The 56,322-nt window shown below is 68.2% G+C and carries 53 protein-coding genes (2 of these 53 only partly in view); 16 read left to right on the top strand and 37 right to left on the bottom strand.

Going from position 1 to position 56,322, the window contains the following annotated elements; translation table 11 throughout:
* Window positions 1-639, bottom strand: partial view of a TIM barrel protein gene (locus AB0J62_RS32410; RefSeq protein ID WP_363879174.1) — the 5' portion only. 114 nt of this gene lie to the left of the window's left edge; only the first 639 of its 753 coding nucleotides appear in the window; its start codon is at window positions 637-639; the stop codon falls past the left edge of the window.
* A gap of 147 nt (window positions 640-786) precedes the next feature.
* Here AB0J62_RS32410 and rarD point away from each other — a divergent pair, with 147 nt between their 5' ends.
* The 5 genes from rarD (at window position 787) to AB0J62_RS32385 (ending at window position 5,799) form a co-directional block, all read left to right on the top strand.
* Window positions 787-1,704, top strand: a complete 918-nt coding sequence (gene rarD, locus AB0J62_RS32405; protein WP_363879171.1) for an EamA family transporter RarD — start codon at window positions 787-789, stop codon at window positions 1,702-1,704.
* Between the two features lie 55 nt (window positions 1,705-1,759).
* The gene (locus AB0J62_RS32400) at window positions 1,760-2,242 is read left to right on the top strand and encodes an Rrf2 family transcriptional regulator (RefSeq protein ID WP_363879168.1); all 483 of its coding nucleotides are present in this window, start codon (window positions 1,760-1,762) and stop codon (window positions 2,240-2,242) included.
* 90 nt (window positions 2,243-2,332) lie between these two features.
* Window positions 2,333-2,794, top strand: coding sequence for a cupin domain-containing protein (locus AB0J62_RS32395; RefSeq protein ID WP_363879165.1), 462 nt, complete (start codon window positions 2,333-2,335; stop codon window positions 2,792-2,794).
* Window positions 2,795-2,814: 20 nt separating this feature from the next.
* Entirely contained in the window at window positions 2,815-4,329 is a 1,515-nt protein-coding gene (locus tag AB0J62_RS32390) for a phospholipase D-like domain-containing protein (RefSeq protein WP_363879162.1), read from the top strand.
* Between the two features lie 78 nt (window positions 4,330-4,407).
* A complete protein-coding gene (locus tag AB0J62_RS32385) occupies window positions 4,408-5,799 on the top strand; it encodes a cytochrome b N-terminal domain-containing protein (protein WP_363879159.1) in 1,392 nt (463 codons plus the stop codon).
* Here the strand turns inward: AB0J62_RS32385 and AB0J62_RS32380 are convergent.
* The 21 genes from AB0J62_RS32380 to AB0J62_RS32280 all read right to left on the bottom strand — a co-directional run bounded on the left by AB0J62_RS32380 (window position 5,758) and on the right by AB0J62_RS32280 (window position 29,814).
* The gene (locus tag AB0J62_RS32380) at window positions 5,758-6,870 is read right to left on the bottom strand and encodes an XdhC/CoxI family protein (protein ID WP_363879156.1); all 1,113 of its coding nucleotides are present in this window, start codon (window positions 6,868-6,870) and stop codon (window positions 5,758-5,760) included. The genes AB0J62_RS32385 and AB0J62_RS32380 overlap by 42 nt on opposite strands.
* Window positions 6,863-7,345, bottom strand: coding sequence for a (2Fe-2S)-binding protein (locus AB0J62_RS32375; RefSeq protein WP_363879152.1), 483 nt, complete (start codon window positions 7,343-7,345; stop codon window positions 6,863-6,865). Before AB0J62_RS32375 ends, AB0J62_RS32380 begins: the two co-directional genes overlap by 8 nt.
* A gap of 7 nt (window positions 7,346-7,352) precedes the next feature.
* Entirely contained in the window at window positions 7,353-9,698 is a 2,346-nt protein-coding gene (locus AB0J62_RS32370; protein ID WP_363879149.1) for a molybdopterin cofactor-binding domain-containing protein, read from the bottom strand.
* A 126-nt stretch (window positions 9,699-9,824) separates the two neighbouring features.
* A complete protein-coding gene (locus tag AB0J62_RS32365; protein WP_363879146.1) occupies window positions 9,825-11,048 on the bottom strand; it encodes a helix-turn-helix domain-containing protein in 1,224 nt (407 codons plus the stop codon).
* Window positions 11,049-11,095: 47 nt separating this feature from the next.
* Complete coding sequence (locus AB0J62_RS32360) at window positions 11,096-12,118, bottom strand: polyprenyl synthetase family protein (RefSeq protein WP_363879143.1); 1,023 nt, start codon at window positions 12,116-12,118, stop codon at window positions 11,096-11,098.
* Window positions 12,115-13,695: an NADH-quinone oxidoreductase subunit NuoN gene (nuoN, locus tag AB0J62_RS32355; protein ID WP_363879259.1), complete on the bottom strand. Its 1,581-nt coding sequence runs from the start codon at window positions 13,693-13,695 to the stop codon at window positions 12,115-12,117. The genes AB0J62_RS32360 and nuoN overlap by 4 nt, the downstream gene beginning before the upstream one ends.
* Window positions 13,696-13,700: 5 nt before the next feature.
* Entirely contained in the window at window positions 13,701-15,224 is a 1,524-nt protein-coding gene (locus tag AB0J62_RS32350) for an NADH-quinone oxidoreductase subunit M (RefSeq protein WP_363879140.1), read from the bottom strand.
* The gene (nuoL, locus tag AB0J62_RS32345) at window positions 15,221-17,089 is read right to left on the bottom strand and encodes an NADH-quinone oxidoreductase subunit L (RefSeq protein ID WP_363879137.1); all 1,869 of its coding nucleotides are present in this window, start codon (window positions 17,087-17,089) and stop codon (window positions 15,221-15,223) included. Before nuoL ends, AB0J62_RS32350 begins: the two co-directional genes overlap by 4 nt.
* A gap of 11 nt (window positions 17,090-17,100) precedes the next feature.
* Entirely contained in the window at window positions 17,101-17,400 is a 300-nt protein-coding gene (gene nuoK / locus AB0J62_RS32340) for an NADH-quinone oxidoreductase subunit NuoK (protein ID WP_363879134.1), read from the bottom strand.
* On the bottom strand, window positions 17,397-18,230 hold the full coding sequence (locus AB0J62_RS32335; protein WP_363879131.1) for an NADH-quinone oxidoreductase subunit J: 834 nt from the start codon (window positions 18,228-18,230) through the stop codon (window positions 17,397-17,399). Before AB0J62_RS32335 ends, nuoK begins: the two co-directional genes overlap by 4 nt.
* Complete coding sequence (gene nuoI / locus AB0J62_RS32330; protein WP_363879128.1) at window positions 18,227-18,775, bottom strand: NADH-quinone oxidoreductase subunit NuoI; 549 nt, start codon at window positions 18,773-18,775, stop codon at window positions 18,227-18,229. The genes AB0J62_RS32335 and nuoI overlap by 4 nt, the downstream gene beginning before the upstream one ends.
* Window positions 18,768-20,093 (bottom strand): NADH-quinone oxidoreductase subunit NuoH, encoded by a 1,326-nt coding sequence (nuoH, locus tag AB0J62_RS32325; RefSeq protein WP_363879125.1) that lies wholly within the window; start codon window positions 20,091-20,093, stop codon window positions 18,768-18,770. Before nuoH ends, nuoI begins: the two co-directional genes overlap by 8 nt.
* Window positions 20,090-22,519 (bottom strand): NADH-quinone oxidoreductase subunit G, encoded by a 2,430-nt coding sequence (locus AB0J62_RS32320; RefSeq protein ID WP_363879122.1) that lies wholly within the window; start codon window positions 22,517-22,519, stop codon window positions 20,090-20,092. The genes nuoH and AB0J62_RS32320 overlap by 4 nt, the downstream gene beginning before the upstream one ends.
* On the bottom strand, window positions 22,516-23,826 hold the full coding sequence (gene nuoF / locus AB0J62_RS32315) for an NADH-quinone oxidoreductase subunit NuoF (RefSeq protein WP_363879119.1): 1,311 nt from the start codon (window positions 23,824-23,826) through the stop codon (window positions 22,516-22,518). The genes AB0J62_RS32320 and nuoF overlap by 4 nt, the downstream gene beginning before the upstream one ends.
* A 2-nt stretch (window positions 23,827-23,828) precedes the next feature.
* Window positions 23,829-24,548 carry an NADH-quinone oxidoreductase subunit NuoE gene (gene nuoE, locus AB0J62_RS32310; protein ID WP_363879116.1) on the bottom strand — a complete coding sequence of 240 codons (720 nt, stop codon included), beginning with the start codon at window positions 24,546-24,548 and terminating at the stop codon, window positions 23,829-23,831.
* Window positions 24,549-25,901, bottom strand: a complete 1,353-nt coding sequence (locus tag AB0J62_RS32305; protein WP_363879113.1) for an NADH-quinone oxidoreductase subunit D — start codon at window positions 25,899-25,901, stop codon at window positions 24,549-24,551.
* Window positions 25,901-26,584: an NADH-quinone oxidoreductase subunit C gene (locus tag AB0J62_RS32300; protein WP_363879256.1), complete on the bottom strand. Its 684-nt coding sequence runs from the start codon at window positions 26,582-26,584 to the stop codon at window positions 25,901-25,903. Before AB0J62_RS32300 ends, AB0J62_RS32305 begins: the two co-directional genes overlap by 1 nt.
* A gap of 20 nt (window positions 26,585-26,604) precedes the next feature.
* On the bottom strand, window positions 26,605-27,159 hold the full coding sequence (locus AB0J62_RS32295) for an NADH-quinone oxidoreductase subunit B family protein (protein ID WP_344238780.1): 555 nt from the start codon (window positions 27,157-27,159) through the stop codon (window positions 26,605-26,607).
* 1 nt (window position 27,160) lies between these two features.
* Window positions 27,161-27,520, bottom strand: a complete 360-nt coding sequence (locus AB0J62_RS32290; protein ID WP_130441833.1) for an NADH-quinone oxidoreductase subunit A — start codon at window positions 27,518-27,520, stop codon at window positions 27,161-27,163.
* Between the two features lie 107 nt (window positions 27,521-27,627).
* Window positions 27,628-28,941 (bottom strand): geranylgeranyl reductase family protein, encoded by a 1,314-nt coding sequence (locus AB0J62_RS32285; RefSeq protein ID WP_363879109.1) that lies wholly within the window; start codon window positions 28,939-28,941, stop codon window positions 27,628-27,630.
* A gap of 153 nt (window positions 28,942-29,094) precedes the next feature.
* Entirely contained in the window at window positions 29,095-29,814 is a 720-nt protein-coding gene (locus AB0J62_RS32280; protein WP_363879106.1) for a demethylmenaquinone methyltransferase, read from the bottom strand.
* A 129-nt stretch (window positions 29,815-29,943) separates the two neighbouring features.
* Between AB0J62_RS32280 and AB0J62_RS32275 the strand changes: the two genes are divergently transcribed.
* Window positions 29,944-31,206 (top strand): isochorismate synthase, encoded by a 1,263-nt coding sequence (locus AB0J62_RS32275; RefSeq protein WP_363879103.1) that lies wholly within the window; start codon window positions 29,944-29,946, stop codon window positions 31,204-31,206.
* Between the two features lies 1 nt (window position 31,207).
* Window positions 31,208-31,825: an MBL fold metallo-hydrolase gene (locus AB0J62_RS32270; RefSeq protein WP_363879100.1), complete on the top strand. Its 618-nt coding sequence runs from the start codon at window positions 31,208-31,210 to the stop codon at window positions 31,823-31,825.
* Between the two features lies 1 nt (window position 31,826).
* On the opposite strand, the gene AB0J62_RS32265 is transcribed toward AB0J62_RS32270, so the two are convergent.
* Window positions 31,827-32,660 (bottom strand): GNAT family N-acetyltransferase, encoded by an 834-nt coding sequence (locus tag AB0J62_RS32265; protein ID WP_363879097.1) that lies wholly within the window; start codon window positions 32,658-32,660, stop codon window positions 31,827-31,829.
* 55 nt (window positions 32,661-32,715) lie between these two features.
* Between AB0J62_RS32265 and AB0J62_RS32260 the strand changes: the two genes are divergently transcribed.
* From AB0J62_RS32260 to mptB, 4 genes are read left to right on the top strand one after another with little or no spacing between them, the layout of a single operon-like run.
* The gene (locus tag AB0J62_RS32260; protein WP_363879094.1) at window positions 32,716-33,351 is read left to right on the top strand and encodes a PadR family transcriptional regulator; all 636 of its coding nucleotides are present in this window, start codon (window positions 32,716-32,718) and stop codon (window positions 33,349-33,351) included.
* A gap of 32 nt (window positions 33,352-33,383) precedes the next feature.
* A complete protein-coding gene (locus AB0J62_RS32255) occupies window positions 33,384-34,376 on the top strand; it encodes an ATP-binding cassette domain-containing protein (protein WP_363879092.1) in 993 nt (330 codons plus the stop codon).
* Window positions 34,373-35,137, top strand: coding sequence for an ABC transporter permease (locus tag AB0J62_RS32250; protein ID WP_363879089.1), 765 nt, complete (start codon window positions 34,373-34,375; stop codon window positions 35,135-35,137). The genes AB0J62_RS32255 and AB0J62_RS32250 overlap by 4 nt, the downstream gene beginning before the upstream one ends.
* Window positions 35,138-35,188: 51 nt before the next feature.
* The gene (mptB, locus tag AB0J62_RS32245; protein ID WP_363879086.1) at window positions 35,189-36,613 is read left to right on the top strand and encodes a polyprenol phosphomannose-dependent alpha 1,6 mannosyltransferase MptB; all 1,425 of its coding nucleotides are present in this window, start codon (window positions 35,189-35,191) and stop codon (window positions 36,611-36,613) included.
* On the opposite strand, the gene menD is transcribed toward mptB, so the two are convergent.
* From menD to menE, 3 genes are read right to left on the bottom strand one after another with little or no spacing between them, the layout of a single operon-like run.
* Entirely contained in the window at window positions 36,600-38,240 is a 1,641-nt protein-coding gene (gene menD / locus AB0J62_RS32240) for a 2-succinyl-5-enolpyruvyl-6-hydroxy-3-cyclohexene-1-carboxylic-acid synthase (protein WP_363879083.1), read from the bottom strand. The two genes, mptB and menD, sit on opposite strands and share 14 nt — an antisense overlap.
* Complete coding sequence (locus AB0J62_RS32235) at window positions 38,237-39,163, bottom strand: o-succinylbenzoate synthase (protein ID WP_363879080.1); 927 nt, start codon at window positions 39,161-39,163, stop codon at window positions 38,237-38,239. Before AB0J62_RS32235 ends, menD begins: the two co-directional genes overlap by 4 nt.
* Entirely contained in the window at window positions 39,160-40,263 is a 1,104-nt protein-coding gene (gene menE, locus AB0J62_RS32230) for an o-succinylbenzoate--CoA ligase (protein WP_363879077.1), read from the bottom strand. Before menE ends, AB0J62_RS32235 begins: the two co-directional genes overlap by 4 nt.
* A gap of 108 nt (window positions 40,264-40,371) precedes the next feature.
* Between menE and AB0J62_RS32225 the strand changes: the two genes are divergently transcribed.
* Entirely contained in the window at window positions 40,372-41,244 is an 873-nt protein-coding gene (locus tag AB0J62_RS32225) for a 1,4-dihydroxy-2-naphthoate polyprenyltransferase (RefSeq protein ID WP_363879074.1), read from the top strand.
* Between the two features lie 109 nt (window positions 41,245-41,353).
* On the opposite strand, the gene AB0J62_RS32220 is transcribed toward AB0J62_RS32225, so the two are convergent.
* Window positions 41,354-42,472, bottom strand: coding sequence for a PLP-dependent cysteine synthase family protein (locus AB0J62_RS32220; protein WP_363879071.1), 1,119 nt, complete (start codon window positions 42,470-42,472; stop codon window positions 41,354-41,356).
* Between the two features lie 82 nt (window positions 42,473-42,554).
* On the opposite strand from AB0J62_RS32220, the gene AB0J62_RS32215 reads away from it, so the two are divergent.
* The 3 genes from AB0J62_RS32215 to AB0J62_RS32205 are packed head-to-tail and all read left to right on the top strand — an operon-like array spanning window position 42,555 to window position 44,437.
* Window positions 42,555-42,866, top strand: a complete 312-nt coding sequence (locus tag AB0J62_RS32215) for a hypothetical protein (protein WP_363879068.1) — start codon at window positions 42,555-42,557, stop codon at window positions 42,864-42,866.
* A 37-nt stretch (window positions 42,867-42,903) separates the two neighbouring features.
* On the top strand, window positions 42,904-43,923 hold the full coding sequence (locus AB0J62_RS32210) for a M48 family metallopeptidase (protein ID WP_363879065.1): 1,020 nt from the start codon (window positions 42,904-42,906) through the stop codon (window positions 43,921-43,923).
* A gap of 37 nt (window positions 43,924-43,960) precedes the next feature.
* Window positions 43,961-44,437 (top strand): GNAT family N-acetyltransferase, encoded by a 477-nt coding sequence (locus AB0J62_RS32205; protein WP_363879062.1) that lies wholly within the window; start codon window positions 43,961-43,963, stop codon window positions 44,435-44,437.
* Window positions 44,438-44,499: 62 nt separating this feature from the next.
* Here AB0J62_RS32205 and AB0J62_RS32200 read toward each other — a convergent pair whose 3' ends face one another.
* From AB0J62_RS32200 to hemL, 9 genes are all read right to left on the bottom strand, one after another.
* Window positions 44,500-46,062, bottom strand: a complete 1,563-nt coding sequence (locus AB0J62_RS32200; RefSeq protein ID WP_363879059.1) for an MFS transporter — start codon at window positions 46,060-46,062, stop codon at window positions 44,500-44,502.
* 60 nt (window positions 46,063-46,122) lie between these two features.
* Window positions 46,123-46,725, bottom strand: a complete 603-nt coding sequence (locus AB0J62_RS32195; RefSeq protein ID WP_363879056.1) for a TetR-like C-terminal domain-containing protein — start codon at window positions 46,723-46,725, stop codon at window positions 46,123-46,125.
* 179 nt (window positions 46,726-46,904) lie between these two features.
* Window positions 46,905-47,156, bottom strand: coding sequence for a DUF4229 domain-containing protein (locus tag AB0J62_RS32190; RefSeq protein ID WP_363879053.1), 252 nt, complete (start codon window positions 47,154-47,156; stop codon window positions 46,905-46,907).
* Between the two features lies 1 nt (window position 47,157).
* Window positions 47,158-48,132: a c-type cytochrome biogenesis protein CcsB gene (ccsB, locus tag AB0J62_RS32185; RefSeq protein ID WP_363879050.1), complete on the bottom strand. Its 975-nt coding sequence runs from the start codon at window positions 48,130-48,132 to the stop codon at window positions 47,158-47,160.
* A complete protein-coding gene (locus tag AB0J62_RS32180) occupies window positions 48,129-49,715 on the bottom strand; it encodes a cytochrome c biogenesis protein ResB (RefSeq protein WP_363879047.1) in 1,587 nt (528 codons plus the stop codon). The genes ccsB and AB0J62_RS32180 overlap by 4 nt, the downstream gene beginning before the upstream one ends.
* Window position 49,716: 1 nt before the next feature.
* Entirely contained in the window at window positions 49,717-50,424 is a 708-nt protein-coding gene (locus AB0J62_RS32175; protein WP_363879253.1) for a cytochrome c biogenesis protein CcdA, read from the bottom strand.
* A gap of 40 nt (window positions 50,425-50,464) precedes the next feature.
* Window positions 50,465-51,028 carry a TlpA disulfide reductase family protein gene (locus tag AB0J62_RS32170; protein ID WP_363879044.1) on the bottom strand — a complete coding sequence of 188 codons (564 nt, stop codon included), beginning with the start codon at window positions 51,026-51,028 and terminating at the stop codon, window positions 50,465-50,467.
* Entirely contained in the window at window positions 51,028-51,651 is a 624-nt protein-coding gene (locus AB0J62_RS32165; RefSeq protein ID WP_363879250.1) for a histidine phosphatase family protein, read from the bottom strand. The genes AB0J62_RS32170 and AB0J62_RS32165 overlap by 1 nt, the downstream gene beginning before the upstream one ends.
* Window positions 51,652-51,688: 37 nt before the next feature.
* Complete coding sequence (gene hemL / locus AB0J62_RS32160) at window positions 51,689-53,035, bottom strand: glutamate-1-semialdehyde 2,1-aminomutase (protein WP_363879041.1); 1,347 nt, start codon at window positions 53,033-53,035, stop codon at window positions 51,689-51,691.
* 256 nt (window positions 53,036-53,291) lie between these two features.
* On the opposite strand from hemL, the gene AB0J62_RS32155 reads away from it, so the two are divergent.
* A complete protein-coding gene (locus AB0J62_RS32155; protein ID WP_363879038.1) occupies window positions 53,292-54,650 on the top strand; it encodes a lytic murein transglycosylase in 1,359 nt (452 codons plus the stop codon).
* A 170-nt stretch (window positions 54,651-54,820) separates the two neighbouring features.
* Here the strand turns inward: AB0J62_RS32155 and AB0J62_RS32150 are convergent, their stop codons facing one another.
* On the bottom strand, window positions 54,821-56,322 hold the 3' portion of the coding sequence (locus tag AB0J62_RS32150; RefSeq protein ID WP_363879035.1) for a S8 family peptidase. 2,185 nt of this gene lie beyond the right edge of the window; the window shows 1,502 of its 3,687 coding nt (coding positions 2,186-3,687); its start codon lies beyond the right edge, outside the window — the gene reads right to left on this strand; it ends in the stop codon at window positions 54,821-54,823.

Raw genomic sequence — 56,322 nt, 5'->3', positions numbered from 1 at the left:
GACCGGGCGCCAGAGGGACTCGCGGGCCGCGAGGGGCAGCCGGTTGTTGGACGGCCACCACGAGAAGACGTGGACCGTGCTCAGCCACGGCATCAGTGCCTCCAGTTGCTGGAGGCACTGGGCGTCGTCCAGATCGACGGGCGGCTGCCAGTACGTCTTGAGGTTGGGAGCGCCGACGTCGAGCAACAGCGTGATCGTCGAGTCGACCTCGTCGGTGAGCGTGTTCCGGTGGAACTCCATCGCGATCTCGATGCCCGCGCCGGCGGCCATGTCGGCCAGTTCGCCCAGTCCGCGCGTCACGGCCATCCGGTCGCCGACGCCCGCTTCCGCCGTGCCGACGTTGCCGGCCCAGACCCGGATCAGGGGTGCGCCGAGCGCCTCGGCGGTGGCGACCGCGGAGCGCATCTCCTCCCGGTCCACGTTGCCGGCCCGGAGATAGGAGCCGTACGCCGCGACCTGCAGGCCGTGGACCTCGGTCAGGTTCCGCACCCGCTTGGCGTTGACGAGGTTGCCGAGCGGGACATGCACGTCACCGCCCCACTCGATCGCCGCGAGTCCGGACTTCGCCGCTACCTCCACCACCTGGTCGACCGGCAGCTGCCGAAACGTCACCGAGACCAGACCGGTCCTCACACCCACGCGCGCCTCCTGGTGTCCACTCCTCCTATCCAACCGCATCACACCAGGCCACTCACGCCCCGCGTCACCCGCTGGACTGCCGTTCGCTGTCTCACGTCATGAGCAAAGTAGTTGGATGCGGCTGTCGGCCGGGCTTACGCTGACGCCGTGCCGGAACAGCGAAGAGGATTCACCTACGGGTTCACCGCCTACCTGATCTGGGGACTCTTCCCGCTGTACTGGAAACTTCTCGACCACTCCGGCGCGGTGGAGCTGCTCGCTCACCGGATCCTCTGGTCGCTGATCACGATCGCGATCCTGGTCGCCGTACTGCGGAAGTTCGGCCGGGTGAAGGCGTTACTCACGGAACCACGGCGCCGCTGGCCGTTGATCGCCGCGGCGTTCTTGATCTCAGTGAACTGGGGCACCTACATCTGGGCCGTCGGCCACGGGCATGTCGTCGAGACCTCGCTCGGCTACTTCATCACCCCGCTGTTCACCGTCCTGCTCGGCGTCTTCGTCCTGAAGGAACGGCTCCGGCCGATGCAGTGGACCGCGCTGGGGATCGCCTTCGTGGCCGTCCTCGGGCTTGCGATCGAGAACGGGAAGCCGCCGTGGGTGGCGATCATCCTGACGCTTTCGTTCGGGTGCTACGGCTTGGCGAAGAAGCAGGCCGGCGCCGGGGCGATCGAGGGCATGGCTGTCGAGTCCGGCACGGTCGCTCCGCTGGCGCTCGCGGCGATCGTCGTCCTCGGGCTGCAAGGCCACGCGACGGTCACGCACCACGGCACGGCGTACCTCGTCCTCGTCCTGCTGACCGGCCCGATCACCGCCGTACCCCTGCTGCTCTTCGGCGCCGCGGCCACCCGCGTCTCGATGACGACCCTCGGATTGCTGAACTACATCGCCCCGATCATGCAGTTCATCTGCGGCCTGCTGATCTTCCACGAACAGATGACACCGATGCGCTGGGCGGGCTTCGCCCTGGTCTGGGTAGCGCTGGCCCTGTTCACCTTCGACAGCATGCACACCCGCCGCCGCACCCTCGCCCTCGAACGCGCCGCACTTACCGCCTCCGCCGCCTGACGCGTACCCCGAACCTGCTTGACCGCGTCTATTCAGGACATTTAGTATCCAGGTTATGAAGATGAACGAGGGCGTCGAGTGGGCGATGCACAGCTGTGTGAATCTCAGCTGGGCGGCCGGTGAGGCGGTCACTGCCAAGCGGCTCGCGGCGTTCTACAACCTGCCCACGGCGTACCTGAACAAGCAGCTCCAGGCGCTGACCCGGGCCGGTATCCTCACCTCGGTCTCGGGTCCGAAGGGCGGCTTCCAGCTGGCCCGCGACCCCCGCAATATCAGCCTGCTCGACATCGTCGTCGCGATCGACGGGCCGGACGACGCGTTCCGCTGCACGGAGATCCTCAAGGAGGGCCCCGGCGCCGATACGCGGGCCGATTACACCAAGACCTGCGTGATCTCGCAGGCCATGCGCGGCGCCGAGCTGACCTATCGCCGCGAGCTGGCGAGCAGGTCGATCGCGGACATCGCCGACGAGGTCGTCCGCCGGACCCCGGCCGCTCCCGACAACACCCGGAACCGGTTCGCGAATCTCAAATCCTGACGTCTTCCGCCGCTCTTCCACAGAAGCTAATTCTGGATGTCAAATATCCGCAACCACACTTGCCCTCAGCAACTAAAAGGAGAAACTGTGATGACTGTTCTGATCCGCGCCACCGAAGCCGAAGTCCTGTCCGCGAGCGGTGTCACGCTGCTGGCCGACGTGCCCGACACCAGCGGCCACCTGACCAGCCACCGTTCGATCTTCCAGCCGGGCAAGGAAGGCGCTCCCCCGCACCTGCACCACGAGGCCGCCGAACTGTTCTTCGTGCTGGGGGGCTCGCTCCGTGTTCTCACCGGCGACAACCTGACCGTCCTCAACCCGGGCGACTTCCTGCTCGTCCCGCCGAACACCCCGCACGCGTTCGAGGCCGCCGGCGACGAGCCGGCCGAGGTCCTCTTCGTCCTCACCCAGGCCAAGCCCCGCTTCGGCTACTACCGCCTGCTCGAAGGCGCCTACCGCGGCGACACGGACTGGGACGAGGTCGCCAAGACCAGCGACCTCTACGACAACCACTACGTCGAGAGCGCAGCCTGGCAGACGCGTCAGTCCTGAGCTGATGGGCACAGGGAACCATGGCGCATGACTGGTTCCTGACGGCGGTCGAACGTGGAAACCCGGGGACAGACATCGACTCGGACGGTGCCTGGTCCGAAGGGAACCTCGTCCGGCCGCTGGTCCACGGGGCGACGTACTTCCGGCGTCTGTACGACGAGTTGTGCAAGCTGCAGCCCGGCGATCGCGTCTACTTCACCGACTGGCGCGGCGATCCCGACGAGAGGCTGTACGACGACGGTCCGACGATCGGTGAAGTACTCTGCGATCTCGCTGGTTCCGGAGTGGAGGTCCGTGCGCTGCTCTGGCGCTCGCACTCCGACCACCTCAGCTTCAACGCCCAGGAGAACCAGCATCTCGGCACCGAGCTCAACGAGGCCGGCGGTGAGGTGCTGCTGGACCAACGGGTACGCCGGCTCGCGTCGCACCACCAGAAGCTCTTCGTGATCCGGCATCGCGACGATCCGGCCGCCGACCTCGCGTTCGTCGGCGGTATCGACCTGTGCCACGGCCGGCGCGACGACGAACGCCACCTGGGTGACCCGCAGACCGCGCCGATGGATCCGCGGTACGGCGACCGGGCGCCCTGGCACGACCTGACCCTCGAGATCCGCGGGCCGGTGGTCGGGGATCTGCTGCGTACCTTCGTCGAGCGCTGGGACGATCCGCATCCGCTCGACCGGCGGACGCCGTACCGGATGGCGGTGCAGCGGCTGGCCCGGATGCCGCGGCACCCTGGCGACTTGCCGGAGGCGTTCCCGGATCCGCCGCCGGCCGGGCCGCATGCCGTCCAGGTGCTGCGGACGTACGCGCACAAGCACCCCGGGTTCCCGTTCGCTCCACGCGGTGAATACAGCATCGCGCGCGCGTACCTGAAGGCGTTCGGCCGGGCACAGCGGCTGATCTACATCGAGGACCAGTACCTTTGGTCGGCGGCGGTGACCGAGGGCCTGCACGCAGCACTGGAACGCTCGCCGGACCTGCACATCATCGCGGTCGTCCCGCGGTACCCGGACCAGGACGGCCGCATCAGCGGGCCACCCGCACGGCTTGCCCAGCTGGAGGCGCTTCGCCGGCTGGACTCCGACCGGGTCGCCGTCTACGACCTGGAGAACGAGAACGGCGTACCGATCTATGTCCACGCGAAGGTGTGCATCGTCGACGATGCCTGGATGACCTGCGGATCGGACAACTTCAACCGCCGGTCGTGGACCAACGACAGCGAACTGACGTGTGCGATCGACTCACCTGAACTCGCCGGCTCGCTGCGGCGCCAGCTCTGGTCCGAGCACCTCGGCGCCGCTTCGCCCGACCTCGACCCGCGCTCCGGTTTCAAGCAGTGGCAGGCCACGGCCGCGGCTCTCGACGGATGGTACGCCGAGGGCTGCCGTGGGCCACGGCCCGGCGGACGGATCCGCGCCCACCACCCGCAGCCCCTCGGCCGGTTCGAGTCGCTGTGGGCCGGCTGGCTCGCCGACCACCTCTACGATCCCGACGGCCGCCCCCGCGCAGCCCGCCGCCGGAACACCTTCTAGCACGGTGTGAGGTCTGACACTCGACGTCACAATCTCGGTCGCTGCGGGGTCGTATGTATGACCGAGGAGGGCCGAATCGTGCCGGGTCCCTTGAACAATGTGCGCAATCTGCGCGCGAGAGTGTTCCCTGATCACTGGTCGCTGCTGTTCGGCCAGATCGCCTTCTACAGCTTCGTTGTGGTGACGCTGACCGGCCTTGTGCTGATGGTTCCGTACCAGCCGTCGGCCCAACACGTTGTGTACGACGGTCCCTACGCACCGCTGCACGGCGTACAGATGTCGCAGGCCCTGGACTCGACGATGAAGATCAGCTTCGAGATGCGTGGCGGCCTGCTGATCCGTCAGATGCACCACTGGGGCGCACTGATCATGGTGGCAGCGATCCTGCTGCACCTGCTGCGGCTGTTCTTCACCGCGGCGTTCCGCCGGCCGCGGCGGCTGAACTGGCTGGTCGTTTTCGGGCTGCTGATCATCACGCTGGGCGCGTGCCTCACCGGTACCTCGCTCCCGGACGACATGGCGTCCGGCACGAGTCTCGCCGTACTGGACGGCGTGCTGCAGGCGACTCCGTTCGTGGGGACGCAACTGTCGGCGCTGCTGTTCGGAGGGGACTTCCCGGGCGATGTGATCGCACGGTTCTACCCGCTGCACATCATCGTCCTACCTGCACTACTGGTTGTGCTCTTCGTCGTCAGCGGAGTCCTCGCGCTGAAGAACAAGCCCGCGCAGTTCGCGGGCCCCGGGCGTACCGAGGACAACGTGGTCGGAAGGCCGGCGGCTGTCGCCGTGGTCAAGGGCGCGGGCCTGTTCGCCTTCGTGGTCGGAGTAGTGACCCTGATGGCTGCGCTGGCCACCATCAACCCTGTCTGGCTGTTCGGTCCTGCCGATCCGGCCAACACCTCGGCCGGAGTCGGTCCGGCGTGGTACCTCGCCTTCCTCGACGGTGCGCTCCGACTGGCACCCGGGTGGGAGGCCGTCTGGTGGGGCAGGACCATCAGCTTCGCCATCCTGCTCCCGGTGGCGATCTGCACGCTGTTCCTTGCGCTCGTCGGCATCTACCCGTTCATCGAGGAGCGAGTGACCCGCGACCGGCGGGAGCACAACCTCCTCGAACGCCCGCGCAGCAACCCGATCCGCACCGGCATCGGCGTGGCCGGAATCGTCTTCTACGGCACCCTCTGGGCCGCGGCCGGCGCGGACACGATGGCCGTCCAGTTCCACCTCTCGGTGAACGCCCTGATCCACCTGTTCCAGGCACTACTGATCCTCGGCCCACCGATCGCCTTCAGCATCACCCGCCGCCTCTGCCTCGGCCTGCAGTTGCACGATGCCGAGGTCGCGGCGCACGGCATCGAAACCGGCCGGATCCTCCGGCTTCCCAGCGGCGGGTACGTCGAAGAGCACGGCCCGGCCAAACCTCAACTCACGTCATCGGAGGGCAGCCGCGTGGATGCGACCGGTGGTCGTTGACAGCGGCCGGGCGCTCGCGGCACTGCGCTTCGCGATGATCTCGGCGGCGATCGAGATCGCCGTTTCCTCGGGAGTTCGCGCGCCGAGATCGAGACCGGTCGGCGACAACAGCCGGGCCAACTCGTCCTCGGTCAGACCCGCCGCCCGCAACCGGGACAGTCGGTCCTCGTGGGTACGCCGCGAGCCCATCGCGCCGATGTAGCCGGCGTCCGTGCGCAAAGCCAGCTCCAGCAGCGGTACGTCGAACTTCGGATCATGCGTCAGCACACAGATCGCCGTACGGCTGTCGATCGCGTCGAGCTGACCGGCGAGGAACCGGTGCGGCCAATCGACCACGACCTCGTCCGCGTCGGGGAACCGCAGCCGCGTCGCGAACACGCCGCGGGCATCGCACACGGTCACGTGGTACCCGAGGAACTTGCCGACCCGGGCGACCGCGGCCGCGAAGTCGATCGCACCGAACACGAACATCCGTGGCGGTGGCGCGAGCGCCTGCACGAACACCGCGACGTCCGCACGCCGGCATTCACCCTGAGCGCCGTACTCGCGGATCGCGGTCGTGCCAATGTCGAGCATGGCCACCGCGTCCTCGGTCACGGCCGCGTCCAGGCCAGGATCGCCCAGGCTGCCGCTGACCGAGTCCGCCTCGACGACGATGCGCCGGCCCAGGCTTTCTCCCGGCGTGACGACGGTCGCGACCGCTACCGGTCGCCCCGAGCCGACCGCGTCGGTCACCGCCCCGAAGTCTGCGAACGTCACCGCGTCGACGGGCTCGACCAGAACCTCGACCACACCGCCACACGTCAGACCGATCGCGAAGACGTCGTCGTCGGACACGCCGTACCTGCGTACCTCGGGCCGGCCCGTCCGGATGACTTCCTGCGCCACCGCGTAGACGTCCGACTCGACGCAGCCGCCGGAGACACTGCCCACCGCCACGCCGGCGCCGGACACGGCCATCGCGGCGCCCGGCTGCCGAGGCGCCGATCGGAACGTGTCGATCACCGTCGCGAGCGCGAACCGGTCGCCCTCGGCGTACCAGCGGCGCACCTGGGGCAGGACGTCACGCACCCATGTCCTCCGCGCCCGCCTTGACCGCCTCGCGAATCCGGGAGTACGTGCCACAGCGGCAGATGTTGCGCAGTTCGTCGAGATCGGCGTCGGTGATGTCGCGGCCCTCCTTCCGGGCCTGCTTGACCTTCGCGACCGCGGCCATGATCTGACCGGGCTGGCAGTACCCGCACTGCGCCACGTCGTACTTCAGCCAGGCCTCCTGCATCGGGTGCAGGTCCTTGCCGACGGTCGCCGGCAGCCCTTCGATCGTGGTGACTTCGTCGGTCGGCTCGATGTCCTTGACCTGGACCGAGCACGGGTTGAACGCCTTGCCGTTGATGTGCGAGGTGCACGACTTGCAGACCTCGAGCGCGCAGCCGTACTTCGGGCCGGTGACGCCGAGCAGGTCGCGCAGCACCCACAGCAGCCGGACGTTGTCCTCGGCGTCGACGCTGATCTGCTTGCCGTTGAGCTTGAACGTGTGCGTTGGCATGGATTCCTCAGAACGTGTGGTCGAGGCCGTCGGTCGGCGACTGCGGAGTGGACGGCTGCAACGGCAGCGGCTCGAAGCCGAGCGTGCCGTGGTTGATCGGGAAGTACGTCGGCATCGTGCCGGTTGCCCGCGCATAGGCACACGCGACGGCCGCGAAGGCCGGAGCCACCGCGAGCTCACCGGCACCGCTCGGGCTGTCGCTCGTGTTCGGCATGATCACCACCTCGACGTCCAGCGGTGTGTTCCACTCGCGGGTGTAGAAGTAGTTGTCCCAACTGCCCTCGAGCGGGATGCCGTTCTTGATGTGCAGGCTCGACGTCAGCGCCAGCGCGATCGCGTCCTGCAGACCGCCGATCATCTGGGCTTCCAGACCCCGCGGGTTGATGCAGAATCCGGGATCGACGACGATCACCGCCTTGGTGACCCGCGGACCGGTCACGCCTTCGCCCTCGACCGGCCGGCCGACCGTCTCCGGCCGGCAGTCGATCTCGACCAGCGTCGCGACCGCGGCCCGGTACTCCGAGTGCACGCCGACGCCCTGCGCCGTACCCTTCGGCATCGTCTTGCCCCACTGGCCGACCTCGGCCGCCTTGTTCAGCACGGCCAGCAGTCGCTTGTCCTTGAGGAAGTTCCGCCGGAACCGGACCGGGTCCTGACCCATCTTCGCGGCGAGCCGATCGACCACCAGTTCCTCGGCGCAGACCACGTTCGGCGAGTAGATGTTGCGCATGCTGCCGGTGTTGAACTTCAGCGGGACCTCGTTGAGCAGCTGGGTCGTGACGCCGAAGTTGTACGGCGACGACTGGGTCAGCTCGAAGATCGTCTCCGCGAACGACAGGTTGCCGCCCACCGGCAGGTCCGCGGCGAAGGCCGTGATCATCTCACCCAGGCCGTGCCCGAAGTCGGTCTGCACGCTGGTGTGCCGCTGTTCGTAGCTGAGCACGTTGCCGGCCAGGTAGTTCACCCGGACCCTGGAGGTGCTCATCGGGTGCGTGCGGCCCTGGCGGAAGTTGTCGGTGCGCGACCAGGACAGCTTGACCGGCTTGCCCATCTTCTGCGAGATCTCCGCGGCCTCGGCCGCGACGTCGTGGAACAGGTGGCGACCGAACGATCCACCACCCTGGACGACATGCACTTTCACCGCGTCGATCGGCAGACCGAGCTGTTTGGCGATGTCCTCCTGGGCCACGATCGGCACCTTGAGGCTGGACCAGATCTCGGCGCTGTCCGACCGGACGTCCGCGATCGCGCAGTCCGGTTCGAGCGGGCTGTTGCTGGCGAACGCGAAGACGAACTCGGCGTCGATCGTCTGCGACAGCAGCGGCGGCACGGCCATCGGCAACTGGGCCGCGCGCAGCTTCGCCAGCACGGTGGCGTCGGACTCGTTGTCCACCGTGCCCGGTCCCCAGGTCGCGTCGACCTTCTGGATCGCGTCGATGCACTGGCCGAACGTGTCGCCCCTGATCGCGACACCGTGGGTGATGCCAACGACATCGGAGATGCCCGGCATCGCCCGCAGCGCGGCGAGGTTGTTGATCGACTTCAGCGTCCCGTTGATCGTCGGCGGCCGGGCCACCATGGTCGGCTTCGCGCCGGGGACCTGCAGGTCCATCGCGAACTGCTTGCGGCCGGTGACGATGTCGTGGCCGTCGACCCGGTTACGCGGCTGACCGAGAACACTGAACTCGGACGGAGACTTCAGCTCGGCGGACACCGTGATCGTCTTGGCGCTCGCGGCCGCCTCGGCCAGCGATCCGTACGTCGCCGTACGGCCTCCCGGACCACTGAGCACACCGGCCTTCGTCGTCACTTGGCCGGCAGCGACGCCCCAGTGCGCCGCGGCCGTGTCCACCAGGCGTTGCCGAGCGATCGCGGCGGCGGTCCGCACCGGGAGGTACATGCTGCGCATCGAGTTCGAACCGCCGGTCAGCTGGTTCATCAGCAGCTCCGGCCGCGCGTCCGCCAGGCCGATCTCGACCTTGTCCATCGGCAGGTCCAGCTCTTCGGCCACCATCATCGCGAACGCGGTGGTGATGCCCTGGCCGACCTCGGCCCGCGGCACCGCGAAGAACGCGGTACCGTCGGTCTTCAGCTCGACCGTGATCAGGCCGGACGTCGGCGCGGCCGCAAGGTTCTGCAGGTCACCGAGGTCGAAGATGTCCACCGGCTGCGGGAGCGACGGGACGGCGGCATCGGCCGGGCGCGGGTCGGTTTCGTTGGCGATCCAGCTCACGCCGACGGCGAGCGTGGGCGCGGCGATCAGGTAGCCGAGGACGCGACGGCGGCCCAGCAGTCCGCGTCCGCCGCTCGGCTGATCGGTTGGTCGGTCCAACGAACGGGGGCGTTCGGCCATCAGGATCCTCCGTGCTCGAGCAATGCTGGGAACGCAGTCTGGCACCGCCGGTCGCGCGGCGGGATGGCCACGATGCCTACGTTTCATGGGGTTTCACTGTGCACAACGCACAGGCCCACGGCCGGGTCACGGAGACGGCGGGAACAGTCTGAAGGCACGCAGTGCGAGACCGAGCTCCAACTGGAAGCCGTCGTCGGTGAGGTTACGCCCGGTGATCTGATGGATCCGGTGCAGCCGGTTGATCACCGTGTTCCGGTGACAATGCGCAAGCTCGGCGGTACGACGGACCGAGCCGGCCGCCGTCACCCAATTGTCCAAGGTGCGGAGCAGCAGTTCACGTTCGGCCGCGGGCACCGTCATCAGCGGCACCAGCCAGGTCTGCACGAGTTGCTGTGCCAACTCCGGTGCGCTCAGCAACAACGCCTCAGGGAGCCGCTCGACCAGCGCCGCGACGTCGATCTGACCGGCGGGCAGGGTCCGGCGGGCCATCATCGCCTGGCGGTAGGCGACGTCGACCTCGGCCAGGCCGGAAACGATGCCGGACAAGCCGGCGGGCGCGTCCACGACCTCGCGCAGGATGCCGAGCACCTTGCCGGCCGATTCTGTGCCCAGGGCAAGCAGGCCGACGACGGTCTGCGGCCGCACCTGCCAGGCGGAAGCGACCCGGATTCCGGCGAGGCGGCGCCCGAACGAGGTCGTCGTACAGTCGTCGTCGATCAGGTTGTCGATCGCCACCACCAGGTACGGGCCGTCGACCGGAAGGTCGAGGACGGCCGCCGCCTCCTGGACGAAGGCCCGATTCGCCCGGCCTTCCAGCAGACCCTCCCAGAGGGTCGACCTGCGTTGCTCGTCGGCGCGGACGAGATACCGCTCGGCGGCGTGATAGGCGGCCGCGACCTGCGACGACGTACGGTCGACGACCTCCCACACCTTGCCGGCGACGTCCAGCAGGACCTCGGACTCGGCCATCCCCTGGGCGCGCGCTTCGTCGATCAGCGCCTCCCAGACCAGCCGGCCACCGAGGCGGAAGGACTTCAGCACGTCGTCCAACGGCATCCGTTGCTCGGCCCGCCGTCGTCCGGTCGCCAGCGCGGCGTCGAAGTAGTGAACGCCCGGGTTGTCGCCCGCGGCAATCATCTGCACGACCCGGGCGACGTTGTCATGACACGAACGCCACAGATCCTGCCGCGGCACCGACCCCATCTCGAGGTACGCCGGATTCTGCTGGTGAATGGTCTCGACCAGCGCATCGGTCAATGCCGGCAGATGAAGCAGCACGCTCTCGGCGAGCGACTCCACAGTCAGCGTCGCCACCGGCAGCACGACCTTCTGACCCGTAGCCCTACTCATAGTCGGCACAGCATTGCACAGAGTCGCTGTGCCGCACAGACCTCAGCTCAGACGGAGCGGGTGGCTACCAGGTCGCAGAGGGTGTCGAGCGCTTCCCGGCCGGGGCCTTCGGGCAGGGTGCTGAGGAGTTTGCGGGCGTCGGCGGCGCGACGGCGTACGTCGTCCTCGGCTTGCTGGAAGGATGGGTGGGAGCGGAGGAGCTCCAGCGTCTCGGACAGCCGTGCGTCGTCGGAGAGGTCGGCGTCCAGGAGCTCCAGCAGGCGGGCGTCCGTGGGATCGGTGGGATCCGCCTGGGCGCGGAAGATCAGCACTGGAAGCGTCGGCACGCCTTCGCGAAGGTCCGTGCCAGGTGTCTTGCCGGACTGGTCGGACTCCGAAGCGATGTCGAGCAGGTCGTCGGCGAGCTGGAAGGCGACGCCGATCTCTTCACCGAAGGCCCGCAGCGACTCCTGCACGTCCTCCGACGCGCCGGCGTACCGGGCACCGAAGAGAACGGACGTCGCGATCAGTGAACCGGTCTTGTCGGCGACCACCGACAGGTAGTGCTTCAGCGGGTCCTGGCCTTCGCCGACACCCATCGTCTCGCGGATCTGGCCCTCGACCAGCCGGCCGAAGGTTCGCGCCTGGATCCGGACCGCTTCCGGCCCGAGGTCCGCGACCAGGTCCGACGCGCGGGCGAACAGCCAGTCGCCGGACAGGATCGCGACCGAGTTGTCCCAGCGCGCGTTCGCGGTGGACGAGCCGCGGCGCAGCGCCGCCTCGTCCATCACATCGTCGTGGTGCAGCGTCGCGACGTGTGTGAGCTCGACGACGACCGCCGCCTTCACCACCTCGTCGGACGTGACGTCAGCGCCGAACTCTGCCCCGAGCAGCACCAGCAGCGGACGGAACCGCTTGCCGCCGGCAACCATCACGTGCTGCGCGGCCGCAGTGACGAACGGAGCCTCGGACTGGGTCGCGTCGAGCAGCGCCTGCTCGACCCGTTCCAGGCCGGCACGAACCCGGGACTCGAGCGCCGCGTCGGCGAACTCGAATCCCAGGCTCTCGGCCGGCAGCGGGGTCGGACTCAACGGATGAACTCACCAGCTCGGGCCGCCAGGTCGAGCACCGGTCCGGGAACCAGACCGAGCACCACCGTGGCGGCAAGACCCAGCGCGACCGCCGACGTGGTCTGCCAGCCGGGCAGCGCCACGTCCGGCGCATCGGCCGGCAGGTCGGAGAAGAACATCAGCACGATCACGCGGACGTAGAAGAACGCCGCGACCAGGCTCGAGAGTACGGCGACGACGACCAGCGGCCACGCGCCGCCCGTCCACGCGGCGCTGAAGACCGCCCACTTGCCGGTGAAGCCCGCGGTCAGCGGGATACCGGCGAACGACAGCAGGAAGAACGCGAAGATGCCGGCCAGCAACGGCGACTTCTTGCCCAGCCCCGCCCAGCGGGACAGGTGGGTCGCCTCGCCGCCGGCGTCGCGCACCAGCGTGACGACGGCGAACGCGCCGATGGTCGGGAAGCCGTACGAGACCAGGTAGAACAGCACCGCCTGGGTCGAGGTGATCCCGTTGTGTACGCCGCTGCCGACCTGCGCGAGGCCGACGAACGCGGTCAGCAGGAAGCCTGCGTGGGCGATCGACGAGTACGCCAGCATCCGCTTCACGTCGGTCTGCGTGATCGCGACGATCGAACCGACCACCATGGTGAGGATCGCGACGATCCACATCATCGGCGCCCAGTCCCAGCGCGTCCCGCCGAGGGCGACGTAGAAGACCCGCATCAGACCGACGAATGCCGCGATCTTGGTGCAGGCCGCCATGAAGCCGGTGACCGGCGTCGGGGCGCCCTGGTACACGTCCGGCGTCCAGGAGTGGAACGGCACGGCGCCGACCTTGAACAGCAGGCCGACACCCAGCAGGCCGGTGCCGGCCAGCAGGATCGTGTCACCACCGGTCTGGGTGGACAGCGCGTCCGAGATCCCGCCGAGCGACATCGTGCCGGCGTACCCGTAGAGCAGCGCGATGCCGAACAGCAGGAACGCCGACGAGAACGCACCGAGCAGGAAGTACTTCATCGCGGCTTCCTGCGAGATCAGCCGGCGACGACGCGCCAGGCCGCAGAGCAGGTACAGCGGCAGCGAGAAGACCTCGAGCGCGACGAACAGCACCAGCAGGTCGTTCGACGCGGCGAACAGCATCATGCCGCCGACCGCGAACAGGGTCAGCGGGAAGATCTCGGTGTGCTCGATCCGGGCCGCAGTACCCTCCCGCTCGGCCTCTGAGCCCGGTACGGCGGCCGCCTGGCCGGCGAACGCGGACAGGCCGCCGTCGATCGACCGTTCGGCGAACAGCAGCACGCTGATCAGCGTCAGTGCCAGCAGGATGAGCCAGGTGAACAGCGCGGGGCCGTCGACCGAGATCGCACCCTGCGCGGCGATCAGTTCCTTCTTGTCGTTCATCAGGATGCCGGTCAGGACCCCGGACACGACCACGGCGACCACCGTGATCGCTAGCTGCACCAGGTGCCGCAAGGGTCGCGGCAGGAACGCCTCGACCAGGACGCCGACGCACGCCGCACCGAAGACGACGAGCAGCGGAGCCAGCTCGTTGTACTCGATCTTCGGCGCCGTGAAGTCCGCCAGCGGCAGCAACATCGCGCTCACTTCTGTCCCTCCGTCACGGGGATCTGCGGAGCCTTGTCGGTCACGCCGACCCGCTGCATGGTCGATTCGACCGCGGGCTTGATGATGTCCACGATCGGCTTCGGGAAGATGCCCAGGCCGATGATCAGGATCACGAGCGGCGCGATCGCGAGCAGCTCACGCGGGTTCAGGTCTTTCAGTTTCTCGATCCCGTCGCGGACCGGACCGGTCATCGTGCGTTGGTACATCAGCAGGATGTACAGCGCGGCCAGCACGATACCGAGGACGCCGATCACCGCGATCACCTTGTGCCGGCTGAACGTCCCGGCCAGCACCATGAACTCGGAGATGAACGGCGACAGGCCGGGCAGCGCCAGGCTGGACAGGCCGGCGAACAGGAACGTACCGGCGAGCACCGGCGCCACCTTCTCCACCCCGCCGTAGTCGGCGATCCGCGCGGACCCGCGCCGGGAGATCAGGTACCCGGCGACGAGGAACAGTGCCGCGGTGGAGAGACCGTGGTTGAACATGTACAGCGTCGACCCGGTCAGGCCCTGCGACGTCAGCGCGAAGATACCCATCACGATGAAGCCGAAGTGCGAGATCGAGGTGTACGCGATCAGCCGCTTGATGTCGGTCTGCCCGATCGCCAGCAGCGCGCCGTACAGGACCGAGATCAGCGCCAGCACCAGGACGACCGGGGTGGCCCACTGGGACGCGTTCGGGAACAGGCCCAGGCAGAACCGGATCATCCCGAACGTGCCGATCTTGTCCAGGATGCCGACCAGCAGCACCGACGTACCCGGCGTCGCCTCACCGGCCGCGTCCGGCAGCCAGGTGTGGAACGGCACCATCGGCGCCTTCACCGCGAACGCGAACATGAAGCCGAGGAACAGCCAGCGCTCGGTGTTCTGGCTCATGTCCAGCTTCACCATGTCGCTCAGCAGGTACGACGGGGCGCCGTGCTTGGCCGAGACGACGTACAGGCCGACGACCGACGCCAGCATCAGCAGACCGCCGAGCAGCGAGTACAGCAGGAACTTCACCGCGGCGTACGAACGCTGCGGGCCGCCGAAGCCGCCGATCAGGAAGTACATCGGGATCAGCGTGGCCTCGAACAGCACGTAGAAGAGGAACACATCGGTGGCGGCGAACACGCCGATCGACAGGGCCTCCAGGCCGAGGATCCAGGCGAAGAAGGACTTCTCCGACCAGCGGCCGTTCCGGGCGTCGTTCCAGGACGCGATGATCACGATCGGCGACAGCAGCGCGGTCAGCACCACCAGCACCACGCCGACACCATCGAGGCCGAGCGCGTAGTGCGCGCCGAAGGCCTTGATCCAGGTGTACGTCTCGGCGTAGTCCTCGGCGCCGTTGCGGTGGTAGCCGATCGCGACGATCGCGGTCAGCACCAGCGTGACGAGCGAGAACCCGAGCGCGACCTGCTTGGCCAGCAGGCCTTTCGCCTTGGGCACCAGCATCGTCGCGACGGCCCCGACGAACGGCAGCAGGAGTAACAGGGTCAGCCAACCGATGTTCACGACAACCTCACCGCGAGGAGGGCGACGACCACGAATGCGGCGCCGAAGACCATGCTGAGTGCGTACGAACGGACGAAGCCCGTCTGGACGCGGCGGAGCCGTCCGGACAGTCCGCCGAACAGTGCGGCCAGGCCGTTGACCAGGCCGTCGATGCCCCGGTTGTCGAGCCAGACCAGGGTCCGGGTCAGGTACTGGCCCGGGCGCATGAAGAGAGCCTCGTTCAGCGCGTCGCCGTACAGGTCACGCCGCGCGAACGTGGTGATCGGCGATCCGGCCGGCGCCTCGCGCGGGATGTCCCGGCGGTACATCAGCACTGCGATCGCGATGCCGGCGGCAACGACCGCGAGCGTGATCACGGTCATCACCGTGGCGCTCAGCGGAGTGTGCTCCTCCTCGCGACCGACGATCGGGCCGAGCCAGTCGACGATCCAGTGGCCGGCGAAGTACAGCGCGCCGCCGCCGAGGGAGAGCGCGGCCAGGATGATCAGCGGCCACGTCATCACCTTGGGCGACTCGTGCGGGTGCACGTCGTCGTCCCAGCGCTTCTGCCCGAAGAACGTCATCATCATCACCCGCGTCATGTAGAACGCGGTGATACCGGCGCCGAGCAGCGCGCAGAGACCGATCACGACGTTGTGCCCGAAGGCGGCCTCGATGATCTTGTCCTTGCTGAAGAAGCCGGCGAACGGCGGGACGCCGAGGATCGCGAGGTAGCCGAAGCCGAACGTCACGAAGGTGACCTTCATCGCCGTCCGCAGGCCTCCGTAGTGGCGCATGTTCACGTCGTCGTTCATGCCGTGCATGACCGATCCGGCGCCGAGGAACATGTTGGCCTTGAAGAAGCCGTGCGTGAGCAGGTGGAAGATCGCGAACACGTACCCGACCGGGCCGAGGCCGGCGGCCAGCATCATGTAGCCGATCTGGCTCATCGTCGAACCGGCCAGCGCCTTCTTGATGTCGTCCTTGGCGCAACCGATGATCGCACCGGCGAGCGCGGTGACCGTACCGACGATCACCACCGCGGTGGACGCCGCGTCGGACTGCTCGAAGATCGCGTGCGAGCGGACCACCAGGTAGACGCCCGCGGTGACCATGGTCGCCGCGTGGATCAGCGCCGACACCGGGGTCGGGCCTTCCATCGCGTCCAGCAGCCAGGACTGCAGCGGCACCTGCGCGGACTTACCGCAGGCGGCCAGCAGCAGCATCAGGCCGAGCAGCGTGGCCCAGGTCTTCGACAGGTGCTCGGCGCCGGCGTTCACGGTGGCGAAGGCGGACGAGCCGAACAGCGCCCACATGCTCATCACCGCGAGCGAGAGGCCGATGTCACCGACCCGGTTCACCACGAACGCCTTCTTCGCGGCGACCGCTGCCGAGGTCTTGTACTGCCAGAAGCCGATCAGCAGGTACGACGCCAGACCGACGCCCTCCCAGCCGACGAAGACCAGCAGGTAGTCGGCGGCCAGCACCAGCAGCAGCATCGAGGCGATGAACAGGTTCAGGTACCCGAAGAACCGCCGCCGGCGCTCGTCGTGCTCCATGTAGCCGATCGAGTAGATGTGGATCAGCGAACCCACACCGGTGATCAGCAGCACGAACAGGATCGACAGCGGGTCGATCAGCAGCGTGAAGTCGACCTTGATGTGGCCGACCGAGAACCACTCGAACAGCCGGACCGTTTCGGACCGCTCGCCGACGGCCTTGCCGCGCATCTGGAAGAACAGCACGACGCCGAAGGCGAAGGAGATCAGCGGCGCCAGCGTGCCCAGCAGGTGACCCCATGCGTTGGTGGCCTTGCCACCCAGCAGCAGGATCGCCGCGGACACTGCCGGTACCGCGACCAGCAGCCACGTCAGCTCATGACTCATCGGTGCTTACCTCAGTACTTGAGCAGGTTGGCGTCGTCGACCGAGGCCGAGCGACGGGTGCGGAAGATGGCCATGATGATCGCCAGCCCGATCACGACCTCGGCCGCGGCCACCACCATCACGAAGAAGGCGGCGATGTGACCGTCGAGGTTGCCGTGCAGGCGGGCGAAGCTGACGAACGCGAGGTTGGTCGCGTTCAGCATCAGTTCGACGCACATGAAGACGACGATCGCGTTCCGGCGTACCAGCACGCCGAGCGCGCCGATACTGAAAAGGATCGCCGCGAGCACGATGTACGGCTCGGTGCTCATTTCTCCTCCTCCGTCCGGAACGTCGTGTCGGTGCTCTCCGCCTCGGGCGGGTACAGCTCGCCCTGGTCGAGCTTGCGCACCTCTTCGATGTCCGCGCGCTCCTGGGTTTCGGGGAACACGGTGCCACGTGCCTGCAGCACGCGCGAAACCGAGGTCGGTGCGATCGATCCGTCCGGCAGCAGCGCCGGGGTGTCGACGGCGTTGTGCCGGGCCAGCACACCGGGGGTCGGCAGCGGACCCGGGTGGATGCCCTGCTCGGCGTACTTGCGGATCCGCTCCTCGGCGTGGTCGCGCTGGGTGCGCTTCTTGGTCAGCCGCTCGCGGTGGGCCAGCATCATCGCGCCCATCGCCGCGGTGATCAGCAGCGCGGAGGTGACCTCGAACGCCCAGACGTACTTGCCGAACAGCAGCGCGGCGATCGCCTTCGGGTTCCCGTCCGGCTGCGCGTCGGCCAGCCCGGTCGGGTGCCCGAACGTCGCGTTGCCGACCGCGGCGAGCAGCAGCACGCCGAACGCGATGAACGCGATCGAGGCCAGCAGCCGCTGACCGCGGATCGTCTCCACCAGCGAGTCGGACGCGTCGACACCGACCAGCATCAGCACGAACAGGAACAGCATCAGGATCGCGCCGGTGTAGACGATGATCTGTACTGCGAACAGGAACGGCGCGTCCTGGGCGGCGTACTGCACCGCGAGGCAGACCATCACGGTCGCCAGCAGCAGCGCGGAGTGCACCGCCTTGCGGACCAGCACCATGCCGATCGCGGCCAGGATCATCACCGGAGCCAGCAGCCAGAACGCGACCTGCGGTCCGGTAACCAGGGTGATCACTTCGCGTCACTCCCCTCGGCCGGTACGGCGGCACCGGTCAGACCGAGGTAGTAGTCCTTCTCGGTCGCGCCGAGCTGCATCTCGTGCGGCGGCTCCTGCATCCCCGGGAGCAGCGGCGCCAGCAGGTCCTTCTTCTCGTAGATGAGGGACTCGCGGCTGGTGTCGGCCAGCTCGTACTCGTTGGTCATCGTAAGTGCCCGGGTCGGGCAGGCCTCGATGCACAGCCCGCAGAGAATGCAGCGCAGGTAGTTGATCTGGTACACCCGGCCGTACCGCTCGCCGGGCGACATCCGGCCGCCGTCGGTGTTGTCCGCGCCCTCGACGTAGATCGCGTCCGCGGGGCAGGCCCACGCGCACAGCTCACAGCCGATGCACTTCTCCAGCCCGTCCGGCCAGCGGTTCAGCTGGTGCCGGCCGTGGAACCGCGGGGCAGTCGGCTTCTTCTCGAACGGGTACTCCTCGGTGAACACCTTCCGGAACATCGTCCGGAAGGTGACGCCGAAACCGGCTACCGGGTCCCAGAGGGACTCTTTGACACTAGCCACGGCTGCCTTCCTTGCTCCGGGTATCAGTCTCGCTTCGGCCCGCCGTGCCGGCGAGCGGTGGGGGGACCGGGAAGCCACCGGCGAAGGCGTCGAACTCCTTGCCGTCGGCAACCTCAGGCTTGTCTTCGTCCTTCGGCTTCGCCGGGACGAACATGCTGACGATCGCGATCACCAGCACCACTGCGGCCGCGACCAGCAGCGTCGTCCGGCTGAAGTTGGTCTCCCGGCCGACCGCGCGAACGGTGGCGACCAGCAGGATCCAGGCCAGCGAGATCGGGATCAGGATCTTCCAGCCGAGCTTCATGAACTGGTCGTAGCGCAGCCGCGGCAGCGTTCCGCGCAGCCAGATGTAGAAGAAGATGAAGCACATCAGCTTGCCCATGAACCACAGCACCGGCCAGTAGCCGGAGTTCGCGCCGTCCCAGATCGAGATCGGCCAGGGCGCCCGCCAGCCGCCCAGGAACAGCGTGGTGGCCAGCGCGGACACGGTCGCCATGTTGATGTACTCCGCCAGGAAGAACATCGCGTACTTGATCGAGGAGTACTCGGTCAGGAAGCCGGCCACCAGCTCGCCCTCGGCCTCGGGCAGGTCGAACGGCGCCCGGTTGGTCTCGCCGACCATCGAGATCACGTAGATCACGAACGACGGGAACAACAGGAACGCGTACCACCCGGGCAGCGGGATCGCCGCCCCGAACCAGTGCACGGTCTGGTGCGACTGCGCCGCCACGATCTCCGAGGTGGACATCGAGCCGGCGAACAGGAACACGGTCACCAGGGCCAGGCCCATACCGACCTCGTACGAGATCATCTGCGCGCTGGACCGCAGGCCGCCGAGCAGCGAGTACGTCGAGTTCGACGACCAGCCGCCGAGCACGATGCCGTAGATGCCGATCGAGGCGACCGCCATCACGTACAGCACCGAGACCGGCAGGTCGGTCAGCTGCAGCCGGGTGTAGGTGTCGGTCCAGGGGATCCGCACCGTCGGCCCGAACGGAATCACCGCGAAGGTCAGGAAGGCCGGTACGGCGACGATCGCCGGCGCCAGGATGAAGACCAGCCGGTCGACCCCCTTCGGCATCAGGTCTTCCTTGAGCATCAGCTTCACGCCGTCGGCCAGCGACTGCAGCAAGCCCTGCGGGCCGTGCACGTTGGGGCCGATCCGCTGCTGCATCCGGGCCACGACCCGGCGCTCCCACCAGATGTTGAACAGCGTCAGCACAACCAGGAAGACGAAGATGAAGAGGACCTTGATGAGGATGACCCACCAAGGATCGTGCCCGACCCCCGCATCCGGCACGGCGAGTGGGATTGTCATGCGTTCCCTCCGGCGATCGTCACGATCGAGCCATGGTCTGCGTGCAGTGAACGGCGGACGTGGGAGTCGGCCGAGTTGGTCGGCAGCCAGACCACGTTGTCGGTCATCGGGGTGATCACGACCGGCAGCCGGATGCTCCCGGCGTCGGTGCTGACCACCAGCTCGTCCCCGTCGGCGACACCGACCCGGTGCGCGGTGGTGAGCGAGATCCGCGCGACCGGCGTACGGGCGGTCGCGGTCAGGTGCGGCTCACCGTCGCAGGCCCGGCTGTCGTCGATCAGCATCCGCCAGGTCGCGAGCCGGGTGGAGTCGAACGCACCGAGCGCCGGAGCGGCCTGGTACGTCGGCTCCTGCGCACGGTCGCCGTCCCAGCGGCCGAGCTCGTCGTACTCGCGCTTGGCGCCTTCCGGCGTGCTGAACCCGATCGGGCGGCCCATCTCCTGCGCCAGCGCGGCCAGCGCGCGGACGTCCGGCATCGCGGTCGGCACCTTCAGGACGACCGGGAACGACCGCTCGCGGCCCTCCCAGTTCACGAAGGTGCCGGACTTCTCCACCGGCGGTACGACGGGGAAGACCACGTCGGCGTACTCGGTCACCTGGGAGTTGCGGACCTCGAAGCTGACCACGAACGGCGCCGCCTCGAGCGCGGCCAGCGCCGCGGCCGGGTCGGGCAGGTCGTCGATCTCGACACCCGCGACCACCAGCGCCTGCAGCGATCCGGCCGCGGCGAGGATCTCGGTCAGGTCCTTGCCGGTCTCAGCCGGCAGATGGTCCACGTCCCACGCGGCCTGCAGGTCGACCCGCGCCTGCGGGTCACTCACCAACCGGCCACCGGGCAGCAGACCCGGCAGGCAGCCGGCCTCGAGCGCACTCCGGTCACCCGCACGACGCGGGATCCAGGCCAGCTGCGCACCCGTGTCGAGCGCCAGCCGCAGCGCGGCCGAGTACCCGCCCGGGACGCTCGCCAGCCGCTCGCCGACGACGATGATCGAGTCCGCACCGAGCGCGGCCCGGGCCGCAGCCCCGGCCTCACCGGCGTTGCCGAGATCACCGAGTACGGCGGCCTCGGTGCCCGGCGAGGTCAGCACGACGACGCCGTCGAGCTTCTCGATCCCGCGCGAGCGGTGCGCCGCGACCGTGAACACCTTGGTCCCGTGCGCCCGGACGCCCTTGCGGACCCGGAGGAAGACCGACGGTGCCTCTTCCTCGGGCTCGAACCCGGCGAACAGCACGGAGCCGGCGTTCTCCAGGTCGGTGAACGTCGTCCCCAGGCCGGTGCCGGCCACCGCGGCGGCGAGGAAGTCCGCCTCCTCCGCCGAGTGCGGCCGGGCCCGGAAGTCGATGTCGTTGCTGCCCAGCGCGACCCGGGCGAACTTCGAGTACGCGTAGGCGTCCTCGAGGGTCAGCCGGCCACCGGTCAGCACCGCCGCGTTGCCGCGGGCCGCGTTCAGCTTCCCGGCCGCGAAGGTCAGTGCCTCCGGCCAGGACGCCGGCCGCAGCTCGCCGTCCTCGCGGATCATCGGGTGGGTCAGCCGGTCGCCGGTGTTCGCGTACTGGAACGCGAACCGGTCCTTGTCGGAGATCCACTCCTCGTTGACCTGCGGGTCGTCGCCGGCCAGCCGGCGCATCACCTTGCCGCGCCGGTAGTCGATCCGGATCGCCGCACCGGACGAGTCGTGCTCGGCCACCGACGGCACCGAGACGAGGTCGAACGGCCGCGAGCGGAAGCGGTACGCCGCACTCGTCAGCGCACCGACCGGGCAGATCTGGATCGTGTTGCCGGAGAAGTAGCTCTCGAAGGGCTCCTTCTCGTAGATGCCGACCTGCTGCAGCGCGCCGCGCTCGATCAGCGCGATGAACGGGTCACCGGCGATCTGCTCGGAGAACCGGGTGCAGCGCGCGCAGAGGATGCAGCGCTCGCGGTCCAGCAGCACCTCGGCGGAGATGTTGATCGGCTTCGGGTAGGTCCGCTTGATCTCGTGGAACCGGCTCTCGCCGCCGCCGTTGGACATCGCCTGGTTCTGCAGCGGGCACTCGCCGCCCTTGTCGCAGACCGGGCAGTCCAGCGGGTGGTTGATCAGCAGGAACTCCATGTTCCCGTGCTGCGCCTTGTCGGCCACCGGCGAGCTCACCTGGGTGCGGATCACCATGCCGTCGGCCACGGTCAGCGTGCAGGACGCCTGCGGCTTCGGCATACCGCGGCCGTTCCCCGCGTCGGTGACCTCGACCAGGCACTGCCGGCAGGCCCCGACCGGGTCGAGCAGCGGGTGGTCGCAGAACCGCGGGATCTGGATCCCGATCTGCTCGGCGGCCCGGATCGCCAGGCTGTTCTTCGGAACCTTGACCTCGATGTCGTCGATGGTCACGGTGACCAGATCGGTCCGCTCCACCTCCGACCCGGCCGGCGGGTTCGCTTGGATCGTCATGCGCTAGCTCCAGCGGTCGCGAAGACAGTGCTTGCCATCGGGTCGAACGGGCAGCCGCCGTTCTCGAAGTGCGCCAGGTACTCGTCCTTGAAGTACTTGATCGAGCTGGTGATCGGAGCGGTCGCACCGTCGGCCAGCGCGCAGAACGAGCGGCCGGTGATGTTCTCGCACAGGTCCAGCAGCGTGACCAGGTCCTCCTCGGTGCCCTTGCCCTGCTCCAGGCGCTCGAGGATCTGCACCAGCCACCAGGTGCCTTCACGGCACGGGGTGCACTTGCCGCAGGACTCGTGCTTGTAGAACTCGGTCCACCGCAGTACGGCGCGGACCGCGCACACCGAGTCGTCGAAGATCTGCAGGGCCTTGGTGCCGAGCATCGACCCGACCGACCCGACGCCCTCGTAGTCCAGCGGTACGTCGAGGTGCTCGGCGGTCAGCAGCGGCGTGGACGAACCGCCCGGCGTCCAGAACTTCAGCGTGTGGCCCTCGCGGACACCGCCGGCGAGGTCGATCAACTCGCGCAGCGTGATACCCATCGGGGCCTCGTACTGCCCCGGGCGGGTGACGTGCCCGGACAGCGAGTACAGCGTCATGCCCTTGGACTTCTCGGTGCCCATCGAGCCGAACCAGTCCGCGCCGTTCTTCACGATGGCGGGAACCGACGCGATCGACTCGACGTTGTTGATAACAGTGGGGCAGCCGTACAAGCCCGCGACCGCGGGGAACGGAGGACGCAGACGGGGTTGACCGCGACGTCCTTCGAGCGAGTCCAGCAGCGCCGTCTCCTCGCCGCAGATGTAGGCGCCGGCGCCGGCGTGCACGACCACGTCGAGGTCGTAGCCGGTGCCGAGGATGTTCTGGCCGATGAAGCCCGCGTCCTTGGCCTCCTGGACCGCCTGCTGCAGCCGGCGGATCACGTGCAGCACTTCACCGCGCACGTAGATGAAGGCGGCCGATGCGCGGATCGCGTACGACGCGATGATGACGCCCTCGACCAGCGTGTGCGGCGAGGCCATCATCAGCGGGATGTCCTTGCAGGTGCCCGGCTCGGACTCGTCCGCGTTCACCACGAGGTACTTCGGCTTCGGGTTGTCCTGCGGGATGAAGGACCACTTCATCCCGGTCGGGAAGCCCGCGCCACCACGGCCGCGCAGACCGGAGTCCTTGACGGCAGCAACGACATCGGCCGGCTGCATACCGAGCGCCGTCCGGAGCGCGTCGTACCCGCCGGTGCGCTGGTACGACGCCAGCTGCCAGGCGTTGATCTGGTCCCAGTTGTCGGACAACACCGGGGTCAGCGTGTCGGCCATGGTCAGCCCTCCTTCGGGGTGTCGGAGCCGTTCGGGGCGGTCCAGTTCCGTTCGCGAGCCAGCCGCAGACCGGCCAGTGAAGCCTTGCCGCCGGTCGGGCCCTCGTCGGCGCGACCGTCGGGGAAGCCGGCCAGCACGCGCTCGGCCTCGCGCCAGGTGCAGATCGTGGCGCCGCGCGGCGACTTGACCTCGGTGCCCTCGCGCAGGTCGTCGACCAACTGGGTGGCCGACTCCGGCGTCATGTCGTCGAAGAACTCCCAGTTCACCGTCATCACCGGCGCATAGTCGCAGGCGGCGTTGCACTCGATGTGCTCGAGGGTGATCTTGCCGTCCTCGGTGGTCTCGTCGTTGCCGACGTCGAGGTGCTGCTTGAGCCGGTCGAAGATCAGGTCGCCGCCCATCACCGCGCACAGCGTGTTGGTGCAGACGCCCACGTGGTAGTCGCCGACCGGGCGGCGCTTGTACATCGTGTAGAAGGTCGCCACCGCCGACACCTCGGCGCCGGTCAGGCCGAGCAGCTCGGCGCAGATCTCGATGCCTTCCGGGGTGACCCGGCCCTCGACCGACTGCACCAGGTGCAGCATCGGCAGCAGCGCCGACTGGGCCTGCGGGTACCGCGCCATGATCTCGCGCATCTCCGCGATCGTGGCGTCGGTGATCTTCGAGTCGCCGGTGCTGTAGGGCACCGGCGTATCGGTAGCAGTCGTGTGGTTCTCGGCCATTTAGCGGTCCACTCCACCCATCACCGGGTCAAGGCTGGCGACGGCGACGATCACGTCGGCGACCTGGCCGCCCTCGCACATGATCGGCATCGCCTGCAGGTTTGCGAAGGACGGGTCACGGAAGTGCACCCGGTACGGCTTGGTGCCGCCGTCGGAGACGACGTGCGCGCCGAGCTCGCCGCGCGGCGACTCGATCGCCACGTAGGCCTGGCCGGCCGGGACCCGGAAGCCCTCGGTGACCAGCTTGAAGTGGTGGATCAGCGCTTCCATCGACTCGCCCATGATGTGCTTGATGTGGTCGAGCGAGTTGCCCATCCCGTCGGCGCCGACGGCCAGCTGGCTCGGCCAGCCGATCTTCTTGTCGGCCACCATCACCGGCTGGCCTTCCATCTTCTCCAGCCGGTCGGCGCACTGCTCGACGATCTTCAGCGACTCGTGCATCTCCTGCAGCCGGACGCGGAACCGGCCGTACGAGTCCGAGCTGTCCCAGGTCGGTACGTCGAAGTCGTAGGTCTCGTAACCGCAGTACGGCTGGCTCTTGCGCAGGTCCAGCGCGTAACCGGTCGAACGCACCGTCGGGCCCGAGATACCGAGTGCCATGCAGCCGGCCAGGTCGAGGTAGCCGACGTTCTGCAGCCGCGCCTTGAAGATCGGGTTGGCGTTGCAGAGCTCGGCGTACTCCTTGAGGTGCTTGTTCATCCAGGTGATGTACTCGCGGATCTTGTCCAGCGCACCCGGCGGCAGGTCCTGCGCGACACCGCCCGGCCGGATGAACGCGTGGTTCATCCGCAGGCCGGTGATCAGCTCGAACAGGTCCAGGGTCTTCTCACGCTCGCGGAAGCCGATCGTCATCACGGTCAGCGCGCCGATCTCCATACCGCCGGTGGCGATGCAGACCAGGTGGCTGCTGATCCGGTTGAGCTCCATCAGGAGCACCCGCATCACGCTGGCCTTGTCCGGGATCTCGTCCTCGATCCCGAGCAGCTTCTCGACCGCGAGGCAGTATGCGGCCTCGTTGTAGAACGGCGACAGGTAGTCCATCCGGGTGACGAACGTGACGCCCTGCACCCAGGAGCGGAACTCCATGTTCTTCTCGATGCCGGTGTGCAGGTAGCCGATGCCGCAGCGGGCCTCGGTCACCGACTCGCCCTCGAGCTCGAGGATCAGCCGGAGCACGCCGTGCGTGGACGGGTGCTGCGGGCCCATGTTGACGACGACGTGCTCTTCCGGCTCGTCACCGAGACCGGAGACGACCGAGTCCCAGTCCTGGCCGGTGACCGTGAAGACCTTGCCCTCGGTGGTGTCCCGCGTAGTCGCGTACGGGTCCGACGGTGTCGATTGTGTTTGGGTCATCAGTTGTACGACCTCCGCGTGTCGGGCGGTGGGATGACAGCGCCCTTGTACTCGACATCGATACCGCCGAGCGGGTAGTCCTTGCGCTGCGGGTGGCCCGGCCAGTCGTCGGGCATCTGGATCCGGGTCAGCGCCGGGTGTCCGTCGAAGACGATGCCGAAGAAGTCCCAGGTCTCCCGCTCGTGCCAGTCGTTGGCCGGGTAGACCGAGACGATCGACGGGATGTGCGGGTCGGCGTCGGGCGCCGACACCTCCAGCCGGATCCGGCGGTTGTGGGTGATCGAGAGGAAGTGGTAGACGGCGTGCAGTTCGCGGCCGGTCTCCTCGGGGTAGTGCACCCCGCTGACACCGGAACAGAACTCGAACCGCAGCGCCTCGTCGTCGCGCAGGTGCTGACAGACCTCGACCAGCTTCTCCCGCTTGATGTGCAGGGTCAGCTCGCCGCGGTCGACCACGACCTTCTCGATCGCGCCGTCGCCGACCAGCCCTTCGAGGCGGTCGGTGGCGCCGTCGAACCAGGAGCCGTACGGCTTCGGGGAGCTGCCCGGCAACGCGATCTGGCGCTTCAGCCGGCCGAATCCCGAGGTGTCACCGGTACCGCGGACACCGAACATGCCCTCGCGCTGCTCGATGACCTCGGCCTGCGGCGTCTGCGCGTCGCTGGCTGCCGACGTCGCCGGCAGGTTCTCGGGTTGCGTATCGCTCACCGGAGCAGGCCCTTCATCTCGATCGTCGGCGCCGCGACCAGGGCCGCAGCCTCCTGCTCGGTCTGCAGCGCCTTCTTGTGCGCGCCGAGCTTCATGTGCTGGATCTGGTCGTGGATCTTCAGGAACGCGTCCAGCAGCATCTCCGGCCGCGGCGGGCAGCCGGGCAGGTACATGTCGACCGGTACGACGTGGTCCACGCCCTGGACGATCGCGTAGTTGTTGAACATGCCGCCCGACGACGCGCACACGCCCATCGCCAGCACCCACTTCGGGCCGGGCATCTGGTCGTAGATCTGGCGCAGCACCGGGGCCATCTTCTGGCTCACCCGGCCGGCCACGATCATCAGGTCGGCCTGCCGCGGCGACGCCCGGAAGACCTCCATGCCGAACCGGGCGGCGTCGTACCGCGGCGCGCCGGTCGTCATCATCTCGATCGCGCAGCACGCCAGCCCGAAGGTTGCCGGCCACAACGACGCCTTGCGCATATAGCCCAGCAGGCCTTCGACCGTGCTCAGCAGTACGCCGGCCGGAAGCTGTTCTTCAAGACCCATGTCAGTCCCACTCCAGTCCGCCACGACGCCATACGTAGGAGTACGCGATGAAGACGGTGACGATGAAAATGACCATCTCGATCAGCCCGAACAGCGCCATCTGGTCGAAGGCGACGGCCCAGGGGTAGAGGAAGACGATCTCGATGTCGAAAACGATGAACAGCATCGCGGTGATGTAGTACTTCACCGGGAAGCGCCCACCGCCGACCGGCTGTGGGGTCGGCTCGATGCCGCACTCGTAGGAGTCCAGCTTGGCCCGGTTGTAGCGCTTCGGGCCGACCAGCGCGCTCACGGTGATGCTGCCTGCGACGAAGAGCGCCGCGAGCACACCAAGAGCGAGAATCGGTGTGTAGGGGTGCATCGCTGGGTGCTCCCTCCTTCAGCCGGTTGATTCAGTCGATCGGGTCAGCCCAGTTACCAGGACTGTGTTATCAGTACCGCTGTGGCTCAGCTCACTCGCCCCGCCGGTCAGGCTGCCGGGGCGAGCTTCGTGAGACCGTTGATGATCTTGTCCATCACGTCCCCGTCGCGCGGGTCGGTGAGGTTCGCGAGCAACTTCAAGGTGAACTTCATCAGCGTGGTGCGCGGCAGACCGTACTTCGTGCACAGCCGCATCACCTCCGGATTTCCGATCAGCTTCACGAAGATCCGGCCGAGCGTGTAGTAGCCGCCGTACTCCTGCTTCAGCGCCTTCGGGTACGCCGTCAGCGCGCGTTCGCGCTGGTTCGGCTGCCGGCGCAGTGCCTGGGCGGCGACCTCGGCGGCGAACGCCCCGGACTCCATCGCGTACGGGATGCCTTCGCCGTTGAACGGGTTGACCATGCCGCCGGCGTCGCCGAGCAGCATCAGGCCGCGGGTGTAGTGCGGCTGCCGGTTGAAGCCCATCGGCAGGGCCGCGCCGCGGATCGGGATGGTCTGGAACTCGTCGCGGAACTGCCACTCGTCCGGCGTGACCTTCAGCCACTGCTTCAGCAGGTCGGCGTAGTCGACCTTGCCGAACGCCTCGGAGGTGTTCAGGATGCCGAGGCCGACGTTGACCGTGCCGTCGCCCATCCCGAAGATCCAGCCGTACCCGGGCAGCAGCACCCGGCCGCCGGGCTGCTTCGGGTCGTCGGCCCACAGCTCCAGCCAGGACTCCAGGTAGTCGTCGTTGGTCCGCGGGCTGGTGAAGTACGTCCGCACCGCGACACCCATCGGCCGGTCGTCGCGCTTGTGGATGCCCATCGCGATGCTCAGCCGGGACGAGTTGCCGTCGGCCGCCATCACCAGTGGCGCCCGGAACTCGATGTCGGCGCCGGCCCGGCGGCCGTTGTCGTCGACCGGCTTCGCGGTGACGCCGACGATGAAGCCGCGGTCGTCGAGGATCGGAGCGCCCACATTGGTCCGCTCCCGCAGCCGCGCCCCGGCCTTCACGGCCTGCCGGGCGAGCATGTCGTCGAAGTCCATCCGGTTGCGGGTCAGGCCGTAGTTCGGGTGGCTGGCCAGATCCGGCCAGTCGAGCTGCAGCTGGTGCCCGGCGCCCTGGATCCGCAGACCGTAGTTGCGGATCCAGCCGGCCTCTTCGGAGATGTCGATGCCCATGTTGATCAGCTGCTTGGTGCCGCGCGGGGTGAGCCCGTCGCCGCACACCTTCTCCCGCGGGAACGCGGTCTTCTCCAGCAGCAGTACGTCGAGTCCGGCGTTCGCCAGGTGGTACGCCGCCGCTGATCCGGCGGGCCCGGCACCGACGACGATCACATCGGCGGTCTCCACCTGCTGCGCGCTCGGCACGCTCTGGCTCATCTCGATTCCTGGCCTGGCTGAGGGGGCTGGTGCGCTCGTGAATCGCTTCACGAGCACTCGTCACTTGACAGTCTAGGACTGCCTGACGCGGACACGAAACTCGCCCCAACCCCCTTGCAGGCAAGCAAATTACGCTTAAGTTCCGTTGCGTAATTAAACGGCCGTGCTTTTGCTCCGGGACGGCTTCACTCCGCGGTGGATGGCGACCAGGCCGCCGGTCAGGTTGCGCCACTGGACGTGGGTCCAGCCGGCCTCCTGGATCGTCCGGGCCAGTGGTTCCTGCGGGAGCCACGCGCGGGTGGACTCGGCCAGGTACTCGTACGCCTCGGGGTTGCTCGAGACCACCTTCGCGACCGCCGGTACGGCGCGCATCATGTACTCGAGGTACACGACCCGGAACGGCTTCCAGGTGGGATGGGACTGCTCGAGTACGACGAGGCGCCCGCCGGGGCGGGTCACCCGGAGCATCTCCTCCAGCGCGACCGTGACGTCGTTCACGTTCCGCAGCGCCCACGAGATCGTCACCACGTCGAACGTGTCGTCGGCGAACGGGAGACGCAGCGCGTCACCGGCGATCAGGTCGAGTTCGGGGTGCCGGCGCTTGCCCACCCGGAGCATGCCGACCGAGAAGTCGCACGAGACAACCTCGGCGCCGGCTTCACGGAGGTTGACGCTCGACGCACCGGTCCCGGCGGCCAGGTCGAGGATCTTCATCCCCTTCCGCGGTGCGATCTCCTTGAAGGTCTCCGGTCGCCAGTAGTGCTTCTCCAGACCCATCGTCGCGACCGCGTTGGTCCGGTCGTACCCCTCGGCCACGTTGTCGAACATGGCCGCCACGGCATGCGGTTCTTTACTCAGGTCTGCCTTGGTCACCTGTCTAGTTCATCACGGGGGACGCGGTCCGCCGGTGGGCAGGCATACGCTTGCATCTCGTGAGTACATCTCTTGGGAGCCGTCCGGCCGCCGCAACCCGGGGCCGCAGCGCGTGCGAGGAGTGGTCCCGTGAGTTTGTCTGAGCCGGCTCGCCACCAGGCTCCGCGCCTGGTGGTCCGCAGCCAGGTGGTCGACGATGTGTCCGCGCACCTGCTGGACCATCTGCCCGTCGGCGGCGGACTCGCCTGGGTCCGGCGGGGCGACGGCCACGTCGGCTGGGGCGTCGCCGCCCGGCTCGATGTTGCCGGTGGCAACCGCTTCCAGGACGCGATGCGCTGGTGGCAGGAGCTCACGTCGGCGGCGGTGGTGCGCGACGACGTCGGCGTACCGGGGTCCGGACTCGTCTGCTTCGGATCGTTCGGCTTCACCGACCAGGACCCGAGCGTTCTGGTCGTCCCCGAAATCATCGTCGGCCGTCGCGCCGGCACCACCTGGGTGACCACGGTCTCCCCGGCCAGCTCACTGGCCGCAGCTCCCGAGCTGGTCACCCACGAGCCGTCCCCGGTGTACGACGTGACGTTCGCGGACGGCGCCCGGACCGGGACCGACTGGTCGAGCATCGTCGCCGAGGCCGTACGCCGGATCACCGGCGGCGAGCTCGACAAGGTGGTGCTCGCCCGCGACCTGATCGCGATCGCGGCACAGCCGATCGATCTGCGCTGGCCGCTGCACCGGCTCGCCACGTCGTACCCGAACTGCTGGACGTTCTCCGTCGACGGGCTCATCGGCGCGACGCCGGAGCTGCTCGTACGCCGGGAGAAGGGCCTGATCACGTCGCGCGTGCTCGCCGGCACGATCCGCCGTACCGGGGACGACGCACACGACCTGGCACTGGCCGCGTCGTTGGCTCGGTCGTCGAAGGATCTCGAGGAGCACGAGTACGCCGTCCGGTCGGTCGCCGACGCGCTCGAGCCGCACTGCAAGTCGATGAACGTGCCGGAGACGCCATTCGTCCTCCACCTGCCGAACGTGATGCACCTCGCCACTGACGTCGCCGGCGTCGCGAACAACGGCGCGTCCGCTCTCGGTCTGGCCGCCGCGCTGCATCCTTCCGCGGCGATCTGCGGTACGCCGACGCCTGTCGCGCGCGACCTGATCGGCGAGATCGAGGGCATGCAACGCGGACGCTTCAGCGGGCCGGTCGGATGGATGGACGCGGCTGGTGACGGCGAGTGGTGCATCGCGCTTCGCTGTGGCCAGGCCGACCCGGAGAACCCGCGCCGCATGCGCTTGTTCGCCGGGGCCGGGATCGTCGCCGGCTCCAACCCGGACGCCGAACTGGCCGAAACAAACGCCAAGCTGGTCCCGATGAGAGACGCCCTAGGAGATTGAGTTGAAGCTCACCAAGTTCACGCATGCCTGTGTTCGGTTGGAGAAGGACGGGAAGGTTCTGCTGATCGATCCGGGATCGTTCAGTGAGGACGCCGCCTTCGAGAAGGCGGACGCGATCCTCGTCACGCACGAGCACCAGGATCACCTGGACGTCGACCGGGTCGCGGCGCTCGACGTACCCGTCTACACGAACGCCGGCGTCGCCGCGCAGCTGACGGCGCTCGGCGAGCGGGTGCAGGTTGTCGAGGGCGGGCAGTCGTTCGAGGCCGCGGGCTTCTCGGTGAGTGCCTATGGCAAGGACCACGCGGTGATCCTGCCCGAGTGGGGCGTGCCGTGCGAGAACATCGGCTTCCTCGTCGACGACGCCGTGTACCACCCGGGCGACTCGTTCACGCAGCCCGATCGCGCCGTACACACCAACCTCGTCCCGATCTCCGGCCCGTGGTTCGCGCTCCCGCCGGCCGTCGAGTACGCCCGCTCGATCAAGTCCCAGCAGACCGTCGGCATCCACGACGCCCTGCTCAGCCCGATCGGCCAGAGCATGTTCTCCCGCTTCCTCAACGCCGACGACCGGCCCTACCTCGGCCTCGCCCCGGGCGAGTCGACCGAGATCAACTGAATCAAGCGCTGAACTCGACGTCGACGAAGTCGGCCACCGGGCGGTAGCCGGTCTGGTGGTAGATCTTGTTGGAGGTGGGGTTGGCCAGATCCGTGTACAGGCAGGCCTGGTTGCCGGCGGCAAGGATCAGCGCGGAGACGTGGCTGGTGAGTGCGCCGGCGTACCCGTGGCGTCGGTGCTCCGGTGGTGTGTAGACGGGACCGACGCGGCAGACGCCCAAGAGCGGGAGGTGGTAGCCGACCATGCACACTGACTGACCGTCGACCTCCCAGATCCGCAGCGTCCGCTCCGCGAGGCGTTGCTCGGCCCACTCGCGGTTGTCGGTCGCGACCATGTCGGCGACCTCAGCGGCGAAACCGTCGCTCCAAGCGGCCACCAGGCCGACATCGTCCGCCCGCATCGGGCGCGGACCGCCGTCCGCCGACAGCGGGCATAGATCGATCAGCTTGTGCAGTCGGGTGCCGCGCGTCTCGGTCAGGCTTCCGCCCCGTCGCTCGACCCACCGCCGCGCGAACCTGTGCGCGGCCGGGCGGTCGCCCGCGACACCGGGGAGCTCGGGCAGTACGTCGGCGTACGCGTCGGCGATCGGTTCCGCCAGCTCCTCCTGGAGTGCACCGAGGTACACACCGCGGCCCGGCGTACGCATCGCGACGCCGATCACGTCCGGATCGTGCACGGAGACGAAGTACGACGGCTCGGACTCGGCCCGCGCCGTACCGTTCGCGCGTTCGTGGACGTTGCTCATGATGATCGTGTGCAGCACCGGATCCTGTTGCAGGAAAGGGAACACGGTCTGCTCGAACGCCTGCGGATCGCTCGTCACCCGGACATCCATGGCCCGGATCGTACGCCTGGCGACGGTGGCGGGTCGTCGGATTTACACTGCGACCATGTCCACCACGCGGTTGTTGCTGCTCGGCGTCGTGCGGATCTTCCAACCGGCGTACGGATACCAACTGCGCCGCGAGCTGATGACATGGAACGTGCAGGCGTGGGCGAATATCAACCCCGGCTCGATCTACACCGGCCTGCGGACGCTCGCCAAGCACGGCTACCTGCTCGAGCTCGAGCAGGACGGGGCGCATCGCCCCGGCCGGACGTCGTACAAGCTGACGACCGACGGCGAGACGGAGTACTTCTCGCTCCTGCGCAGCATGCTGTGGACCGTCGACGGCTTCCACCCTGACAAGATGCAGGCCGCCCTGGCCTTCATGTGGTCGCTCCGCCGCGACGAGGTCGTGGACGCGCTCGAGGCCCGCATCTCCCAGCTGGAGGCCTGGCTGAAGTCCGGGCCGTACTCCGAACGCCAGATCCGCGAGGACCCCGGCACGCCCAACCACGTCGTCGAGATGTTCCGCATCACCACCGCGCGCGACCGCGGCGAGCTCGAGTGGACCCGCCAGTTCCACGAACGCGTCAAGGCCGGCGACTACGCCTTCGCCGGCGAACCGGCCGACTGGGAGCCCTACCCCGGCATGGTCACGCACTGGGGCGAGATCCCCGATCCACCCGCTAATCAACATTGACTAGTCAAAGTTGATTAGTCACACTGGCTCGCATGATGATCGAAGCTCGTGGGCTGGTGCGGACCTTCAAGACCAAGCGGGGGCCCGTCCAAGCCGTGCAGGGTGTTGACCTCGATGTGGCCGACGGGGAGATCGTCGGCTTTCTCGGACCGAACGGCGCCGGTAAGACCACGACGATGCGGATGCTGGCGACCCTGATCAAGCCGACCAGCGGGAGCGCGACCGTGGCCGGTCGTGATCTCGCGAAGGACCCGGTCGGCGTACGTCGCGGCATCGGCTACGTCCCGCAGAGTGGGTCCACGCTGCCGGAGGCGATCGCCGGCGACGAGGTGGTCGATCACGCCCGGCTGTACGGCGTACCGAAAGCGAAGGCGTCCGCGGACGGGCAGCGGCTGTTCGAGGAGTTCGACCTGCCCGGCCTGTGGCGCCGGCAGTGCAAGACGCTCTCCGGCGGCCAGCGCAGGCGGCTGGACATCGTGATGGGCCTGATCCACGACCCGAAACTGATCTTCCTCGACGAGCCGACGACCGGCCTCGACCCGCAGGCCCGCGCGAACCTGTGGGAGCACATCCGCGGCCTCCGCGACCGCGGCGCCACGATCTTCCTCACCACGCACTACCTGGACGAGGCGGACGCGCTCTGCGACCGGATCCTGGTCATCGACCACGGCAAGATCGTTGCCTCCGGCACCCCGGAGAACCTCAAACAGCAGGTCTCCGGCGACGCGGTCCGTCTGAGTCTCGCCGACACCTCGCAAGCGCCTGCGGTGATGAAGATCGTCCAGGAGCTCGACGGCGCGGTGGAGGTCGAGACCGACGCCGACGTGGTCGGTTTCCGCATCCAGCGCGGCGGTTCGGTGCTTCCCGGCCTGCTCCGCTCGATCGATGCCCAGGGCATCGAGTTGCACGGTGTCGAGGTACACCATCCGACCCTCGACGACGTGTTCCTGACCATGACCGGCCGCTCGCTGCGCGACGAGCACACCACCGCCCCGATCGACGAGAAGGAAGAGGCCGTCGCATGACCGTCCTGCGTGAGACCTGGATCGTGTTCCACCGGCAGATGCGGCTCTCGCTCCGCAACCCGATGTGGTCGATCCTGATGCTCAGCCAGCCGCTGATGTACCTGTTCCTGTTCGGCCCGCTCCTCAAGCCGCTCACCGCGCAGATCAGTCAGGGCCAGGCCGCGAACGCCTACCAGGTGTTCATCCCGGGCCTGATCGTCCAGCTCGGGATGTTCGGCGCGATGTTCGTCGGCTTCGGCCTGATCGCGGAGTACCGCGCCGGCGTGATCGAGGCCGACCGCGTCACCCCGGCGTCCCGGATGGCGTTGATGGCAGGCCGCGTGCTGCGCGATGTCGTCGTCCTCGTCGTCCAGTCGATCCTCCTGCTCCTCGCCGCGCTTCCGCTCGGCCTGCGTGCTCCGTGGGGCGGCGTACTGCTCTCACTCGTGATCGTCGCCCTCCTCGGCGCGACCTTCGCCTCACTGTCGTACTCCGTCGCGCTGATCACCAAGAGCGAGGACGCGCTGGCCCCGCTGCTCAACGGCATCGCCATGCCGTTGCTGCTGCTGTCCGGCATCCTCCTGCCGATGCAGATCGGCCCGACCTGGCTGCAGCGGCTGTCCGACATCAGTCCGCTCAAGCACGTCGTCAACGGAGTCCGCGCGCTGTTCCGTGGCGACATCAGCAGCTCGGCATCGATGTGGGGCCTGTTCTGGGTCGTGCTGCTCACCGTGATCGGTCTGACCGTCGGAGCGCGCACTTTCCGTAAGGAGTCCGCCTGACGCTAGGCACTGTTCATTTGGTGGTCGCTCAGAGCCACTAGCGTTTCGCGTATGCGTTCGCCGATGGTCCGTGGGCTGGTCGGCTCTGTCGTCGTTGCTCTGGCCAGCCTGGTGACCTCGGTGGTGCCCCAGTCCTCCTGGGTCGCGAGCCTGCCGGTCACCGGCGATCTTCGTCACTCGCTGCTCGGCCGGATGGTCGGCCTCACGTTCATGGTCGCCGGGCTCGGGCTGATGGCCTGGGCCTGGCTGGCCGTGGGCCGCCGGGTCATGGCCGGCGAACGGCTCCCGCTGCTCCGCATGACGGCGTACTGGAGCGCACCGCTACTACTGGCCCCGCCGCTGTTCAGCCGCGACGCCTGGAGCTACGCAGCGCAGGGCGCACTGGTCGCCAACGGCTACAACCCGTACGACGTGGGCCCCGGCGTACTGTCCGGCCACATCATCGAGGCCGTCGACCCGATGTGGATGCAGACCCCAGCGCCGTACGGGCCGTTGCCGCTCGCGTACGGCGGACTGGTCGCGCACCTGACCATGAACCCGTACACGCTGATGCTGGCGCACCGCCTCCTCGCCGTACTAGGCATTGTGCTCATCGCCTGGGCAGTACCGCGGCTGGCCACCGCATGTCGTGTCGACCCGGCTTTCGCCACCTGGCTGGTCGTACTGAACCCGATGCTGATCACCCATGGCATCGGTGCGGCACACAACGACGTACTGATGATCGGACTGGCCTGCAGCGCGTTCGCAATAGCGCTGACCGGCCGGTGGGGTACGGCGGCTGTCATCGCGGGCGCCGCAGCAGCGGTGAAGCTGCCAGGTGGACTCGTGGTAATCGCCATCGCCGCAGTGATGAGCCCACTGGCCGGACGGCTGCTCCGGTTCGCCAGTCTCGCGATCGCAGGCGCTGTGTCGGTGCTGACGCTGTTCACCATCGGAGCCCTGACCGGTGTGGGCTCTGGGTGGTTCGGTGCGCTCGACGTGCCCGGACTGGTCCGGTCACCGTTCTCCATCGCCAATCTGATCGGCATGGCGGCGTCCGGCGTGCTCGGCTGGCTAGGCGAGGACACTGCGGCCGCGCAGGCACTCCAGATCGTCCGGCTGGTCGGAATGATCGCTGCGCTCGGACTGATCGCAGTGCTGAGTCTCCGGTCGTCGATCCACTACGCCGCACGCGCAGTCGGTATCGCACTGCTGGTAGTGGTCGTGCTGGGTCCGAGCGCGCACGACTGGTACTTCTTGTGGTGCCTGCCGTTCCTGGCCGTCGCGAGGCCCGGCCGGAAGCTGACGATGATCATGACGGCGGTCAGTCTGATCTTCACGATCGCCGCGCCGCTGAACTCGTCGCTGCGCGGAGCCACGATCCCGATCCTGACCACGACCGCGCTGGTGATCGCCGCGGCGCTGCCGCTGCTCAACCACCTCCGCACCATGCACCCGGCGCGGAAGACGGCGAAGGTCCCGGTTACAGCTGCTTGAGCGCGGCAACCATCGCCTCACCCAGCGGGCGGTGTCCGTCGCGCGAGACCTTCACCTCGACGACATCCATGCCGGCCACGGTCGGCGTCAACGCAGCACGCAACTCGTCGACCGTCTCGACGCTCGTGTACGGCGTACCCGTCGCGGCGCACAGTGCGCCGAGGTCCACGTTGTGCGGCGTACCGAAGACTCGCTCGAAGTGCGTGGCATGCGTCGGATCGCCCTGCTCCAGCGTGGAGAAGATGCCGCCGCCGTTGTCGTTGACGACCACGAGCCGCAGATCAGGACGCGGTTCGTCCGGTCCGATCACGAGCCCGTTGCTGTCGTGCAGGAACGCGAGATCACCGATCAGCGCGTACGTCGGACCCGCGTTCGCCAGCGCCGCCCCGACGGCCGTCGAGATCGTCCCGTCGATGCCGGCCAGGCCGCGGTTCGCGATCGTGCGGATCGGGACGATCGGGGCGAGGTCGAGATCGCGGATCGGGTTCGAGGATGCGACGACGAGCATGCCGTCGGCGCCGGCCGCCTCACCGACGAGGGCCGCGACGCGCGGTCCGCTCACGCTGTCCGCGAGTACCTTGTCGATCTCCGGACGGGCCAGCTGGTCGGCGTGCTGCCACCGCTCGAGCCAGTCGGTCGTATCGGCGCCGGTGACCTCGAGCCCGGTGACGACGGACCTCGCGCGCCGGGCCGGGTCCGGCCACAGACCGGTCGGCGAGACGACGATCATCTCCACGTCCGGCCGGGCCAGCAGCTTCGAGATCGGCCGGGACAACGTCGGGTGCCCGAACACCAGCACCCGTTCGATCTCCGATTCCAGAGAGCTTGCCTGCAGCAACAAGCGGTACGCCGAGATGACCGACGGACCGGTCCGCGCCCGGCTGGACGGCTCCGCGAACAGCGGCCACTTGCCGGCCTCCGCCACCAACCGCGCGGCCTGCGATGCACCGTCGCCTGCGACCACTACGGTCTTCGGTCCTGGTGAAATGACCGACGGCTTGCCGGCTGCGGCATGCACTGCAGTCCACGGGCCCGTGCTTCGGCCCTGCAACGACTCCGGCCACTCCGGTCCCTCTGTGGGCACCAGCGGCTCACTGAGCGGGCAGTTGAGCTGCACCGGCCCGGGGTCAGCAGACCGCGCACCTGTCGCGTTGGCGACCGCCCGCGCGACCTGGGACCGCCAGTACGCCACCTGCCCGATCTCGCGGACCGGCGTACCCATCTCGTGGAACAGCCGGACCGCTGAGCCGAACACCTTGATCTGGTCGGTCGTCTGGTTCGCACCGCTACCTCTGAGAGCCGGCGGGCGGTCCGCACTCAGGACGATCAGCGGAAGCCCACTGTGTGAGGCCTCCAGTACGGCGGGGTGCAGGTTCGCCACCGCCGTACCGGACGTGGTGACGACTGGGACCGGTAGACCGGTGCCGCGCATCAGGCCGATGGCAAGGAATCCCGCCGTACGCTCGTCGATCCGCACGTGCAGCCGGAGGCGCCCGGTGCGATCCGCCTCGGCGAACGCCAAAGCCAGCGGCGCGCTCCTGGAGCCCGGTGAGACCACCGCTTCCCGTACGCCGTTGCGGATCAGCTCATCGACGACCACAGTCGCAAAGGCCGTGGACGGGTTCATCCCGCACTCCTCACTCGCTCCAGGCGTTCTTCCCACACTTTGGTCCGCTCCGCATCGGCACGGGCCGCTTCCAGCAGTTGTGCATCCGGGATAACGCGCTTGACCGGCAGGAAACCATCGACTGCAACTAGTGGCTCAGCAACTAGTTCGGATGTGAACATCGACACCGTCGCCAAACCACATGCATAAGGGAGCTCGGGCAGCGCCGCCGCCAACGCCACTCCCGCAGCAATCCCGACCGAGGTCTCCAACGCCGACGACACGACCACCGGCAGCCCGATCTGCTCGGCGATCTCCAGGCAGGCCTGGACTCCGCCGATCGGCTGCACCTTCAGTACGGCGATGTCCGCGGCGTCGAGTTTCTTCACCAGCAGGGGATCCTCGGCCCGCCGGATCGACTCGTCCGCCGCCACCAATACGTCGGTGCGCCGCCGTACCTCGGCCAGCTCCTCAACGGTCGCCGACGGCTGCTCGACGTACTCGAGGTCGAAGCGCCGCAACTCCTTGAGGCTCCGCACTGCCTCGTCGACGGACCACGCGCCGTTCGCATCGATCCGCACGCGTCCAGTGCCGATCGCGTCGCGCACTGCTTCTACGCGCGCGATGTCGTCGGCCAGCGTCTGACCCGGCTCGGCCACCTTGACCTTCGCCGTACCGCAGCCACTTGCTCTCACTATCTCCGCGGCCTTTTCGGGACCGAGCGCGGGCACGGTGCAGTTGACGGGAACGCGATCCCGCACCGGCGCCGGCCACCCGACCTCGGCGGCTTCGCGCGCGGCGCGCAACCAGGACACGCAGGTCGCGTCGTCGTAGTCCAGGAACGGGCTCCACTCCGCCCACCCCGCCGGACCTTTGAACAGCATCCCCTCGCGGACCGTGATGCCACGAAACTTGTTCTTCAGTCCGATCGAGTACGTGATCACCGCACGGCCTCCAGCAATCCCTGGCGATCAACCTTGCCTGAGGCAAGCATCGGCAACGCGTCCAGCCTGATCACGTCCTGCGGAGCCCAGGTCCGAGGCAACGTCTCACTCACCCAGTCCCGCAACGCATCCCGTTCGATCCCGGTCGGTTCCCCGACCACGAAGGCGACCACTCGGGTCCCCCACTCGGCGTCCGGAGCGCCCAGCACCACAGCGTCCTTCACCTGCGGATGCTCGAGAAGCCGGGCCTGGACCGTGGTCAGCGTGACGTTCACCCCACCGGAGATCACCACATCGTCGACCCGGCCGACGACGCGCAGCCGTCCGTCCACGAGCTCGCCCCGGTCCTGCGTCCGGAACCACCCGTCCTTGAGCACCTCGGCCGTCAGCTCCGGCCGCAACCGGTAGCCGGAGAACAGCGTGCTGCCCTTGATCAGGATCCGCTGTTCGTCGTCGAGCAAGATCGACGTACCGTCCAGCGGCACCCCGGCGTACACACACCCACTCCCGGTCTCGGTCATCCCGTACGCCGGGATCGCGGTGATGCCGGCCTCCGCCGCCTTCGCCTTCAACGGCTCCGTCATCGACGCCCCACCGATGATGATCGCGTCGAACGACCGCAGCGCGTCCGCGTCCGTCTCCAGATACCGCGTCAGCTGCGTCGGCACCATCGCCGTGTACCGGCGAGCGCCTGTCATCGCGGCCGCGCTCTGCGTGAAGCTCTCCCTGAGCATCACCGGCGTCGTACCCGCGACGAGCGACCGGGTGAGGATCTGCAACCCGCCGACGAAGTACGGCTTCATCGGCAGCAGCCACTGCCCCGGCCCGCCGAGCCGATCGTGCGTAGCAATCGCGGACGCGATCAGTGCCTCCCGCGACAGCAGCACGCCTTTCGGCTCGCCTGAGGACCCGGAAGTGGTCAGCACCACAGCACAGCCGTCCTCGACCGGCTCACCCGGCACCGCCGCCTGCTCTACCCGATCAGCCCCGACCGCATCCTCCGGCACCGGCGCGAACGGCGTACCGCTGCCGTCCAACACAGCGGCGAGCGCCGCCAGCACCGCATCCGGCGTCCCCGAAACCAGCCGCAACGTAGCCATAACACCCCGAGCGTACGGCCCGCCGCCCGGACGCCCGCTCACGGCTCGGCCATCCGCCGACCGGCCCACTTCCCAGGTTCGGCCTCGCGGCTGACAGAATCGACGGTCATGGCCACACCTGCCCAGTGGATCGAAGGCGCCCGCCCCCGCACCTTGCCCGCCGCGATCTCCCCTGTCCTCGTCGGAACCGGCGCGGCCGCGTACCTCGACGGCTTCGTCTGGTGGAAGGCCCTGCTGGCCCTCGGCGTCGCGCTGGCGCTCCAGATCGGCGTCAACTACGCCAACGACTACAGCGACGGCATCCGCGGCACCGACGAGAACCGAGTCGGCCCGCTGCGCCTGGTCGGCTCGAAGGTCGCCTCCCCCGGCCAGGTCAAGGCCGCCGCGTTCACCTGCCTGGGCATCGGCGCCGCCCTCGGCATCGTCCTCGCCGCGACCACCACCTGGTGGCTCCTGGTCGTCGGCGCCGCCTCGCTCCTCGGCGCTTGGTTCTACACCGGCGGCAAACGCCCGTACGGCTACCGCGCGCTCGGCGAGGTCAGTGTGTTTCTCTTCTTCGGCCTGGTCGCCGTCCTCGGTACGACGTACGCCCAAGCCGAAACCATCAACTGGCCCGCCCTGGCCGGCGCCGTCTCCGTCGGCTCGATCGCCTGCGCGCTCCTGGTCGCCAACAACCTCCGCGACATCCCCACCGACTCCGTCACCGGCAAACGGACCCTGGCCGTAGTCCTGGGCGCTCCACGCTCACGCCAGCTGTACGCCGCCCTCGTAATCCTCGCCTTCGCCCTAGCCGCGATCTCCGCAATCGCCACCCCCTGGACCCTCCTCGCCTTCATCGCCGCACCCCTAGCCATCAAGTCGACCCGAGTAGTCCTCAGCGACGCCGTAGGCCCCGCCCTAATCCCAGTCCTCAAAGCCACCGGCCAAACCGAACTCCTCTACGCCATCGGCCTAGCAGTAGGCCTAGCCCTAGGCGGCTGACAGCGGGCGGGAGCGTGGCCTTGAACAGGGTGCGGAGGCCTTGAACAGGTTATTTCCTGTCTCAGGACCCCACGACTTGTCCGAACCCCCCACGCGAGACGGGCGCCGCCTACTCCGGCTCGGTCCAAACGCCGGTGCGGGTGAAGGTTTCTAGGGTGATGGTGTACGGCGTGATGTCTATGCCGCTGGTGCGGAGCCAGGCGTCGTCGTAGTACGTGTTGCCGTAGCGCTCGCCGCTGTCGCAGAGCAGGGTGACGATGCTGCCGTGGGTGCCGGCCTTGCGCATTTCGGCGGCCAACCGGAGCGAGCCCCACAGGTTGGTGCCGGTGGAGCCGCCAACGAGCCGCCCGGTGACGCGGGAGCAGAAGCGCATCGCCGCGATGGACGCAGCATCGGGGACCGAGATCATCCGGTCGACGACACCCAGCACGAACGACGGCTCGACGCGCGGACGGCCGATGCCCTCGATGCGCGACGGCCGGCCGGTGGAGAACTCGTGGTCGCCGGCCTCGAACGCCGGGAAGAACGCGGAGTTCTCCGGGTCGACCACCGCGACCGACGTGTCGTACCGCTGGTAGCGCACATACCGCCCGATGGTCGCCGACGTACCACCGGTGCCGGCCCCGACGACGATCCACGTCGGGATCGGGTGCTGCTCGAGAGACAACTGCCCGAAGATCGACTCGGCGATGTTGTTGTTGCCACGCCAGTCCGTCGCGCGCTCGGCGTACGTGAACTGGTCCATGTAGTGCCCGCCGGTCTCTTCGGCCAGGCGCTTGGCCTCGCCGTAGATCTGGCCGGAGCGTTCGACGAAGTGGCAGCGGCCCCCGTAGAACTCGATCAGCTCGACCTTCTCGGGGCTGGTCGAGCGCGGCATCACCGCGACGAACGGGAGGCCGAGCAGCCGCGCGAAGTACGCCTCGCTGACCGCCGTGGACCCGCTGGACGCCTCGATGACGGTGGTGCCTTCGTGGATCCAGCCGTTGCAGAGGGCATAGAGGAACAGCGACCGGGCGAGCCGGTGCTTGAGCGAACCGGTCGGATGGACGGACTCGTCCTTCAGATACAGGTCTACGCCGGTACCTTCGGGCATCGGGAACACGTGCAGATGCGTGTCCGCGCTGCGGTTCGCGTCGGCATCCACGATCCGGATCGCCTCGGACACCCAGGCGCGCGCCTTGTCGTCCCGCCGGTCGACCTCCCGGCACACCCTGTCAGCCTCACTCATGCGGGCCAGGCTAGGACCTACAGCCCGATTTGAGTATTCCTACGCTGGGTGACCGGGCCCGGCGAGCGACAGGATCGAGCCCATGATCCCCCTCGGAGCGGTCGAGTTCTCCCCCGGCGACGTCGCCCTGATCCTCGCCGTACTGCCCCTCGGCGCCACCGCGCTCGCCCTCCCCGCAACTCTCATTTTCGCCTGGGTAGGTCACCAGCGCGCCACTCACCACCAAGGCTGGGCCGCGTTCGGATACTGGCTGACTGGTACGGCGATCTGCCTCGCCACGACCGCACTCGCGGCAGGCAAGGGCCTCGGCTGGTGGGCCGTCCCCCTGGGCTGGATCCCAACCCTGTTGCTGGCTCTGGCGCTCAAACCTCGACCAGACCCACAGGCGAGCTAAGTTGGGGGTCCATGACGAGCGGGAAGCAGGGGGAGCGATGAGCGAGAACGGCGATCGGCCGACGCGGCAGCGGGTGACGCTGACCGATATCAGTTCGCGGGCCTGGGAGCACCCTGCCGACCGCGGTGCGCTGGTGGCACTGCGGCAGTTGAAGGGCTTCGACTACCTCCTGCGGAAGATGTCGGGGATGATCAACGAGCGCGCGTTCCGGCTGCAGTTCCTCGGCTCGTCGATCCGGGTGGACGAGCGGCAGTTCCCGACCATGCACCGGCTCTACACCGAGGCCGGCGCCACCTTGGACGTCCGCCGGCTCCCCGAGCTGTACGTCACGAACAGCCCGATCTGGAATGCGATGACGATCGGCATGGACAAGCCGTTCATCGTGGTGAACAGCGCGCTGCTCCAGGGCATGGATGAGGAGGAACTGCGGTTCGTCCTCGGCCACGAGCTCGGCCACGCACAGAGCGGCCACGCGCTGTATCAGTCGCTACTGCTCTGGCTGATGCGTCTCACCGGCGCGTTCAACTGGATGCCGATCGGCGCGCTCGGGCTCCGCGCGATCGTCGCCGCCCTGCACGAGTGGTCCCGCAAGGCAGAGCTGTCGGGTGACCGCGCCGGTCTGCTCGCGACCCAGGACCCGGCGGTCGCGCTGCGGGTCCAGATGAAGCTCGCCAGCGGCGGTCAGCTCGCGGAGCTCGACACGACGGCATTCCTCGCGCAAGGCACGGAGTACGAGAGCGCCGGTGACCTGCGCGACAGCGTGCTGAAGCTGCTGCTGCTCGAGGCGCAGTCGCACCCCCTGGCCGTGAACCGCGCCCACGAGCTGCGCCGGTGGGTCGACGAGGGCGAATACACGACGCTCGTGTCCGGCGACTACCCGAAGCGCCAGGACGACGCCAGCGCGTCGATGTCGCAGGAGGCGAAGAACGCCGCGAAGTCGTACTCCGATGCGTTCAACCGCTCACAGGACCCGCTGGCCAAGCTGATCCGCGACCTCGGCGACGGCCTCGGCGGCGTTCGCGACTGGGTCTCGTCCAGGTTCCCGCCCCGAAACTGACTGGTCTGCCGTCCGGGCCGACTGCGATCCTGTCGGCGTGATCGACATACAGGCCATCGGCCCGGACGACTGGAAGTCCTGGAGCGAGCTCCGGCTCGCCGCGCTGGAAGAAGCGCCGTTCGCGTTCGGTTCCCAGCTCGCGGACTGGATCGACGCTCCCGAGGAGCGCTGGCGGGAGCGGCTCAGCGCACCCGGCGCCTACCAGGTGATCGCCTCGATCGACGGTACGCCGGTAGGCATGGCCGGCGGGTTTCCGGCCGACGGCCACGCCGAGCTGGTATCGATGTGGGTCGCGCCGGCGGGTCGCGGCAAGGGCGTCGGCAATGCGCTGATGACCGCCATCGAGGATTGGGCCCGCAGCATCGGCGCCACCGTCCTGAAGCTATCCGTTGTCCCCGGCAACGATCCTGCGCACGACCTCTATCTACGCCACGGGTACGTCGACACCGACGAGGTCGGCGACCTGATGGCCGACGGCGTACGCCGCGAGATCGTCATGCGGAAAACCCTGTAGCCAAAGACGAAGGGCCCGCTTCCCCCCTCCCGGGAAGCGGGCCCTTCGAGCATCAACAGCACTCAGCCCATGTGGACCGGGGCCTGGCCGTCGTTCGCCAGGTCCTTGTGCTTGATCGACAGGCCGACCAGCGTGATCAGCGCAGCGCCCAGCGCCAGGAACGCCGACCAGATGAACGCCCGGGTGAACCCGTGCGTCGTGGCGAGCGCAGTGAACTGACCCTGCAGCTGCTTGATCTGTTCCGGCGACTGCCCGGACTCGGCCGCCTTCTGCAGTCCTGGGGCCAGCTCGGCGAACTTGTCCTTGATCGCGCTGGTGGAGATCGTGCCCAGCAGCGCCAGGCCGACCGCACCACCGATCTGCTGCACGGTGTTCAGTACGGCGGATCCGACCCCGGAGTCCTCCGCGGCCACACCACTGACCGCGGTCAGCGTGAGCGGCACGAAGATCAGGCCCATGCCGAACGAGAGCACCAGGATGTACGGCAGCAGGTGCGTCCAGTACGTCGAGTCGACCTGGAGCCGGCTGAACCCGAACATGCCGGCCGCAACGAACACGCCACCGGTACCGGCGATCCACCGCGGGTCGATCCGTGCCACCAGCGTCGACGCGACCTGGGCCGCGAGCACGATGCCGAGGCTGAACGGCAGGAACGAGATACCGGTCTTCAGCGCACTGTAACCCATGATGCTCTGCACGAAGATGCCCAGGAAGTAGAACATCGAGAACATCGCCGCACCGACGATCAGCATCACGAAGAAGCTGACGCCGCGGGTCCGGTTCGCGAGGATCCGGAACGGCATCAGCGCATGCTTCGAGCGGGCCTCGATCGCGAGGAAGATCCCGATCAGCGCCAGACCGCCGAAGATGTACGTCAGCGTGAGCGCGTCGCCCCAGCCGTTGGTCGCGGCGTGCGTCAGGCCGTAGACCAGCGAGGTCAGACCGAGCGTGCCGGTGATCGCACCCGGCAGGTCGAACTTGCCGGACTGCCGCGCCGACTCACCCAGGAACCGGAATGCCAGTACGGCGACCAGCAGGCCGATCGGCGTGTTGATGAAGAACGTCCAGCGCCAGGACGCCTCGGTCAGCGCGCCACCCAGGATCAGACCGACGGCAGCACCCGCGCCGGACATCGCGGCGTACACGCCCATCGCCCGGTTGCGTTCCTTGCCGGCCGGGAACGTCGTGGTGATCAGCGCGAGCGCGTTCGGCGAGGCCGCCGCGGCCGCGAGACCCTGCAGGATGCGGCTGATCAGCAGCACGCTCTCGCTCTGCGCGATACCGCCGACGAACGACGCCAGGCCGAACAGGACGACGCCGAACACGAAGACCTTGCGGCGACCGAGGATGTCACCGATCCGGCCGCCGAGCAGCAGCAGACCGCCGAAGGCCAGCGCGTACGCGTTGACCACCCACGGCAGCGACGCGTCGCTGAAACCGAGCGCGCCCTTGATGTGCGGCAGCGCGATGTTGACGATCGTGCCGTCCAGCACCACCATCAGCTGCGCCATGCAGATCAGCGCGAGCGCGATACCGAGATTGCGGTGACCGTGGCCGTCGGGCTCGCCGACCGCGTCGGTCGGCCTGCCTTCCGGCGGATCGGCCTTGATGACTTCTTCGGACATAAGAAAACTTCCCCTCTTGGGCAGACTGTCTTGCTTTGTCGCGGACCGGCCCCTCACCGGTCAGCTCACCTGCGACCCCCGCGCCGCAGGCAGGATCACGTTGTCGATCACTCGGAGGATCAGGTCGTCGGTCGGTTCGACGCCGAGGATGTAGGCGTGGTGGATGATCACCGCGGGCAACGTCACCGACAGCAGGTCGACGTCGACGTCCGGCGCGATCTCGCCGCGCTCGACGGCACGCTCGTACACCTTGTTGGTCAGGGCCTGCCGGGGCGCCAGGAAGCGCTCGCGGAAAGCCTTCTGCAGCTCGTCGTCGCGATGCAGCGCGGTCAGCAGACCGGCGATCACCGACATCGGAAGCTCGTCGGTGAAACCGCCCGCGCCGCAGGCCATCGAGACCAGGTCGCCGCGCAGGCTGCCGGTGTCGACCTCCTCCGGCATCGGGCACCCCTTGGCCCGGCTGATCGCGTCGACCACCAGCTCGGCCTTGGTGGACCAGCGCCGGTACAGCGTCGCCTTGCTGGCCTTCGCCGCCGTCGCCACCGCGTCCATGGTCAGCCGGTCGTAGCCGAGCTCGGCCACCACCGCCACGGTCGCATCGAGGATCTCGTCCTCACGACCGCCCTCGACCCGCGGCCGCTGCCGTACGCCTACGTTGTCCACCTTCATCACCCTGCGTAGCTACAAGAACACCGATAGAACGAAACTGTTTCGTTTCATCCATCACTCTACGACTCATGTGAAGGAACGCACAAAGGATTTTCCGCGGAATTCACGAGTGGCATAGGTCACTCTCCGTACCAGTGGATCACTGGTACGGCGTTGTCACGCCGGACGGAGGCTCAGTCGTCGTCTTCGGCGGTGCGCGCCTGCTCGAGGCGCTGCGAGATGGTCGCGGCGCGGGTCTCGATCTTGCCGGCCAGCCGTTCGCGGGCGGCGCGCAGTACGAAGATCGAGAGGATCGACGAGATGATCAGGGCGACCAGGAGCAGCGGGAAGATCGTCAGCCAGCTGTGCAGCGCGAACCAGAGCACGGCGAAGCAGACGGCGAACAGCGCCGCCCGCAGACCGGTGTAGATCGCGAACTCTTTCATCTCAGACCCCAGCGTAGGAGTGCAGGCCGGAGACCAACAGGTTGACGCCGACGAAGTTGAAGATGAAGACGAACCAGCCGACGATCGCGATCGTCGCGGCCCGGCGGCCACGCCAGCCGGCGGTCGCGCGGGCGTGCAGGTAGGCGGCGTACACCACCCAGGTCACCAGCGACCAGACCTCCTTCGGGTCCCAGCCCCAGTACCGCCCCCAGGCGTGCTCGGCCCAGATCGGACCGGCCACGAGTACGCCGAACGTCCACAGCGGGAACGCGAACGCCAGCACCTTGTACGCCGTACTGTCCATCGCCTCAGCGGTCGGGAGCCGGCGCAGCGATGCGGACATGGAGCCGCCGGCCAGGACCTTGCGCTCGGCGCGGGCCTTGACCAGGTACAGCACGGAGACGAGGCCGCCGACCGTGAACGCACCGCCGGAGATCGCGGCGGCGGAGACGTGGATGACGAGCCAGTACGAGTGCAGCGCCGGGACCAGCGGGCCGGCCGGGGTGTAGAGCGCGAGGGAGGCCAGACCGAGTACGGCGGAGATCACGAACGTCACGCCGAGGCCGAGCCATTGCAGCTTGTACTTCTGCACGAAGATCAAGTAGACGATCGCCACGGCGAGCGACGCGGTGATGGAGAACTCGTACATGTTCCCCCACGGCACGCGCCCCGCCGCCAGCCCGCGCGTCACCACACCACCCAGGTGCAGAACGAACGCCAACCAGGTCAGCAGCAGCCCGATCCGACTGGCCGCGTCCATCCGCTCGCTCGACGCCGGAGCAGCCGATGCGTCGACTTCGGCAGTGGACTGCTCACCGGCTGAGCCGACCAATACCTCTTCCTTGACCTCGACCTTGGCTACCGGCGCGCGGCCCAGGGCCCACTCCATCGCATGGGAGATGAGGGCCAGGACGTAGATCACCGTGGCGGTCGGGATCAGCAGGTTGGAGACTTGTGCGTAGGTCTCCGGGCTCATGGCTGCTCCTCGTTGCTCGGGCTGGCGGGTCTCAGGCTCTTGGTGATGGCGTGGATCTCGTCGCCGAGGCCACGTTCGGGGCCGCGGTCCAGACCGGCGACCTCGACAACGGTACGCCCGTCCTCGTCGCGCACGCGCACCCAGGTACGACGCGGATGCACGAACAGCGAGCCCATCAGCCCGAGGATCGCCAGCAGGATGCCCGCCAGCGCGAGATCCGTCCCGGGAGTGTGGCTGACCTGCAGCTTCACCCACCGGCTGTATCCGTCGAACGTGATCGATCCGGCCTTGTCCGGCAGCGGGACGCTCTGCCCGGGCGCGAGCTGGAACCGCCACTTGTCGCCGTTCTGCTGGAACTGCGTCAGCTTGGTCTTGTCCAGCTGGTACACCGACTCCGGCTTCCCGGTCTCCGGCTGCGGCCGGCCGTAGTACCCGGTCATCACCAGCTCCGGGTTCAGGTCGTCGGGGAAGACCGACACCGGACCGTCCGGGCCGATCACCGCGGTCGGCAGGAAGAACCCTTCGAAGCCCAGCGTCATCGGCCGCGCGTCCGGTGCCTTGATCACGCCGAACGACGAGAAGTTCGAGTCCTGCGGCAGGAACGGCGCCGGCCCGGAGAACGCGACGTTCCCCTGCCCGTCCTTGACCGTCACCCGCGGCGCGTACCCGTGTCCGAGCAGGTAGACGCTGCTGCCGTCCAGCTTCAGCGGATGGTTGACCTGCAGCTCGTACGACTTCTCCGGCGCGTCCGGCGTCTCCTGGTAGGCCAGCTGCGCCTTGAACTCCCGCGCCGCACCCTTCTGCGGCCCGTCCTCCTGGAACTTCACCTGGAAGTCCTTGACGGTCAGCGAGAACGGTGGCAGGTCGTCGTCACCGCTGAACGCGCGTCCGGGCGTGAAGTCGTCGTACTGCGCGACCGTGTTCGAGAAACCGTTGCCCACGACAACCAGCACCGAGCCGCGGTACCCGAACAGCGAGCCCCACGCGACGCCGACCAGCGCGAGGATCAGCGAGAAGTGGAAGAGCAGGTTGCCCGCCTCGCGCAGATAACCACGCTCCGCGCCGACCGCTCCGTCGTACGCCTGCACGCGGAAGCGCCGCTTGCGCAGCTCGCGGGTCGCGGCCTCGAGTACGCCGTCCCCGCCGTCGACCTCGAACCGCTCGTACCCGGGCAGCCGGTTGAGGTTCCGCGGCGGCTTCGGCGGCCGGGCCCGCAAGCCCTTCGCATAAACAGAAAGCCGGGGTACGACGCAACCGATCAGCGAGATGAACAGCAGCAGGTAGATCGCCGAGAACCACGCCGACTTGTAGACGTCGAACAGCCCGAGCTTGTCGTAGAGCGGTCCGAGCGTCTTGTGCGCCGCGAGGAAGTCCGAGACCTTGATCGGGTCGATCGGCGTCTGCGGGACGAGCGATCCGGGCACCGCGCCGAGCGCGAGCAGGAACAGCAGCACCAGCGCGGTCTTCATCGAGGTCAGCTGCCGCCAGGTCCACCGCAGCCAGCCGACCAGTCCCATCGCCGGCGGTGTCGAAGGCTCCTCGGGCTTCGAGGAAGCCGCGATCCGGTCCTTGACGTCGCTCATCTCAGACCGCCGATCCGAAGTTGGCAACCCACTGCCGCAGGTCCGCGGTCATCGCATCCCACACTCCCGTCAGCAGCAACAGTCCCACCGCGATCATCAGTACGCCGCCGATCCGGATCACCAGCAGTTGGTGCTTGCGGACCCACGCCACCGCGCCCAGCATCCGCCGGAACGCCAGCGCAGCGACGATGAACGGAATGCCGAGCCCGAGGCTGAACACCAGTGCCAGCACCGCGCCCCGCCCGCTGCTGCCCTCGGTGGTGGCCAGCGTCATCACGGTCCCGAGCGTCGGACCGATACACGGAGTCCACCCGAATCCGAACAGTACGCCGAGCAGCGGCGCCGCCGCGATCCCGACCGCCGGAACCCGGTGCACCCGCAGGTCCCGCTGCATGAAGCCGAACCCGCCGAGGAAGATGATGCCGAGCACAACGGTCAGTGCGCCGAGCACCCGCGTGATCGCGGTCTGGTGATCGATCAGCAGATCACCGGCCTTGCCGAACACCACCCCGGTCAGGATGAACACCGCGGAGAAGCCGGCCACGAACAGCGCCGTACCGGCCAGCATCCGGCCGCGCTTCGCCGAGTCCAGCTCGGCCGCGGACAGACCGGTGACATAGGAGAGGTAACCGGGCAGCAGCGGGACGACGCACGGCGAGAAGAACGAGATCGCGCCGGCGAGCACCGCGATCGGCAGTGCTACCAGCATCGACCCCGTCATCGAGTCGGCGAACCACTGTCCCATCAGCTCAACCGGCGTCCTTGACCATGCCGAGCAAGGTCTGTTTGGTGACTTCGCCGACCACCCGCCCGGCCACCTTGCCGGTCTTGTCGATCACCAGCGTGGTCGGGATGGCGGCCGACGAGATCTGGCCGCGGAACCGCAGCAGGCCCTTGCCGTCCGGGTCGTAGAGGTTCGGGTACGGCACCGCGAACTCCTGGACGAACTTCTTCGCCTGGGCCGGATCGAGGTCGCGCGTGTTCAGCCCGATGAACTGCACCGACGGGCCGAGCTCCTTCGACGCCGCGACCAGGTCAGGTGCTTCCTTGCGGCACGGCGGGCACCACGAGCCCCAGACGTTCAGTACGACGACCTTGCCGGTCTGGTCGGACAGCGTCCAGGTCTTCCCGTCCAGCGTCTTCCCGGTGAGCTCCGGAGCAGCCTTCCGGTCGCCGGCCGCGAACACCGACACGTTGCCGTTGCCACTGACGAAGCCCGACTGGCCCTGCCGGTTCTGCGCGGCCTGCTGACCCGAGCTGCACCCCGCGAGGAGGAGCAGACCGGCCACTGCAACCGCCGTACGTCGGATCATCACGCACCGCCGACGAACTTCTTGGGGGGCTTGACCGGCAACAGATCCTTCGCGGGCTCTGAATAGCCGACCGAGACGATCTGGTCGCCGTGGAAGGTGAACGACGTCAGGCTGGCCAGGCTGCACTGGCGCTTGCGCGGGTCGTGCAGCATCCGGCGACCCTCGATCGCGGACCGGACGGTCCAGATCGGCAGTTGGTGCGACACGATCAGCGCCTCGTGCCCGGCGGCCTTCTCCCGGGCGGTCTCGATCGCGTCGCGCATCCGCCGGACGATCTGCTGATACGGCTCACCCCAGGACGGCTTCCAGGGATTCCGCAACAACCACCAGGCGCTGGGCCGGCGCAGCGCACCGTCTCCGACGCCGAACTTCTTGCCCTCGAACAGGTTCGCCGCCTCGATCACGCGCTCGTCGATATCGGGGGTGAGCCCGAACACCTTGGCGATCGGCTCCATCGTCTCCTGGGCCCGCTCCAGCGGCGAGCTGACCAGGTGCACGATGTCGCGGCCCTTGACATGCTCGGCCACACGCTCGGCCATCGTGCGCCCGAGTTCGGACAGGTGGAAGTCGGGGATCCGGCCGTACAGCACGCCGGTCGGGTTGTGCACCTCGCCGTGACGCATCAGGTGCACGACCGTCGTTTCGGTCACCGCTGTCCCTTCAGTCTTGTACTGCGGCTTGTACTGCGGCTGGTACTGCGGCTGCAGCCCGAGCAGCCGGGGCGAGAGCCGACTCCAACGCGGCCAGCGCGTCGTCGTCGATGGCCGCACTGACGAACCAGGCCTCGAAGGCGCTCGGCGGCAGGTAGACGCCGGCGTCCAGCATGGCATGGAAGAACGCCGTGAACCGGGGCAGCACCTGAGCGTTGGCACCGGCGAAGTCCCGGATCTCGGCAGGTCCCTCCGAGGACTCCACGAAGAAGACGCTGAAGAGGTTCCCGGCCGCCTGGATGACGTGCGGCACACCTTCCTTGTCCAGCGCGGTCGACACCAGCCGCTGGATCGTGAGCGACGTCTCGTCGATCTTGGCGTAGACCTCGTCGGTCGCCAGCCGCAGCGTGGTCAGACCGGCGGTCGTCGCGATCGGGTTCCCGGACAGCGTCCCGGCCTGGTAGACCGAGCCCTCGGGCGCCAGGTGGGCCATCACATCCGCCCGGCCGCCGAACGCAGCGGCCGGGAAGCCGCCGCCCATCACCTTGCCGAACGTCATCAGATCCGGCTGTACGCCGTCGACGCCGTACCAACCGGAGCGGGTGATCCGGAAGCCCGTCATCACCTCGTCGGAGATGAACAGTGCGCCGTTCTCGCGGCAGGCCTGCGCCAGGAAAGCGTTGAAGTTGTCACGCGGCGGGACGACGCCCATGTTGCCGGGCGAGGCCTCGGTGATCACGGCCGCGATCTGGTCGCCGTACTCCGCGAACGCCGCGGTGACGGCGGCTTGGTCGTTGTAGGGCAACACGATCGTGTCGGCCGTGGTCGCCTCGGTGACCCCCGGCGTACCGGGGATGCCCAGCGTGATGACACCGGAACCGGCCTGGGCCAGCAGTGCGTCCACATGTCCGTGGTAGCAGCCGGCGAACTTGATGATCTTGGCGCGACCGGTGAACCCGCGGGCCAGCCTGAGCGCGGACATCGTGGCCTCGGTCCCGGACGACACCAGCCGGACCTTGTCCACCGGCGTCCGGGCGACGATCTCCTCACCGAGCAGTACTTCGGTCTCGGTCGGCGTCCCGTACGACGTACCCCGGGCGACCGCGGCCTGGACGGCGGCGATCACCTCCGGGTGAGCGTGTCCGAGCAGCAGCGGACCCCACGAGGAGACCAGGTCGAGGTAGCGGTTCCCGTCGACGTCGGTCATGTGACATCCGTCACCAGATGCCATGAAACGCGGTACGCCGCCGACGGCGCGGAACGCCCGTACGGGAGAGTTGACCCCGCCCGGGGTGACGGCGGAGGCCCTGTCGAAGAGCGCGGCGGACTGTTCTGTGTGTGCGGGCACGCCGGACATTCTCCCCGACCGGCCACGCGGGCCGGTGGGCAGGGCGGTCGGAATTACACGGGTGGATCGTGCGCAGGGGGTTCACAGCGGCTTTGTTACGCGCCAGTATGGGTACCCGGTAACCGCACGTACACGGTCTCGTCCGGCGCGTAACCCACGCAACGGGGCGGACGTTAGACCTATTACGACGGCGACCGGGAAAGACACAAAGACTGTCCGCAGCGTGGGGCCGGGCTGGTCGATGAGTCACGGAGGGGAATCATCGATGGCGAAGGGCAAGCGCCGCGCCACGGGTAGTGGTTGGCGTCAGGTGGCGCCGCTGATCCCGGTGGCGTTGTTCGCGAGCGCATTCACCGTCAGTGCCACGGATGATCCGGCGGTCGCGACGGCGTCGCTGGAGCAGGGTCTGTCCGGAGGTAACTCGGTCGTCGTTCCGAAGCAGCCGATCTCCCAGCCGGCCAACGTGCCGCAGCCGGGTGTGGTCGGTCCAGGCGTCGATCCTGGCGAGCAACCGACCCAGGTGGTCTCCGGACTGTCGAAGAACGGCATCCCGAACGCCGCACTGAAGGCGTACTCGCGGGCCCAGCAGGTGCTGGCCCAGGCCGACCCGTCCTGTCACCTGCCCTGGACGCTGGTGGCTGCGATCGGCAGGGTCGAGTCCAACCACGGCCGCTTCGGCGGCAACGCGCTGAACTCCCAGGGCGTCGCGGTTCCCGGCATCTACGGTCCGCGGCTGGACGGTTCGTCCGGGACGGCCCGGATCTCCGACACCGACGCGGGCGCGTTCGACGGCGACGGAGCGTTCGACCGCGCGGTCGGCCCGATGCAGTTCATCCCCGGCACCTGGCGAGCCATGGGAGTTGACGGCGACGGCGACGGCGTGCGGAATCCCCAGGACATCGACGACGCGGCCATGTCGACCGCGGTGTACCTGTGCTCCGGCAAGACCGACCTGTCCAACGCCTCCGACCTCAACGCGGCCGTGCTGCGCTACAACCACTCCCAGCAGTACGTCGACCTCGTGGTCAGCATCGCCAAGGCGTACGCCGGCGGCAGCTGGATCGCGGTCGGCAACGGGACCTCGGGTGACGACGTCGACGACGCCGGCAAGCAGCTCGGCGGCGGCGACATCAACGCGCCGTCGGACAAGAACCTGCCGAAGACGATCGACCTCCCGACACCACCGCCTTCGGTAATCACCACGCCGACGGACGAGCGGGACGGGACCCGGCCGACGGTCATGCCGACGCAGCGCCCGACGTCGAAGCCCACGTCCGACAAGCCGACGTCGAAGCCGACGCCCGGTAAGCCGACCACGACCAAGCCGACGTCGAAGCCGACCACTCCGACCACCACGACGCCCGGGGTCGCGACCCTGACGACCGCGGCGGGTCTGATTGTCGGCACGGTCGGCTCCACGGTGGGCCAGCTGCAGGCGGCCACGACGTACTGCCAGTCCGAGATGGCGAAGGTGACGATCACCAAGCCGACCCAGGACCAGCTGCAGAAGTGCGTGACCGCCTACCAGACCGGTGGGGCGAAGGCGGTCGACCAGGTCATCCGCAACCTGCTGTCCCTGCTCGGACTGCTGGGCGTTCTGGGCGGAGGCATCCTAGGGAGCTGATCCCCACAGACCGGCGCGCCTGCCCCCACCCCTCCCTAGGCGCGCCCCTGGCGACGCCACGGAGCACATCCCCCCGGCTTCGTGGCGTCGCCTTTTTAACGATCAGACGCGGCTGACGATCAGATGCGGCTGACGATCAGACGCAGCTGACGATCAGAGGTAGCTGAGGTTCAGTTCTCCCAGGCGCGGTCGATGGTCTGGGTGATGCTGTTACCGATCAGATCCTTGGCGGTCACCCGGATGCTCGGGTAGGAACCGGCCGGAACCTTCGCCCGGACGGTGCCTCCGATCCCGCTGAGCGACAGCTTCTGCCAGGTCTTCCCGTCGTACGAGATCTCAGCCGTCGTCCGGAAGATCCCCGGACCGCGCACGCCCGGTTGATACCGCGGCGTGAGCTCGAGCCACCCGTCGGTGTGCTTGTAGTCGACCTGCACGAGCGGCAGCACTGCCCGGGTCTTGGTCGGCACCGACAGGAAGTGCCACGTCGTGTGCGTCGACGTCGAGGTGGTCGCCCAACTGTTCGGGCCACGTTTCTGGTCCAGGGTCAGGTCGTACCACGCCGCCCGCGCCGGCACCGCCCACTGCGCCACCGACCAGTCGGCACTCCCGAGCTGCACGCCGTTGCTGAGCTTCATGCTCGTCACATCGCCGCGATCACCCCAGCCGAACACACTCCGATCACCGCTGACGTACTGCGGAATCGCGATCCGCAGCGCATTCTCGAAACGTGCCGGCGGCCAGCCCTGTGCCACGTCGCCGGCGGAATCCGACAACCCGGGGACGGCGGGACGCATCAGCGATTCCCACCAGCCACGGGTGACCTGCTCGCCCGGACGGTACGAACGCGGGATCGTCGACTCGTACCCGCTCTCGTTCCACTCCCCCGCCGACGTCGTCTCGTCCCAGGTCACGCCCTTGAGATCGGTGACGAGGTAGTCGGTACGGCTCACCGGACCGGTCACCGCTCGGGTCGAGGTCAGCCCGGTGCTGATGCCAGGCAGGTGCGCGATCCGCTGGTCGGTGTGCAGGAACCATGCGTCGTTGCGCTGGAAGTTCGTGGTCACCACGGCCGGGTGCATCTTCGCAACGTCGTACGTCAGCGGTCCCTTGACCGTCGACGGTCCGATCGCGACGTCGTACCGGTAGGTGCTGTCGAGGACACCGCTCAGCTTGAGTGAGACCGGGCCCTTCGCGAGCGTGGACAGTAGTTGCTTCCCCTGTTCGGAGCGCAGGAGGTAGAGCGGGATGTCTTGCTCGGTCCCGGTCGACCAGAAGCCGGGCGCCTCGTTGTAGAGGAACACCACCTTCGCGCCGGCCGCCTTCGCTGCCTGCACCTGTGCGATCGTGTCGTCAGGCGACGTCCAGCGGATCAGCGCGATCTTGCCCTTGGCGCCGGTCAGCTCCGCCGGCGTACCGTCGCCGCCGTTGTAGAGCGGGAGGTTCTCGTTGCCGACGTACACGGTCCGGTAGGAACCCGAGTCGGGCGTCGGCAGCCGTCCGGCGCCCGGTACGTCGACGGTCAGCTGCGGCTGGGCGAGATCCCAGCGTTGCACGACCTGGAAGGTGCCGTTGGCAACCTTGCCGAAGTCCTGCACGTAGATGCCATTGGCAACCTTGCCGTCGAACCCCCAGCCGGACACGGCATCCCGGCCGCCAACCTTACGGTGCCAGG

The sequence above is a fragment of the Kribbella sp. NPDC049584 genome (assembly GCF_040675555.1).
Taxonomy (GTDB): domain Bacteria; phylum Actinomycetota; class Actinomycetes; order Propionibacteriales; family Kribbellaceae; genus Kribbella.
This window is presented reverse-complemented; position numbering and strand designations above follow the sequence as displayed.

Bases quoted from the DNA above. Each gene is read 5' to 3' on its own strand.
- AB0J62_RS32400 (WP_363879168.1), top strand. From the start codon at position 1,760: ATGAAGATGAACGAGGGCGTCGAGTGGGCGATGCACAGCTGTGTGAAT.
- AB0J62_RS32395 (WP_363879165.1), top strand. From the start codon at position 2,333: ATGACTGTTCTGATCCGCGCCACCGAAGCCGAAGTCCTGTCCGCGAGC.
- AB0J62_RS32390 (WP_363879162.1), top strand. From the start codon at position 2,815: ATGGCGCATGACTGGTTCCTGACGGCGGTCGAACGTGGAAACCCGGGG.
- AB0J62_RS32375 (WP_363879152.1), bottom strand. From the start codon at position 7,345: ATGCCAACGCACACGTTCAAGCTCAACGGCAAGCAGATCAGCGTCGAC.
- AB0J62_RS32370 (WP_363879149.1), bottom strand. From the start codon at position 9,698: ATGGCCGAACGCCCCCGTTCGTTGGACCGACCAACCGATCAGCCGAGC.
- AB0J62_RS32365 (WP_363879146.1), bottom strand. From the start codon at position 11,048: ATGAGTAGGGCTACGGGTCAGAAGGTCGTGCTGCCGGTGGCGACGCTG.
- nuoN (WP_363879259.1), bottom strand. From the start codon at position 13,695: ATGTTGCTGCCGCTGGCGGACTTCACGGCGCCGAAGATCGAGTACAAC.
- nuoL (WP_363879137.1), bottom strand. From the start codon at position 17,089: ATGAGTCATGAGCTGACGTGGCTGCTGGTCGCGGTACCGGCAGTGTCC.
- nuoK (WP_363879134.1), bottom strand. From the start codon at position 17,400: ATGAGCACCGAGCCGTACATCGTGCTCGCGGCGATCCTTTTCAGTATC.
- nuoH (WP_363879125.1), bottom strand. From the start codon at position 20,093: ATGACAATCCCACTCGCCGTGCCGGATGCGGGGGTCGGGCACGATCCT.
- AB0J62_RS32320 (WP_363879122.1), bottom strand. From the start codon at position 22,519: ATGACGATCCAAGCGAACCCGCCGGCCGGGTCGGAGGTGGAGCGGACC.
- nuoF (WP_363879119.1), bottom strand. From the start codon at position 23,826: ATGGCCGACACGCTGACCCCGGTGTTGTCCGACAACTGGGACCAGATC.
- nuoE (WP_363879116.1), bottom strand. From the start codon at position 24,548: ATGGCCGAGAACCACACGACTGCTACCGATACGCCGGTGCCCTACAGC.
- AB0J62_RS32305 (WP_363879113.1), bottom strand. From the start codon at position 25,901: ATGACCCAAACACAATCGACACCGTCGGACCCGTACGCGACTACGCGG.
- AB0J62_RS32295 (WP_344238780.1), bottom strand. From the start codon at position 27,159: ATGGGTCTTGAAGAACAGCTTCCGGCCGGCGTACTGCTGAGCACGGTC.
- AB0J62_RS32290 (WP_130441833.1), bottom strand. From the start codon at position 27,520: ATGCACCCCTACACACCGATTCTCGCTCTTGGTGTGCTCGCGGCGCTC.
- AB0J62_RS32285 (WP_363879109.1), bottom strand. From the start codon at position 28,941: ATGAGCCAGAGCGTGCCGAGCGCGCAGCAGGTGGAGACCGCCGATGTG.
- AB0J62_RS32265 (WP_363879097.1), bottom strand. From the start codon at position 32,660: ATGGATGTCCGGGTGACGAGCGATCCGCAGGCGTTCGAGCAGACCGTG.
- AB0J62_RS32260 (WP_363879094.1), top strand. From the start codon at position 32,716: ATGTCCACCACGCGGTTGTTGCTGCTCGGCGTCGTGCGGATCTTCCAA.
- AB0J62_RS32255 (WP_363879092.1), top strand. From the start codon at position 33,384: ATGATGATCGAAGCTCGTGGGCTGGTGCGGACCTTCAAGACCAAGCGG.
- AB0J62_RS32250 (WP_363879089.1), top strand. From the start codon at position 34,373: ATGACCGTCCTGCGTGAGACCTGGATCGTGTTCCACCGGCAGATGCGG.
- mptB (WP_363879086.1), top strand. From the start codon at position 35,189: ATGCGTTCGCCGATGGTCCGTGGGCTGGTCGGCTCTGTCGTCGTTGCT.
- menD (WP_363879083.1), bottom strand. From the start codon at position 38,240: ATGAACCCGTCCACGGCCTTTGCGACTGTGGTCGTCGATGAGCTGATC.
- menE (WP_363879077.1), bottom strand. From the start codon at position 40,263: ATGGCTACGTTGCGGCTGGTTTCGGGGACGCCGGATGCGGTGCTGGCG.
- AB0J62_RS32225 (WP_363879074.1), top strand. From the start codon at position 40,372: ATGGCCACACCTGCCCAGTGGATCGAAGGCGCCCGCCCCCGCACCTTG.
- AB0J62_RS32220 (WP_363879071.1), bottom strand. From the start codon at position 42,472: ATGAGTGAGGCTGACAGGGTGTGCCGGGAGGTCGACCGGCGGGACGAC.
- AB0J62_RS32215 (WP_363879068.1), top strand. From the start codon at position 42,555: ATGATCCCCCTCGGAGCGGTCGAGTTCTCCCCCGGCGACGTCGCCCTG.
- AB0J62_RS32210 (WP_363879065.1), top strand. From the start codon at position 42,904: ATGAGCGAGAACGGCGATCGGCCGACGCGGCAGCGGGTGACGCTGACC.
- AB0J62_RS32200 (WP_363879059.1), bottom strand. From the start codon at position 46,062: ATGTCCGAAGAAGTCATCAAGGCCGATCCGCCGGAAGGCAGGCCGACC.
- AB0J62_RS32190 (WP_363879053.1), bottom strand. From the start codon at position 47,156: ATGAAAGAGTTCGCGATCTACACCGGTCTGCGGGCGGCGCTGTTCGCC.
- ccsB (WP_363879050.1), bottom strand. From the start codon at position 48,132: ATGAGCCCGGAGACCTACGCACAAGTCTCCAACCTGCTGATCCCGACC.
- AB0J62_RS32180 (WP_363879047.1), bottom strand. From the start codon at position 49,715: ATGAGCGACGTCAAGGACCGGATCGCGGCTTCCTCGAAGCCCGAGGAG.
- AB0J62_RS32175 (WP_363879253.1), bottom strand. From the start codon at position 50,424: ATGCTGGTAGCACTGCCGATCGCGGTGCTCGCCGGCGCGATCTCGTTC.
- AB0J62_RS32170 (WP_363879044.1), bottom strand. From the start codon at position 51,028: ATGATCCGACGTACGGCGGTTGCAGTGGCCGGTCTGCTCCTCCTCGCG.
- AB0J62_RS32165 (WP_363879250.1), bottom strand. From the start codon at position 51,651: ATGCGTCACGGCGAGGTGCACAACCCGACCGGCGTGCTGTACGGCCGG.
- hemL (WP_363879041.1), bottom strand. From the start codon at position 53,035: ATGTCCGGCGTGCCCGCACACACAGAACAGTCCGCCGCGCTCTTCGAC.
- AB0J62_RS32155 (WP_363879038.1), top strand. From the start codon at position 53,292: ATGGCGAAGGGCAAGCGCCGCGCCACGGGTAGTGGTTGGCGTCAGGTG.